Origin of the sequence: Meiothermus sp. (assembly GCF_025060375.1) — a bacterium.
Taxonomy (GTDB): Bacteria; Deinococcota; Deinococci; order Deinococcales; family Thermaceae; genus Meiothermus.
This window is the reverse complement of sequence record NZ_JANXCG010000038.1, coordinates 54144-108095: the sequence shown is the minus strand read 5'-3', so window position 1 is coordinate 108095 and position 53952 is coordinate 54144. Positions and strand designations below refer to the sequence as shown.

Sequence of the window (53952 nt, the reverse complement as noted above, 5' to 3'; positions counted from 1 at the left end):
AGCGTCAACCTGGTGGCCACCCTCCCACCACCCCCGCCGGTCCAGCCCGTCCAACCTGTTCAGCCCGTCCAACCCGTTCAGCCGGTGCAACCGGTCCAGCCAGTGCCCTCGGGAACGGTCACCTACACCTGCCAGGGCGGTACCCTGGTGGTCAGTTACCTGAGCAACCAGGTGCGCATCTTCTACGATGGGGCCTTCCACGTGCTCCCGCTGGTGCGCACCGGCCCCACCCTGGTCTACGCCAACGCCACCTACACCTGGGAGATTGGCACCCTCGGGCGCCTGATTGCCCGCGGGCAGGTGGTGCTCTACGACTGCCGTATCTGACGGGAAACCCCCGGTGCGCTTAAGGCCGCACTGGGGGCCCGCCCCTCTAGTCCTTCAATCTCTTCACCGCCTCAATCAGCGCGGGCAGCACTTGGTGCACATCCCCCACAATGCCGTAGTCGGCAATCTTGAAGATGGGGGCCTCGGGGTCTTTGTTCACGGCAGCAATAAACTTGCTCTTGTTCATCCCGGCCTGGTGCTGCACCGCGCCCGAAACCGCCAGGGCCAGGTAGAGGTTGGGCTGCACGGTTTTGCCCGTCTGGCCCACCTGCTCGCTGTAGGGGCGCCAGCCGGCGTCCACCACCGCGCGGGTTGCCCCGACCGCCCCACCCAGCATACCCGCCAGCTCCTCCACCCCTGCGAAGGCCTCGGGGCTCCCAAGGCCCCGCCCGCCCGTGACCACCACGGTGGCCTCGGTGAGCGAAACACCCTTTTTCTGCTCGCTCAGGCGCTCGAGCACCTCCACCCCACCTGGAAGGTTCACCTCGAGGAGCTCCACCGTGCCGTTGCCCTCGGGTTCGACCGGAGGGGTGGTGTTGGGCTTGGCGGTAAAGACCACCGGCAAGGGAGCCTTCTGCCGCTCGGTAACCCGGTTGAGGTAGCTGTAGCGGGTGCCGATGATGTGCTGGCCATCGGTGCTGGTCTCCAGGGTGTCCTCCAGAAGCCCGGCCCTCATCTTGTAGGCCAGCCGGGCTGTCCAGGTGCGGCTCTGGCGGCCCCCGGTAGCCACCACCACCTTAGCCCCGCTCCTCTCCACCGCGGCGTAGGCAGCCTCAGCCCATTTCTCTGCTGTGTAGGGCCCCACCTCAGCCGCGTAGACCACCGGTAGATAGCGGGCGGCCTCCTGGGCCACAGCCTGAGCGTTCTCACCAATGACCACCCCCGCAATGGGCCCTAGGCTGCCAAGCTGCCGAGCCCGGCCAATCGCTTCCAAAGCACCCTTGCGCAGGCGCTGACCATCGTGTTCCAAAACCACAAGGATCATCCTCGAAACCTCCAGATGAGGGTTAAATTACCTTCGCCTCTTCACGCAACAACCGCACTAGCTCATGGGCCGCAGCCGCCGGGTCTTTTCCGTCTATCATCCGGTTGAGCCGGGCGCGCTCCTGGATGGCTTGCTCCAAAATCTCCACCCGGCTTTGCAGGCTTACGGGCACCTTTTTCAGCTCCTTGCGCTTGGCCTTCATGATGCCGGGCAGGGTGGGGTAGCGGGGCTCATTCAGACCCTGCTGGCTGGTGAAAACCGCAGGCAGGGGTACCCGCACCACTTCGGCACCCTCATCCAGGTCGTGTCTGGCCTTGGCATGGGTTTCACCCTCCAGCTCGACCTGGGTGGTCCAGCTCACCACCGGCCAACCAAGCGCTTCAGCCAAGGCCGGCCCCAGGGCCTGGGCATCCCAGTCGGCCTGCTGCCCTCCCGTGAAGACCAGCGTGGGGGCCTCAGCCCGAACCACCTCGGCTAGGGCCTCAGCCTGGGTAATGGGGTCCAGGTAGCCCTCCGCCACCAGATGAATGGCCCGATCTATGCCCATGGCCAAAGCGGTGCGCAGGGCATCCTCAAAGCGCTCAGGGCCCAAAGCCACCACCACGCTCTCCCCGCCGTGCTTTTCCTGCAGGCGGATAACCTCCTCCACCGCCCACTCATCCATCTGGTCGAGGATCATCGTGACACTGGAAAGGTCTACCTTGCCCCCCTCAATCCTGAGCCGGGACTCGCCGTCGGGTACCTGCCTTATGACTGCTAGAAATTTCATGCGTTTCCTCCTCGCATCCAAGAGCCCACAACCGTGGGCTATGCTGTGGGGGCTGCAAAGCGACCCACCACTTCACCCATGAGCCAAAAAGACCCCTACTGTCCCAATATATGGCGCGCGATGATAAGCCGCTGAATCTCGTTGGTGCCCTCGTAAATCTGGTTGAGCTTCACATCGCGCAGGAGCTTTTCCACCGGGTATTCACGCATATAGCCGTACCCGCCGTGTATCTGTATGGCCTGGTTGGCTACCGAAAAGGCCATCTCCGAGGCGTAGGCTTTGGCAATGGCCGCGGCGTGGCTGTGGGGTTGCCCGGTATCCACCAACCAAGCCGCATAGTAGGTGTAGGCTCGAGCCGTCTCAATCCCCATGAGCATCTCGGCCAGCTTGAACTGGATGGCCTGAAACTGAGCGATGGGCTTACCGAAGGCTTCTCGCTCCTTGGCATAGCGGGTGGCCTCCTCCAGAGCCCGTCGGGCTACCCCCACGCTGCCTGCCGCAACCGGAATCCGGGTTTTGTCCAGCGTGCGCATGGCAATCTTAAAGCCATCGCCTTCCTGACCTAAAAGGTTCTCGGCTGGAACCCGGCAATCCTCAAAAACCAGCTCGTAGGTACCGCTGGCCCGCTGGCCCATCTTGCCGTGAAGTTTGTGGGCGGTGAACCCTGGAGTACCCTTCTCCACCACAAGAGCGACCACGCCCCTGTGGCGGGCCTCAGGGTTGACCGTGGCGAAGACCACCACCCACTCGGCCTCCCCTCCATTAGAAATCCAGGTCTTGGTGCCGTTCAGCACATAGTAGTCACCCTCGCGCACAGCCCGTGTGCGAAGGGCCGCCGCATCGGAGCCGTTCCCCGGCTCAGAAAGCGCAAAAGCCGCCAGCGCTGGCTTCTGGGTAACCTTTCGCAAAAACCGCGCCTTCTGTGCCTGCGTTCCGGCCAGCAGAAGGGGGGTTATGCCCAGGTCAGAGGCCATGGCGATGGTGTAGATACCCATACAGCCCCAGGCCAGTTCCTCGCCGATGATGACCTCCTCGAGCATGCCCAAACCCATTCCCCCATACTCCTCGGGGACGATGGCGTTGAGCAGCCCCACCTCATGAAGCCTTTCCACCACCTGCCAGGGCACCTCCTCCCTGGCATCGTACTCAGCGGCAATGGGGGCTATCTGCTCCCTGGCAAAGCGGCGGGCCAGCTTCTGCAGCTGCCTCTGCTCTTCGGTCAGGCTGAAATCCACGGGCATAAACGATGCGGATAGCGTATAGCTGATTGACCTTCGGCTACTGGCTATCGGCTCTCCCTCACCTCCCTCGGCGACATTTCTTATACTCAGTATAACTTTTTTCTCCCCAGCGTGTCCATCGTATCACGGGGGTAGGGGCAGAAAAACGCTGTGTATGGGGCTCCACAAACAAACCGCTCTCAGCGCGTAGAATCCGCGCTATGAGCCTGCTCTTTAGCCCGCTTAGGCTGCGCTCCATCACCCTCAAAAACCGCATCGCTATGTCCCCTATGTGCCAGTACTCGGCTGAGGGGGGCCGTGCAACCGAATGGCATCTAGTCCACTACCCCACCCGAGCAGTTGGCGGGGCCGGGCTCATCCTCGTGGAGGCCACCGCGGTGGAAGCCCGGGGGGTCATCAGCCCAGAGGACCTGGGCATCTGGTCGGACGACCACCTACCGGGGCTGACGGAGCTAGCCCGGCGCATCAAGTCGGCGGGGGCCGTTGCGGGCATCCAAATCGCCCACGCCGGACGCAAGGCGGGCGTCTTGCCCCCGTGGAAGGGGGGAAGGCCACTGCACCAATGGACACCGGTGGCCCCCAGCCCATTGGCCTTTGCGGAGGGATGGCCCGTGCCCCAGGCGTTGGATCCGGCAGGCCTCGAGGAGGTGCGCTGGGCCTTTCAGCAGGCCGCCAAGCGCGCCCTATTGGCGGGCTTTGAGGTGCTGGAGATCCACATGGCCCACGGCTACCTGCTGCACTCCTTTCTATCCCCCCTGACCAACCACCGCAAGGACCAGTATGGGGGCAGCCGCGAAGGCCGCATGCGCTTTCCCCTGCAGGTCGCCGAAGCAGTGCGGGAGGTCTGGCCCGCTGAACTGCCCCTTCTGGTGCGGGTCTCGGCAGTGGACTGGGTGGAGGACGGGTGGAGCCTGGAGGACACCATAGTCCTGGCAGAAGCTCTTCGGCGGCGGGGCGTGGACCTGCTGGACTGCTCCTCGGGTGGGGCCATTCCCGGTGTGAGGATTCCCCTAGCCCCCGGATACCAGGTGCCCTTCGCCGCGGAGGTGCGTAAGGTTACGGGCCTGGCCACAGGGGCGGTGGGCCTCATCACCGAGCCTTTCCAGGCCGAAGCAATCCTACAGCAGGGCCAGGCTGACCTGATTCTCCTGGGGCGGGCGTTGCTTCGGGAACCCTATTGGCCCTACCGGGCCGGTCAGGCCCTGGGCTTCAAAGCCTGGCCTCCCCAGTACGAGCGCGCTTTCTAGACCATGGGTTCTCTTCAGGTGTAGAATGTGGGGCTGGTTGTGGAGGTAGAACGTGGCAGAACCCGGCATTGACAGGCTCCTCTTCCTGACCGACTCCAAGTACCGCCTCACGGTGGTAACCGCTAAGCGGGCTCAGCAACTTCTTCGCTACGAATTCAAGAACACCGTCTTAGAACCCCAAGAACAGCCCCGCATGCACACCCTGGAAGGCGACAAGCCGGACCCCAACCCGGTTACCTGGGCCATGAAGGAACTCCTCACTGGCCGGCTGAAGATTGGCGAAAACCTGCTCCCCGAAGACCGGCTGACCCGCCTGCTCGACCAGATGTACCCTCGCGAAGCGAGCGAGTCGGCAGACTAAAGGGGCCTTCCCAAGGCGGGTCGGCAGAGGTCGGCCTGCATTTTTATGCCTAAAGGCGCCGGTATTCAGCGTATAATCGCTCGGAGGCCAACCCCATCATGGCGAGCAAGGAACAGCGGCAACGGGCCATCCAGGAAATCATCAGTCGGGAAACCATATCCACCCAGGCCGAGCTGGTGGAGCGGCTCCGTCAGATGAACTTCAAGGTCACGCAGGCCACCGTAAGCCGCGACATCAACGAGATGCGGCTGGTGCGCCTACCTTTGGGCGGCGGAAAGCACAAGTACGTGCTTGCGGGCATGGAGATGGCCGAACACGCCAAGGAGGAACTCCGCCGTATCTTTCCCAGCTTCGTTCACGACGTAGACCGAGGGGAGAACATTCTGGTACTCAAGGTCTCAGAAGGCCACGCCTCGGGCATCGCCCTCCTGATTGACCGGCTTCGCCGGGACGATATTGTGGGCACTTTGGCCGGAGAAGACGCTATTCTAGTGGTGGCTCGCTCAAAAGAGCAGGCCCAGGCCCTACAGGAAGAATTCGAGGCCCTGATGGCCTCGGGCTAGTCCCCCATGATTGAATTCGCTCTGAAGGCCTTCCTGACCTTTTTCGTGCTGATAGACCCTATCGGCCTTATTCCCCTCTTCCTGGCCCTGGTAGGCACCCGCAACTACACCGAGCAGAAGAGCATCGCGCTGCGGGCTACCCTGATCGCAGGACTCCTGGTCTTGAGCTTCGCGCTGGTGGGCAACGCGGTCCTGCACCACCTGGGCATCAGCCTGGCCGCACTCAAGGTGGCTGGGGGCATACTCCTTTTCCGAATCGCCCTGGACATGGTCTATGCCCGGCTCGAGCGCGAAACCACCGAGGAGCACGCGGAATCCCAGGCCCGCTCGGACATATCGGTCTTCCCCCTGGCCATCCCCCTGATCGCTGGGCCCGGCACCCTAGCGGCGGTGCTCATACTGACCGGGACAGCCCCGGGCGGAGCCTGGGGGTTCGGGCTGGTGCTCCTGATGGCGGCAGCGGTGCTCTTCATCACCTACTGGGCCCTCCGGGCCGCGCTCAAGTTTGCCAACTCCCTCGGGCGTACGGGAATCAACGTGATTACCCGGGTTCTGGGAATTCTGCTGGCCGCCCTGGCGGTTCAGTACGTGGCCGATGGGCTAAAAACCCTCCTCAACCGCTGAACGGCGCGCCCGGCGCTTGTCGGCGTACATGGCCGCATCGCCTTGGCTGAGGGCGGTGGCCAGGTCCATCAGGGCGGAGACCCGAACCGCCCCCGCGCTGACCTCCACGTGGAGTTCGGCCCGCACCCGCTCAACCACCTCCGGAGCCTCCTCCAGGGGCAACCCCAGGTGCAGGCTTACAAACTCGTCCCCCCCGATGCGAAAAGCCTGGTCCTCCTTGCGCAACACGCTGTTCAGGGCCGTCGCCAGTATTTTGAGGGCCTGGTCCCCCGCGGCGTGGCCGTACCGGTCGTTAATCCGCTTCAGGCCATCCATGTCCCAGTAGATAAGGGTAAGCGGGAGGCTCAGCCGCTCCGCCTGGGCCTTGACCCGGAGGAAGCTTTCCTCCAGGGCCCGGCGGTTGCCAAGGCCAGTAAGAGGGTCCTGAAGGGCCAGCTCAGCGAGGTAGCGCCGGGAGAGCAGCCCATAGAGCACCGTGGCAGCCTGCAAGGCAAAGGTCTGGGCGATGGCCAGGCTCTCCCTTGGGAAGGCCTCTGTGGAGGTGAAGGCGTCCAGGTTCAAGGTACCCATCACCTTACCCTGAAGCACCACGGGAACAGTAATGGTGGCCTTTAGGTGCTCTATTTTCCCGGCCTTTTGGAAGACCTCCGAGCCAGGGGTTGCGGTCATCCCCGAGCGCTCCTGAAGCTCTGGCGCCACCAGCAAGCGGGGCTTACCAAGCAGCCAGGCCTCCTCCCCCAGCCCATACCAGCGCAGCTCATCTTGGTAGCTCACCGAGTGCTGGGTCAGCCCTGGGTCAAAGCCAATCTGGGCCACGTAGCGGAAGGCACCATTCTCCAGCAGGGTAAGGCTACCCGCCTCAGCACCGGGCACCACCTTTACCGCAGCCTCCAGGATTCTTTGGAACAGGCGCTCGGGTTTTTCCTCCTGGGTGAGAAGGCCGGCGAGCACCTCGAGGGAGGAGGCGTAGGCCAGGGCCTGGGTGTGCTCCTGGGTTACCTCGTGCAAGATGCAAAGCCAGCCGCCCTTGTAAGGGGCCTGGCTCGGCCTGAACCAGCGCCAACGCTTGCCCGGAAGGCCCAGCAAACCCTCTGAACCGCCCTGCCACCACGCCGGCCCCTGGTGCGCCGAGGCAGGCTGGAACCAGTCCTGCAGAGGCTTACCCAGGAGCTGGGCGCCTAGAAGGGATCTGGCGGCCGCGTTGCACCAACCGATGCACCCCTCCGGGTTCAGCCATACCGCCGCCTCTGGAAGTGCATCCAACCAGGCCAGGGTCTCGGGTTCAATTACCACACCGGGCGTGTCCATAAAAATTACAAAGTTTGCCCCTAGTGTATGCACCCCTTGCTTCTACCGCAACCGCTGCCCAGACCGGTAAGAAGCGAGCTTCAAGCGGTCTTTCTTGCGGCCGCGAGCAGCTCCCGGGCATGCTCCAGGGCCGCTTCCGAGTAGCTACCCGAGAGCATGCGAGCCAGCTCCCGCACCCGCTCCTCCCCCTCTACCCGCTCCACCCGCACCGCCCCCCCCTCCTTGACCACTCGGTAATGGGCCTGGGCCCGTGCGGCAATCTGCGGCAGGTGGGTGACCACCAGCACCTGGCGGCCCTCGGCAAGGCGGGCCAGCCTTTCAGCCACCCGCCAAGCCGCCTCTCCCCCAACCCCGGCGTCCACCTCGTCAAAAACCACCGTCTCGGCCTCAGCCCCGGTAAGAAGGGCCAGCGCCAGCATCACCCGGGAAAGCTCCCCCCCTGAGGCGGCCTTCTCCAGGGGCACTTCGGGCAGGTCAGGGTTGGCAGAAAAGAGAAACTGCACATCCTCCAGGCCGTCGGGCCCTGGGCTCTCCAGGGGAAAGAGGGCCACCCGGAAGCGGGCCGCGGGCATGCCCAGGGCCCGGATCTCCTGCGTGGCGGCCTCAGAAAGCCAGCCCGCCACCTCCGCTCGGGCCTCTGAGAGCTGCCTTCCCAGCAGGTGGAGGTCTCGCCAGGCCTGCTCCGCCTGGGCCCGGAGGCCCAACAGGCGCTCCTCGGCCCCCTCGAGGCTCTCCAGCTCACGCTTTGCCGCCTCGGCAAACCCGAGGATGCCCGGAATCCCCTCGCCGTATTTGCGCTCCAGCCGCTCAATCAAGGCCAGTCGGGCCTCCACCTCCTCCAGCCGCCCAGGGTCGGCCTCCAGGCCCTCCAGATAATCCTCCAGCTCCCGGCTCACCGCCCTGAGGCCATCCAAGGCCCCCTCGAGGTCGCGCCCTAGGGACTCCAGGTGAGGGTCGTGCCGGCCGGCTGCCCGCACTTCCCGAAGGGCCTGCGCCACCAGCCCCAGCGCGTCGCCTTCCCCGCTCAAGGCCACAACAGCCGCCGACACCCGCGCCCTTAGGGTCTCCAGATGGCGCAGCCGCTCGGCCTCCTGCTGCAGCCGCTCAACCTCACCGGGGACGAGCTGGGCTTGCTCAATCTCCCGAATCTGGAAGCGCAGAACATCCACCCTACGCTCCCGCTCGCGGGCCGCGGCCTCGAGCCTGGCCACCTCCTCCTGAAGGGCCTGGTAGTGGGCGTAGGTCTGGCGGTAGCGCTCCAGCAACCCGGGCTCAACCCGCGTGTCCAGCAGGCTGCGCTGGGCCCTGCGGCCCACCAGGGCCAAAGCCGCGTGCTGGGCGTGCACCGCCAAGTACCGGCTGGCCTCCTCGGCCAGCTCCCTCAGGCTGACCACCTCGCCCTCTATGCGGGCCAGGCTGCGCCCCCCCGAAAATCTTCGGGAAAGGCTCTTTCCATTGAAAAAAGCCGTGACCAAAAGGGTATCCGCCCCCGGGCGCAGCAACCCCTCGGCCCTCTCCCCCAGGAGCAGCAGCAAAGCGTCCACCAACAGGCTTTTACCCGCCCCGGTCTCCCCGGTGAGCGCGGTGAGGCCCGGCCCCAGCTCCAGGGATACCCGCTCCAGCACCGCCAAGTTCTGCACCTCGAGGCTTTCCAGCATAGCCAGCCCCAGGGTACCACAGGGGTCTGCCAAGAACAGAACGCGGCCGAGATCTGGACCCGACGGTGTAAATTTGGAAGAAAAAGGAACCCACATCCGTGCGGATTCTGGCCCTTTCTGACCAAATTCACCCCTTCATCTACCAGGAGCGCTTTCCCGGCAACCTGCCCCCCTTTGACCTGGTGCTCATCGCCGGCGACCTGCCGGGCAGCTACATAGAGTTTGTAGCCACCAAGGTGCGCGTGCCGGTGGTCTACGTCCACGGCAACCACAAAGAGGAGTACGTGCAGGACTACCTGGGCCACCTCACCCCACCCGGGGGGGCCATTGCAGCCCACGGGCGGATTGTGGAGGTGGCTGGGCTTAGGGTCGCCGGCTGGGGTGGCTGTCCCCGCTACAATCAGCGCGATATGGGCCAGTACAGCGAAGCGGAGGCGCAGGGCCGCTTTCTGTCCTGGTTCCCTCTACTCATGCCTCGCCGGCTGGCTCGAGGGCATGGTGTGGACATCCTGCTCAGCCACGCCCCTCCTCCAGGCCCCCACGCTGGCGCCGACTTCGCCCACCGAGGCAGCCGCGCCCTGGGTCTTTTCCACCGCCTCTACCGCCCCAGGCTGCACGTACACGGACATGTGCACCTCTACGAAGCGCAGCCCCAACGGGAGTACCTGAGCCCGGAGGGGGTGCGGGTGGTCAACGCCTTCGCCTACGCCCTGATCGAGCTGTGAGGTCACGGGGGCCAAAAGCTCAGGGCAGGTTGCGGGCCAGCCAGGCCTGGGCAGCAGCCAGTTCAGCAGCCTCTAGGGCGTGCCCAGCTGGCCACCAGGTGACCTCGACCTGCGCTCCGGCCCGTTCCAGGCAGTCCAGCAAGGCCTCCACCCGCTCCCGCGGCGCCCAGGGGTCCTGGTTGCCGGCAGCCACATAGACCACCCTGCCCGACAGGTCCGGCAAGGGGCAAGGCTGCAAAGGGAGAACAGGCCGAAGCAACAGGGCTCCCTCCAACAGGTCAGGGTGTAGCAGCAGCAAGGCCGCGGCCATATTGGCCCCGTTGGAGTAGCCCAGCGCATAGACCGGTCGGCCCTCCTGCCCATAGCGGCGGCAAGCCTCCCGGACAAAGCCGGCCAGTTCGGCGGCCTGGGCCTTCAGGTCTTCCTCGTCAAAGACCCCAGGGGCCAAGCGGCGGAAGAAACGAGGAGCCCCGTTCTCCAGCACCCTGCCCCTAGGGGAGAGCAAGGGTACGCCTGGAGCGAGGCTTCGGGCCAGGGGCACCAGGTCGTCTTCGTTTCCACCGGTGCCGTGGAGCAAAAGCAGGGTGCAGGCCCGAGGGCCCGGCTCAAAGCGGTGGATGTAGCTAAACCCGCTCATGGCGAGGCTGGGGTAGCTCGAGCGGGGGTAGGCCCGCCTCGATCTGGGCCCGCCTGGGCTCGAGCCAGGGGGGGAGCACCAACCGCTCCCCCAGGTGGGCGGGGTCTTCGTCCACGGCAAAGCCGGGGCCGTCGGTGGCCAGCTCAAAAACTACCCCTCCAGGTTCACTGAAGTAGACCGAACGGAACCAGAAACGGTCAATTGAGCGGGTAGCGGGGATGCCCTGGGACAGCACCATCCGGCGCACCTCCATCTGGTGCTCCAGGTCCTCCACGCGCCAGGCCAGGTGGTGGACGCTGCCCACCCCCCAGCGGCCCCGGGGGGCCTGGGGCAGCTCCTTGATGTCCAAAAAGCCCCCCGAACCCCCCGGGGCCAGGGCGTAGCGGCGCCACCCGTCCTGGTGCCCTACGTAGGAAAAGCCTAGGGAGTCCAAAAAGCGCTCTGTTGGCCCCAAGGCCTGCTCCCAGACGCGCGCCCCGTGCAGGCCCATAATCTGGTGCTTCTCAGGCACCCCACCCTTCTCCCAGGGGCTGAACGGACGGGGAGCCGTCTCCACTAGGGCCAGCTCGAGGCCATCGGGATCGCGAAAGGGCAAGGCCCTCTCCCCAAAGCGCACCTCAGGAGCACCCAGGGGCACCCCGTAGCGCCCCAAGCGGTTCTCCCAGTAGGCCAGGCTGCCCTGGGGAACGGCGAGCTGTACCTCCACCGTGAGCCCAACGCCCTTACGGCCCGGGGCTAGGTGCTCCCAGGGAAAGAAGGTCAGGTCGGTACCCGGGCGACCCTCCGCGTCGGCATAGAACAGGTGGTAGGTGCCCGGGTCGTCCTGGTTCACGCTCCGCTTGACCAAGCGCAGCCCCAGCACCCCAGCGTAGAAGTCCAGGTTGCCCTGGGCGCTCCCAGCAATGGCCGTGATGTGGTGTAGACCGAGAACGGGTCGCATCCCTGCTCCTAGACCGCCGCGGGCTCGGAAGCCGCCACCGCCTCTACGTCCACAGTGAAGCGGACCTCCTCCCCCACCAGCAGGGCCCCAAACTCCAGCACCTGGTTCCAGGTCAGGCCAAAGTCCTTGCGGTTGAGCCTCCCGCTGGCGCTGGCCCCAATGCGGGTATTACCCCAAGGATCCTTTACCGGCGGGCTTACCTCGGCCTCGAGGGCCACCTCCCGCGTCACCCCGCGGATGGTCAGGTCGCCCAGGATCCGGTAACGCCCCTCACCCAGGGCCTCCACCTTCTGGCTTACAAAGCGGATTTCAGGGTAGTTTTGCACATCCAAAAAATCCCCTGAGCGAAGGTGGGCGTCCCGCTGGGCCTCTCCCGTCTCGATGCTGGCGGCCTCAATGGTGGCCTCCACCCGCTCGGGCGCCCCTTTCTCGTCGGTAATCACCGTACCGGTAGCCCTCTTAAACTGCCCCCGCACGGTGAAAAGGCCCATGTGCTTCACTGCAAAAGCTACGTTGGTGTGGCTGCTGTCCAAGTTCCAGCGCATCCGGTTCCTCCCTGCCCCGCCGCAGTCCAGGCGGTCGGGCAAGCGCATCATATTTCATAGTAATATCTGAAGTCAAGCATTTGAATAGAGAAAGCGCCATGGTACACTTGGATCAGGATGCCCAGGCACCCCGTTCAAGCGACCACCGAGGCCGACCACAGCTTCTGCCCGGTATACGAAGCCATTAACATCCTGCAGGAAAAGTGGACGCTGCACATCATCCGCAGCCTGCTGCAGGGCCCCCGGGGCTTCAACGAGCTCTCCCGCGCAGTGGGTGGCTGCAACCCAGCTACCTTAGCCCAGCGCTTGGAAAAGCTTGAGCATCTAGGGATCATCTCCAAAACCATCCACTCCACCATGCCCCCCCGGACCAGCTATGCCCTGACCCAAGCAGGACAGGCCCTACAGGAGGTCATAGAGGCCATAGACCGCTGGAGCCGGGCCTACCTACCCAAGCCCTCAGAGGGCCTCCCTTAAGCCTCGAGCCACCCGGGCCACCGCAGGGTCGGGGTCCTGGAAGAACCTCTCTAGGAGGGCACCCTCCCCCAGCCGGGCCAGGGCCTGGGCCGCGGTGGCCCGAACCACGGGGTTCACGTCCTGAGCAGCCTTGAGGGCCAGAGGGAGGAGCTCGGGGTGGGAAAGGTTGGAGAGCACCACCAAGGCATTGCGGGCCATGCGGGTACGGCCCGGCCGCAGAAAGGCGGTTCGAGCGTACCTTCGCTCAAAGGCCTTGGAGGACAGCTCGAAAAAGTCCAGCAGGTTGGGGTAGGCCAGCTCGGCTTCCGGGGAAAAGCCCGCCCAGAAAGCCCGTGCCTTGCGGTTCCAGGGGCAGACCTCCTGGCAGATGTCGCAGCCAAAAAGCCAGTCCCCCAAACCCTCCCACAGCCGAAGGGGTATGATTCCGCGGTGCTCAATCGTCCAGTAGCTAATGCAGCGCCGGGCGTCCAGGGTCCCGTCCCCCAGCAGGGCCCCGGTGGGGCAGCCCCTCAGGCAACGGGTGCAGCTCCCGCAGCGGTTGGGGTAGGGCGGGGGCTCGGGGGGTGGAGGAGCGCTGGTCAGGAGGACCGCCAGGGTCAGATAGCTGCCCTCACCCATCCTGAGCAGCATGGCGCTCTTCCCCACCCAGCCCAGCCCACCCTTGACCGCATAGCTCCGCTCGGAAAGGGGGCCGGTGTCCACATAGGCCCGGGCCTCCAGGCCCAGGCGGTGGGCCAGGGCCTGCAGCGCCTCCAGGTGGGGCCTGAGGAGAAGGTGGTAGTCCCGCACCCAGGCGTAGCGGGCCACCCGGCCCAAGCGGAGGCCCCCAGGGGGGCGGGGGGGCGGAGGGTAGGCGTGGGGCGCAGCCAGCACCAGCACACTCCTGGCCCACCCAAACCGACGCGTGGGCTCCAGGCGGGCAGGGGCCTGCTCCAAGAGGTAGCGCATCCCAGCCTGGTGGCCCTGGGTCAGCCAGGCCTGGTAGCGGCTCTGGACCGCCTCGGGCAACCCAAGACCCGCCCAGGCGGTGAGAAAGCCCCGTTCCTGAGCGGCTTGGCTGAGGACAGCCAGCGGATCCACAGCTGAGATTTTGGCGACCGGACCAGGAGGGCGCAAGGGTAGGACCCACATCTGGTAGGCTTAGCCCATGAAAACGGTTCGCGTTGCGCTTTTGGGAGCGGGTACTGTGGGGCAGGCCTGGGTAGGGCTTCTATCCCAGCACCAAGACCGCCTGGCGGCCCTCGGGGTGCGGCTCGAGCTGGCCCGGGTGCTGGTACGCGACGCCCAAAGAAGCCGCCCTGCAATCCCTTCCCACTTGCTCACCACCGACCCCAAGGGATTTCTGGAGGGCGTGGAGGTCCTGGTGGAGGTGGCCGGGGGTACCGGTAGGGTTGGCGACCTGGTTCTGGAGGCCCTCTCGAGGGGCCTGCCGGTGATCACCGCCAACAAGGCCCTCCTGGCCGAGCGCTGGGGCGAGCTGCGTCCCTACGCCGAAGGGGGCCAGCTCTACTACGAGGCCAGCGTGATGGCCGGAACCCCCGTGCTGGGGGCTCTGCAAAGCCTGTGGGGCAACCGGACCCAGGAGTTGCACGGAATCGTAAACGGCACCTGCAGCTACCTCATCCGCCGGATGGAGGAGGGAGCGGGCTACCAGAAGGCCCTTGAAGAGGCCAGGCAGCTGGGCTACCTGGAGGCCGACCCCAGGCTGGATGTGGGGGGTATTGACGCCGCCCACAAAATATGCGTGTTGGGCCGGCTCACGGCAGACCCGGCCCTCGAGTGGAGCCAGGTGCTGCAGCGCACCCGCGGCATCGAGCACCTGACCCCCGAGGCGCTGGCCGAGGCCCGACGGTCTGGCCAGGCCATCCGGCTGGTGGCCAGCCTCTACCCGGAAGGGGGGAGCTGGGTGGCCGCGGTACGGCCAGTGCGGCTGCCCTTAGAGCACCCCTTAGTTCTTCTGGGCAGCGGGCGCAATGCCCTGATGTATCGGGGCGAGCCCATCGGCACCCTCTACTTTGCCGGGGCAGGGGCAGGCGGCGCGGTCACGGCCAGCGCGGTGATGGACGACCTTTACCGCTGGCTCTCTGGAGCCCCGGGCCACCTGCCCATCCCCCGGGCCGTTCCAGCCTCAGGGCTCGAGGTGGAGCGGCTCGAGGAGGCCTAGCCCCTGGCCCAGCTCCTTGGGCCCCACCCCCAGTTGTGCTAGATTCTGTTCATGCGTTTTTTGACCGCTGGAGAGTCCCACGGGCCTCAACTCACCGGCATTGTAGAAGGCCTGCCCAGCCAGCTCCCCCTCACCGTGGAGGACATCAACCCATGGCTCAGAAAGCGCCAGGGGGGCTATGGGCGCGGGCGGCGGATGGTGATTGAGACGGACACGGTGGAGTTTCTGAGCGGGGTACGGGCTGGGCGCACCACCGGAGCCCCGCTGACGCTGGTCATCAAGAACAGCGACCACCGCAACTGGGTGGAGATCATGGACCCGGCCCCTGGCAACGAGCCGCGCAAAAAGGCCCTTACCGCGGCCAGGCCCGGCCACGCCGACCTCTCAGGGGGCATTAAGTACGGCCATAAGGACCTGCGGGACGTTCTGGAGCGGGCCTCGGCCCGCGAAACCGCTATGCGGGTCGCCATTGGGGCGATTGCCCACAAGCTCCTCTCCTTCTTCGGGGTGGAAAGCGCCTCCTTCGTGGATGGGATGGCCGGGGTATGGAGCCGAGTGCCCTTTGACTGGAGCCTGAAGGAGCGCATTGAGCAGAGCCCCGTGCGGATGGCCGACCCCCAGGCCGAGGCCGAGGTCATCCGCCGGGTCGACGAGGCCAAGGCCGCAGGCGATACGCTGGGGGGCATCGTCGAGGCCCGTTTCCGGGGGCTGGTGGTGGGCCTGGGCTCGCACGCCCACTGGGACCGCAAGCTGGATGGGCGCATCGCTCAGATGGTTCTGAGCATCCCCGCCGTCAAGGGCGTGGAGATAGGCCCGGCCTTTGCCAACGCCATGAAGCCAGGCTCGGAGGTCCACGACGCCATCTACTGGGAAGAGGGCCGGGGCTACTACCGCAGGACCAACCGCGCCGGCGGCACCGAGGCCGGGATGAGCACCGGAGAGGAGCTGGTGGTGCGGGCCGCACTAAAGCCCATCGCCACCCTGATGAAGCCCCTGCCCACGGTGGACGTGGTTACCCATCAGCCCGCCGACGCCGCCCGCGAGCGCTCCGACGTGACCGCAGTACCAGCGGCCAGCGTGATTCTGGAGGCCCTGGTGGGCATCGTGCTGGCCCAGGCCTATCTGGAAAAATTCGGTGGGGATACCCTAGAGGAGCTGGTGGAGCGGGTGGAGCGCTACAAGCAACGGGTGCAGGCCTACTGAACCAGGCCCAGCTTGGAAGAGGCTGCCCCCCGGTGTAACCTGGTACCCTCAAAGACCCCATGAGCGAACGGCCCGTGATCCAAATAGAACGCCCTACCACCTGGGTGGCCCTGACCGGGTTCATGGGGGTGGGCAAGAGCCGCATCGGGCGAGAACTGGCCCGTTCGCTCGTGCTGCACTTCATCGACCTTGACCGCTACATAGAGCGGCAGATGGGTCTCTCGGTGGCCGACATCTTCCGGCACCTGGGCGAGCCTACCTTCCGCCAGCTCGAGGCTGCAGCGGTGGAGGAGCTCACCCAGAAGGACTACCTGGTCCTCTCCCTGGGTGGGGGCACCTTCGTGAACCCAGAAAACCGTGCCCGGCTCTTGGCTCGAGGGCCGGTGGTGGCCCTTTGGGCCAGCCCAGAGACCATCTTCGAGCGGGTGCGCCGTCGCCCCGGCGAGCGCCCCCTTCTAAGGGGCCCGGACCCCCTTCAGCGCATCTGCCAGCTCATGGCCGAACGCGAGGGCCTCTACCGGCAGGCCCCCCTACACGTCTCCACCGATGGCCGGCGGATTCCCGAGGTGGTGGACGAAATCATAAAGCGGCTTTGGGACTATGCGCAGCCTAGAGGTTAGATACCCCGTCCCCTATCCTGTCCAGATTGGCCGAAGCCTCGAGGTACCCGCCCCTCCCGGGCCCAAGGCCCTGCTCTACGACCGGGCAGCTTCCTCCTACGCGCGAAGGCTCGCCCACCGGCTAGGCATACGCCACACCCTGGGGCTGCGGGGCGGCGAGGGGGCCAAACGCCTTTCGGTCTACGGTCGGGTGCTCTCCTGGCTGGCACAAAACGCTCTGCCCCGAGACACCACGCTCTACATCGTGGGCGGAGGCAGCCTGACCGACCTGGGGGGCTTTGTGGCTGCCACCTACCTGAGGGGAATTGCCTACATAAGCCTGCCCACCACCACCCTGGCTATTGTGGACGCCGCGGTGGGCAACAAGACCGGCCTCAACCTGCCTGAGGGCAAAAACCTGGTGGGGGCCTTTCACGCGCCCAAAGGGGTCTACGCCGACCTGGAGGCCCTGGCCACCCTGCCCCCTCCCCTCTTCAAGGAGGGGCTGGTGGAGGCCTTCAAGCACGGCCTCATCCGAGGGGACCAGGCGCTCTTGCAGGTAGAGCCGCTGAAGCCCGACTGGGCAGGCCTGGAGGACTACCTAGCGCGGGCCGTAGAGGTCAAGATTGGGGTTGTGGAAGCCGACCCCACCGAGCAGGGCGAACGGCGCAAGCTAAACCTGGGGCACACCCTGGCCCACGCCCTGGAAGGGGCCACCCAGGGGGCACTCTCCCACGGCACGGCGGTGGCCTATGGGCTCCTCTTTGCTGCGCTGCTGGGGCAGGCCTTGGGCGGGGCCGACCTGGTGCCCACCGTGAAGCGGCTCCTGGACTGGCTCGAGCCCCCCCCTATGCCCCGTCTGCCCTGGGAGGCGCTCTCCCCCTTCCTGTCTAGGGACAAAAAGAAACAAGGCCATACCCTGCGCTGGGTGGTACCCATGGGGCTGGGCTGGCTCGAGGTACGGCCGGTCCCCGAAGAGATTCTGCTCCGCTGCTACGCGGAGCTGCTGAGCCTGGCTGGCCTCGAGGACCGCCCAACCGAGGGCCCTCCCTTAGAATAGCGGTGTACGCCGTAGGCCGAGCATCCCTGGGGAGGCTGACCCATGCTGAGCGGAAACCTGGCCGAGTTCCCCCTGTTGCGGCTGCTGGAAGTTCTGATGGGGGCCACCCGGGGCGGGGCCCTCTTCATCCAACACCCCCTATTCTTGGGGGCCATCTACCTGCAAAACGGCTACCTGGTGCACGCCGAAGCCGGGCCCCTAAAGGGCCTGGAGGCCACGGAGTTGCTCATCGGGGTTCCCGCGGCCCCCTTCCGCTTTGAGGCCAACCGGCCAGCTCCCAGCCAGAGCATTGAGCCCAGCCTCAGCACCCACCAGCTGATCCTGCACCAGTTCGAGGCCTGGAGGGAAATCCGGCTGCCCGAGGACTGGGGCCTGACCCTGCGGGGCGGTTCATCCCAACCCCGGGTCCAGCTCAGCCCGCTGGAGCTTCGCGTGCTGGCTCAGGCCGAGGGAAAACGCATTGCCCAGGTACTGATGGGCCATCCCCCCCCTCTCGAAGCCGCCCAGGTGCTCGCCAAGCTGCTCAAGCTGGGCTTCCTGGGGGTTCAGCCGCAGCCAGGGATCAGCCCCGAGACCCTGGTGGTACTCTCCTTGTATGGAAAGGGGGAGGGGGTGGCGGTGGTGGACGAGGAGCTCTTTGAGCGCTGGCAGGCCTTGGTGCCGGGCCCCTTTCGGGTGCGGGTGCGCACCCATCGGCTCGAGGCCAGCCTGCACCCAGAAGCCCGCCCACACATGCAAGGCCGGCTGGGCCTCTTCGAAACCGACCTGCGCCGTCTCCAGCTCAGCCGGGGGGTATGGGTGGAAGCCTGGCCGGAGCCCCAAACCTAAGCCAAAGACCTGCAAGGAGTCGCCATGGACCTACTCGCCCTCAACGAACCCATCAACCAGGCCGTCTATGGTCCAGGAATGATGCTGGTCTTCATCCTGGTAGGCCTCTACCTATCCCTACGGACAGGCTTCATCCAGTTCAGCCGCCTAGGGGTGGCCCTAAGGGAAACCCTGGGGGCCATCCGTGAGCGCTCGCTGAGCTTCGGCGGCCAGATCACCCCTTTTCAGGCAGCCATGGTGGCGCTGTCAGCCACGGTGGGCACCGGCCACCTGGTGGGCATGGTGGGGGCCGTGCTGCTGGGAGGCCCTGGCGCAGTCCTCTGGATGTGGGTGGCCTATCTGGTGGGCATGGCCACCAAGTTCGCTGAGGCGGTGCTGGCGGTGCACTTTCGCCGTCAGTACACCGACGGCTCGGTGATGGGCGGGCCGATGCTCTACATCCGCTATGGGCTGGGTGGAAGGATGGCCTGGCTGGCCGCCCTTTTTGCGTTTTTTACCGCTGCGGCGGCCTTCGGCATCGGGAATCTGGCCCAGGCTGGAGCGGTGGGCAATGCCCTTCTACAGGAGTTCGGCGTCCCCCCAGCCATTACCGGGCTTCTGCTGGCCCTTCTGATAGGCGTGCTCCTAGGCGGGGGCATCCGCCGAGTGGCCTGGTTTGCCCAGCTGATCGTCCCCATCAAGCTGGCCCTCTTCCTGCTGGGGGCACTCCCCCTTCTGGTCCTCCACATCGGTCAGGTTCCCGCCGCCCTTGCCTTAATCTTCTCCTCGGCCCTGAGTTTTCAGGCTGCAGCCAGCGGCGCCACCGGGGCTGCCATCGCCATCGGCCTCACCGAGATTCTGAAGGCAGGAGTAGGGCGCGGCATCTTCGCCAACGAAGCTGGGTTAGGCTCCGCGGCCATCGCCCACGCCCAGGCCCAGGTGGACCACCCCGTGCGGCAGGGCTTCTGGGGCCTTACCGAGATGCTGGTAAGCCTGTTCGTAACGACCCTTACAGCGCTGACCTTCATTGCCAGTGGCCTCTGGGAGCGTTTTTTTGGGGGGGACCGGGTAGAGGCCATCCGCCACCTCTTCGCCGAGCATCCGCTCGGCGTACCCCTGCTGGCCTTGATGCTGGCCGTGTTCGCCCTGGGAACCATGGCCTCCTGGGGCTTTTATGGTGAGGAGGGCGCCGCCTACCTCTTCGGCGAGGGGGTGCGCTGGCCCTACCGCCTGACCTTTGTGGCCTTCGCCTTCGTGGGGCCCCTGGGGGGCCTGGCCACCCTGACCGCCGTGGCCGATACCCTGAACGGCCTCATGGCCATTCCCAACCTGATCGCCTTGCTGGCCCTGGGCGGCCTGGTGGGTCGATTGGTCAGGGAGTTCTTCCAGGGGCTACCCTGGCAGCCCCCCCAGGAAGACTAATTGCCCCTATGCCCCTTTCTCGGGGGAATCCGATCGGTAAACTAAGCCCATGACGCCAAAACGCCTGGTGGTAGGCCTCTCTGGCGCATCGGGCATGCCTTACGCGCTCGATCTCTTGCGTACCCTGCGGCGTGTGCCAGGGTTGGAGGTTCACCTGGTTATGACCCAGGGGGCCAAGCGGGTGCTGGCCGAGGAGGCCGAGGAGGGCCTACAGGTAGTGGAAACCCTGGCCCACAAGGTGCACCGCAGCAGCGATCTGGGTGCACCCATCGCCTCCGGCAGCTTCCGCACCATGGGCATGGTGGTGGTGCCGTGCAGCGCGACCACCCTGGCCAAGGTGGCCCACGGTCTGGCCGACAACCTGCTCACCCGCGCGGCCTATGTAACCCTGAAGGAGCGGCGCCCGCTGGTGCTGGTCCCCAGGGAGGCCCCACTCCCTTTGCCGAGCCTCGAGGCGATGCTAAAAGCTGCCCAAGCCGGGGCCACCATCCTCCCCGCGGCACCGGGGTTCTACCACAAACCCCGGACGATTGACGACCTGCTGGCCTTCGTTACCCAGCGCATCCTGGACCTGTTCGGCCTGGAGTACGAGCGGGCGCCCCGCTGGGGGGAGAGGGTAGAGCTCGAGCTGGACTGAGGCCCCCCTAGCGCAGGAAGAAGACCCCATAGACCACCCCCACGAGGATGCGGTAAATCGCAAAGGGCACAAAGCTGCTCTGGCTCACAAAGGAAAGCAGCCAGCGGACGGTGAGCAAGGCCGTAAAAAAGGCTGCCAGAAAGCCCACCGCCAGGAGTGCCCAACCATCGGTCCGAAACTCCTCCAGGTGGCGCAACAGGGAAAACCCGGTAGCCGAGAGCATGGTGGGCACGGCCAGGATAAAGGAGAACTCCGCAGCGGCCCTGCGGGACATCCCCAGCGCCATCCCCCCCACGATGGTGGCCCCGCTGCGGGAGACCCCTGGCATCATCGCCAGGGCCTGTGCAAGCCCCACCAACACCGACTTTAAGGGGGGCATCTGGTTCACATCCTCGTAGCGCTTGCGCCGCTCCAAACTGCGGTCCACGAGCAGCAAAAGAACCCCCACCCCTACGAGGTTCACCACCACAACCAGGTCGTTGCCCAAAAAAACGCGCTCAATCACATCTGCAAACAGGAAACCCAGCACGCCGGTGGGGATAAAGGCCAGGAGCACACGCTTCCAAACCTCCAGATCGCGCAAAAAGCGGCGAAAGTAAAGGGTCAGCACCGCCAGGATGGCCCCAAGCTGAATCACCACCACAAAGCTCTTGATAAAGGGGTCGTTCTGGATGTCCAAGCCAAGGAGGTGGGCGGCTAGGGTCAGGTGTCCGGTGGACGAGATGGGCAAAAACTCGGTAAGCCCTTCCAAAACGCCTAAGATGAGCGCCTCAAAAACCGTCACGGGCCGAGGATACCACGCGATTGGAGCCAGGTGGAGATTTGACCTTCCCCTGCACCGGTAGGGTACCATGCCAGCCGTGAAGGTCTCGGTGCTGCTTCCTGCCGCCGGCCTAGGAACGCGAATCGGCCAGGGGCCCAAGGCGTTCCTGCGGGTAGGGGGGAAGTCCCTCCTGGAGTGGGCCCTGGAGGCCTTTGCCTGGGCCGACGAGGTTGTGGTGGCCCTGCCCCCTGGCGCAGAGCTGGCTCTCCCTGCAAAAACCGTGCCTGGAGGACCCACCCGACAGCAGAGCGTATTCAACCTTCTGCAAGCGGCCAGCTGCTCTTTGGTGCTGGTTCACGACGTGGCCCGCCCTTTTGTGGTACCTGAGGCGGTGCGGCGGCTCATGGAAGCGGTGCAGAAAACCGGGGCCGCCGCCCTGGCGGTGCCCGTTCCGGACACCCTGGTACAGGAGGAGGCGGGCCGGTATGGGGCGACCATACCCCGGGAGCACTACCGGTTGGTACAGACCCCCCAAGGCTTCAACCGGGAGCTGCTCTGGCAAGCCCACCTGCGGGCCCGTGCGGAAGGCCGCGAGTACACCGACGACGCCCAGCTCGTGCAGGCCATGGGCCACCCAGTGGCACTGGTAGAGGGTGACCGCCGGATGTTCAAGGTCACCTACCCCGAGGACCTGCTCCTAGCTGAAGGGATGGCAAGGGTATGGAGCTGCTAGCCCCGGCCAAGGTCAACCTCGGGCTCTCGATCCTGCGGCGCAGAAACGACGGCTACCACGAGCTGCACACCCTCTTCGCGACCGTAGGGGTAGCCGACCGGCTTTCCGTGGAACCCCTGCCCAAAGGGGTAGAGCTGGAGACGCGGGGAGCAAAGCTTCCAGCGCCCGCTGAAAACCTGGTCTACAAGGCCGCGTTGGCTTACCTGGAGGCGGCCGGCTGGCCCGGGGGAGTACGGATAGTGCTGGAAAAACATCTCCCCGTGGCCGCTGGCCTGGGCGGGGGTTCCTCCGACGCAGCGGCCACCCTTAGGGCGCTGGCCCGGCTCTACCCCTGCGGCCTGGACCTCTTCCCCCTCGCCCTGAGGCTGGGGGCCGATGTGCCCTTCTTCCTGCTGGGGGGGCTGGCGGAAGGACGGGGGGTGGGCGAGCGCCTTACCCCCTTGCCCCCGCTCAAAGCCCATCTGGTGCTGGTCAACCCGGGAATAGCCATCTCGGCAGCCGAGGCCTACCGCAACCTCACCCCCTCCGACTGGCGGGAAGAGCTGGACACCGCAACCCTGCTGGAGGCCCTCCGTTCGGGGGAGGAGCCTCCCTACTGGAACAGCCTCGAGGGGCCCGTGTTTCGCCTCTACCCATTCCTGGAAGCCCTCAAACGGGCTCTCTACCGCGCCGGGCTAAGGGGCGTGTTGCTTTCCGGCTCGGGTTCCACCCTCTTTGGTCTGGCCGAAGACGAGGACCAGGCCCAGTCCATCGCGCAAAGGCTGCGCCTGCAGCACCCCGGCTTCTGGGTTGCGGCTACCCAGACCGTGAGCTAGGGCCTAGGCAGACCGCATACCAAAGGCGTACCATTCGGGCGTCATCGGGGGTGCCTGGGACGCCCAGGCTGAGAGAGACCCTTTGAACCTGATGCGGTTAGTACCGCCGTAGGGAGCATGACAGCAAACCCTCCCGATGACACGGAGGGATTTTTATGCACCCCAGCAACCGGAACCTGGCCTTTGGCCTTCTGTTCGCGCTGGCCAATCTCTTCTACGTACAAGCCCAGCAGACCACCCTTACCGTTTTGGGCCACGACAGCTTCAACTTGGAGAAGAGCTTGGTGGCGCAGTTTGAGCGTGAAAGCCGAATTAGGCTCCGCTTCCTCAAGGGTGGCGATGCCGGGGAGATGCTAAATAAGGCCATCCTAAGCAGAGGAGCCCCCATCGCCGATGTGATATATGGCTTCGACAACACCCTGCTCTCCCGCGCACTGCAGGCCGATATCCTGCAGCCCTACCGCTCTGCAGGGCTCGCCGGCCTCCGCCCTGAACTCCTCATTGACCAAACCTTCCGGGCCACACCGGTAGACTTCGGCTACGTAGCCCTCAACTACGACCGCGCCCCGTTCCAAAACCGCCCGCTACCCCAAAGCTTGCTCGAGCTAGCCACCCCGGAGTTCGCCCGGTTGCTGGTGGTGCAAAACCCCGCCACCAGCTCCCCCGGCCTAGCCTTCCTGCTGGCCACGGTGGCCACCTTGGGCGAGCAGCGCTACCTCGACTTCTGGGAGGAGCTACGCAAAAACGGCGTACGGGTGGTAAGCGGCTGGAGCGAAGCCTACTACACCCACTTCACCCGTGCAGGTGGCGACCGGCCGCTGGTGGTTTCGTACAGCACCAGCCCGGCCGCTGAGCTGTACTACAGCGAGGCCAAGCCCAAGCCCAGCCAGCCGCCTACCGCCAACCTCTTCCTTCCCGGCAGCGCCTTCTTCCAGGTAGAGTATGTGGGCATCCTGAAAGGCACGCGCAACCTGAGGGCTGCCCAGCGCTTTGTGGACTGGATCATTTCCAAGCCCGTGCAGGAGAGCATCCCCACCCAGATGTGGGTCTACCCGGCTCACCGCGAAGCCCGGCTGCCTGAGGTCTTCCGCTTTGCAGAAATTCCCCCCCAGCCAGCCCGCCTCACCCCCCAGCAAATTGCCCAAAACCGCGAGCGCTGGATTCGCGAGTGGACCCAGGTGGTGATCCAGGGGCAGAGCGCCGAAGCGGTCAGGGCCCGGCGCTAGAGGCCCAGCATGCGCCCTTCGGTCCTCTGGCTGGCCCTCCCGGTTCTGCTCTTTCTGGCCCTGGCCCTGGGCTATCCGCTGGGCCGGATCGTGGCCCTGGGGTTGGGCGAAGGCCTGGGAACGGCCTTCACCGACCCCTACTACCTCTCCCGGCTCACCTGGAGCCTGGCCTACGGGGCAGGCTCAGCCCTGCTCTGCATCGTGCTGGCGGTTCCCCTGGCCTACCTTTTCCGTTACCGATTTCCCGGGAGGGGCTTCTGGTTGGCTTTCTCCACCGTGCCCCTGGTGTTGCCCACCCTGACGGTAGCCCTGGGCTTTCTGGCGCTGGTAGGACCCCAAGGCCTTTTGGGCGTGAACCTCTACGGCACCCCTTGGGCTTTGTTTTGGGCCGCCGTGCTGTACAACCTGGGTCTGGTGCTGCGCCCTCTGGTAGCCCTCCTGCCCCGCATAAGCCTCCTGCTGACCACGGCCCGCACCCTAGGAGCCCATCCCCTACGGGCCTACCTACGGGTGGGCGTGCCCGTCCTAGCCCCCGCGCTGCTCTCTGGGGGCAGCCTAGTCTTCCTGTTTTGCTTTACCAGCTTCGGGGTACCGCTACTTCTAGGCGGGGCTGAATGGGCCACGCTCGAGGTCGCCACCTACCACGCCCTGGCCCAGCGCCTGGCCTTTCCGGAGGCCAGCGCCCTGGTCTTGATGCAGCTCGGGGTAACCCTGGTGGTAATCCTCGGGTACACCTGGCTGCAAGCCCGTCTCTCCGTCGGCCTAGAGGGCTCCGGAGAGCCGTTGCCCCTCCCCCCAGGGCGGGCGTGGGGGGTGGGCGCTGGGGTCAGCCTGCTGCTCGGGCTGCTCTACAGCCCCCTGCTGGCCCTGCTCTGGCGGGCTTTTGAGCGCCCCTCGGCCTGGCTTTCGGTCTGGTCCAGCCCTGGGTTCACCCCAGGAACGCTGGCCCTGCAAAATACCCTGGCCTTTGCTGGACTGGCCCTCCCCCCCATCCTCATCCTAGGGGTTCTGTACGCCTACGCGGTTTGGAGGGGGGCTGGTTGGATGGATGGGCTAGGGCTTCTGCCGCTGATGGTTTCGCCGGTGGCGGTGGGCCTGGGTTACCTGCTGGCCTATCCTGGCCAAAGAGGCTCGCTGCTCCTGCTGATAGGGGCCTATGCCCTGATGAGCTACCCCCTGCTGGCCCGCAGCCTGCTGCCTGCCCTCCAGGGGCTACCCAGGGGTACGCTCGAGGCCGCAAGGGTACTCGGCGCCTCTCCTTGGCGGCGGTTTGTCCGCGTGGAGTGGCCCCTGGTACAGCCCTCAGCCCTCGCTGGGCTGTCCCTAGCCCTGGCCGCGGTGCTCGGGGAGTTTGGGGCAACCCTAACCCTCCAGCGGCCAGAGTGGACCACCCTGTCCCTGGCCATCTACGAGCGGCTGGGCCGCCCCGGAGCACTCCCCTTTCACGAGGCCATGGTGCTGGCAGTGGTGTTGATGGGCCTCTGCGCGGTGCTGGTCCTGGGACTCCAGCGTGAACCCCCCAGACGGACCTAGCTCAGGCCCGCACTTCCCTCCGCTGGAACAGCACGTAGGCCAGAGCGAAGAGCAAGAGGGTAAGCGCAATCAACCCGGTGAGCTGAGGCCAGGCCAGCAGCAAGCTCTGCCCCAGGGGCAGCGGCGAGCCCAAAAGGGCCCCCTGGAGCTGGCTGATGAGCACCGGCCCCAGGCTCCGCACCCCGGGGTTCAGGATGGCCTGTATGGCCTCGGCATAAAGGGTGTTGGGCGAAACCCGCGAGAAGGCCAAAAGGGCTTCGGCCTGGCGCAGCTCGCTTTCGGGGTTGAAGGGATCGTATGGGGCCACCGCCTGGGCTAAAAGCTGGGCGATAATCCCCCAAAAAAGGGCGAAGAACAACCAGACCGCAATGGCTGCCAAGGCTGAGGTGGCAGCGCTTCTGAAAAGCACTGAGCAGACCAAGGCAATCCCTAACCAGACCCCAGCGTAAGCCAGCGTGGCCAGCAAGAAGAGCAGGGCCCGGCCCACCTCTTCCCCATCCGGCGGCACCCCCAGGAAGATCAGCGAAAGCCCCACCACCAAGAGGAACAGGGCCAGCAGGATCAGGGCTAGGGTAGCCAACCCGGCCAGAAACTTTCCCCACAAGAGGGCATCGCGGTAGATGGGCTGGGCCAGGACGCGGGAGAGGGTGTTGCGGTTGTACTCCCCGTTGATGGCATCAAAGCCCAAGGCAATGGCGGCCAAAGGCAGGAAAAAGCTCAAAAAGGCCACAAAGGAGGGCAGGGGATCCTGCGCAGCGGTGAAGACCCGCAGGAGCAGAAAGGGGTCTTCGCTAACGGTTTGGCGCAGGGTTTGAGCCCCAGCATAGACTGCTCCCACCGCCGAGAAGAGGATCAACACCTCTAGAATCCGCATCCGGGTGCTGCTCAGGTGGTCGGCCATCTCCTTGAAGAAGACGGCCCAAAGCCCCACCCAAGGCGAGCCTTCACGCCGACCCTTCAGGCTAGGCTGCATGACGCACCTCCTGGAAGTAGCGGGCGTAGACCTCATCCAGGCTCGGCTGCTCCAGGACCAGGCTGGTCAAGGAGGCCCCTGCCTCCAACACCGCCCGGGCCACCTGGGACCTTATATCCTGGGCCGCTTCCAGGCGCAGGCCCGTACCCTCGAGCTGAACCCGAGCTACCCCGGGCAAAGCCCCCAGGCGCTCGGCCAGCCCCTCTAGGGGGCTTGCCTCCAGCCGTATCCGGTAAGCCCCTCCCAAAACCCGCTGGGCCAGTTCCTCCACCCGGCCTTCCAACACCAACCTGCCCTTGTGAAAAAGCCCCACCCGGTCGCAGATGGCCTGCACCTGGTGGAGGAGGTGGGAGGAGAGGAGCACCGTGATTCCCTCTGCCTTGAGCCCCCGGATCATGCCCAAAAACTCCTGGGCCGCCTCGGGGTCCAGACCCAAGGTGGGCTCGTCCAAAATCACCACCTTGGGCTCCTTCAGGAGCACCTCAGCTAAACCCAGCCGCTGGCGCATACCCCGGGAGAAGGCGCTCACCGGCCGGTCGGCCACCTCCGCGAGGCCCATGCGCTCCAGCACCCGCCCCATGCGCCTTTCGGCTTCGGCTTTGGGCAGGCCGTTCAGCCGGGCGATGTAGGCCAGGTTCTCCCAGGCGGTCATCTCCCCGTAAAAACCCACCGAGTCGGGGAGGTAGCCCACCTGCCTTTTGAGGGAGAGGGGTTCTCGGGCCGGGTCAAAACCCAACACCCGCACCGTGCCCGCGCTGGGCTCGGTGAGGCCCAGAAGCATCAGGATGGTGGTGGTCTTGCCAGAGCCGTTGGGGCCCAGAAGGCCGTAGACCTCTCCCGCCTCAATGGCGAGATTCAGGCCCTCTACCGCCACCACCTTTCCGTAGCGCTTGGTAAGGCCTTGGGCTTCAATGACCATAAGGTCCCCCTAGCGCCGCCCAAAACGCGAAACCGCAAAGCCCACCGCCCCTACCGCCACCGCAATCAGGGCCACCCCCACCAAGCCCCAAAGGGTGGAGGTCTGCACCGTAACCCGGTAGTCCGCAGAGGTTGAGGCGCTGCCCGCCGAGGCCCGGAAGGTGAGCATGTAGTCGCCGGCCACAGCTCGAGGGGAGGGCTTGACCCGGGCCGTCACCTCCGTTTCACCCCCGGCGGCGATGTTCTCAATCTTTTCAGGCTCAAACTTAACCTCCCAGCCCGAAGGCTCGCTGGCTGAAAGCTCCACGTTCTCCGCTGGGGCACTACCGGTGTTCTTCACCACCAGCTTGATGGGGTTCTCCCGGCCAGCGTAGGCCCGGCCCGAAAGCCGCCCTTCGGGGGTAGAAAGGCTCAGCTCCACCTGGCCGGTGATGTCCAGATTGACCACCAGCTCAGCCCTGGCATCCCCCGCCAAAGCCCGCAGGGTCACCGCATAGGGTTTGGCCTCCACCTGCCGGGGCGGGGTCACCTGGACGTCCAGGTCCCGGCTCTCCCCTGCCTTCAGGGGCAGGCTGTTCACCTCCTGACCTCCAAAGGCAGTGCTGAAGCTCACCCGAAAGTTCTGGGGGGCATCCGCCTCCAGGTTCACCAGCAGATCCTGGTCGCTTTCATTCTTGAGGGTCACCCGGTAGCGGAAGCTCGCGGTGGGGACTCCCTTCAACACGGGCAACTCAGTCTCGAGGGAAAGCCGCTTGGGAAGAATCTGGCCTAGGGTCAAAGCGATGGGCAGCTCGGCCCTCGCACCCCCACTGCCTTCCGCCACCAAGCGGAACCGGTAGGTGCCGGGTTGTGCCCGCTGAGGAGGCTCCAAGCGCAGCGAGAGGCTTTGCTCTGCATCAGGAAGGACGTATACAGCAGAGATCACCCTACCTCCACCCAGCAGGCTGGCCTTCCACCCCGGGGCCACCTCTACCACCCGTACCTGCACGGTCTGAGGGGGTAGGCCAAAGTTCTTGAGGGAGATGGATAGGTTGACCGTCTCCCCGACCCGCACGCTTTGGGAAGGGTAGGGGGTATAGAGGGCCAGACCCCGGTACCCTTGGGCCATCACCGAACCCACCAGAAGCAGGAAAAATGCGATCAAGCGCACCACCTTACACCTCCAGACCCTGTTGTCCACCAAAGACTCTAGGAGAGGAAGATTAATACCGCATTAGAAGTGTAATGATACTTGACAAAATAACGCTCAACTTTTATTATAAGCCTCGGTAGGGTGAACTTTAAGGGAGGCCCTACGGAAGGAGGTTTCAGTATGCTGGATATCGTTCGGAACATCCCAGTTCAGACGATGCCCTTGCGAAGCTGGAATCTCTCGACCGTAAGCGATCTCTTCGGCGAATTTGACCGGTTATGGAACGAGATAACGGCTTCCCTGGGTAGCGCGCCACGCGCCGGAGGTTACGCCTTTGACCTCTACGAAACCGACGACAGCCTAGTGGTGGAGATGGCGGTCCCAGGCCTGCGAAAGGAGGACCTAGAGGTACGTCTGGAGGGCAATCAGCTCACCGTGCGGGGCACCTACCCTGAAGCCCCGAGCAACGAACGGCGCTACTGGGTCCGCGGCCTGCCTCGAGGCAACTTCATCCAAAGCATCACCCTTCCTGCCTCGGTGGAGGTGGACAAGATACAGGCCACCATTGCCGACGGGCTCCTGCGCCTGAGCCTGCCTAAGGTTGAGCAGGCCCGGGTGAAGCGAATCGCCATCAGCGCAGCCTAAACAAAACCCCATCCCAGCCCCCTAGGGGGGCATTTACTTTTTTGGCAGCCTAGCTGCAACCCAGCCAGGCCCAAAGGCTTGGAAAAACCCCGCCAGGCCCGATGGTCCAGAACGCCAGCAAGCCAAGAGGTGTGGAGCCCCTCACCATGCCTCCTGTGGACTAGCGACTTCTTGTGAAAATAGGTACAATCTTCCTGGGACAGAAGTCCCTGGGAGGAGAAATGCAGAACAAGAGGGTGGTGGTTCTAGGCGCAGGCTTTGCTGGCCTGCAGGCGGTGCGGGTGCTCTCAGGCCAGCCAGGTGTAGAGGTGGTGCTGGTAGACCAGAACAACTATCATCTATTCCAACCGCTTCTGTACCAGGTGGCCACCGCAGGCCTCGAGGCCCCCCAGATCGCCTTTCCCGTGCGGGCCTACCTGCGGGGGCGGCCCAACGTCCGCTTCCTGCTGGGCAAGGCCGAGGGCGCCGACCTAAAGGACCGGGTTCTCTGGGTAGAGGGCCAGCCCCTGCCCTACGACTACCTGATTGCCGGCACCGGCAGCCGCACCCACGACTTTGGTCTGCCAGGCGTCGCCCAATACGGCCTGGGCCTCAAAACACTCGATGAGGCGCTGAGGATTCGGGACCGCATCCTGTCGGCCTGCGAGGAAGCAGAGCGCACCCAGGACCCCAAGCGCCGCCAGGCCTTGCTGACCTTTGTGGTGGTAGGGGGCGGGCCCACAGGGGTGGAACTGGCCGGGGCGCTGGGGGAGTTGCGCCGGCATGTGATTGCCCGTGACTACCCAAGCCTCCACCTCTCAGAGGTGCGCATCGTCCTAGTGGAAGGCGCAGCCCACCTCCTAGAGGCCTTCAGGCCGACCTCCCGGGCCTATGCCCAGCGTTTTCTGGAACGACTTGGGGTGGAGCTACAGCTAGGCCAGCGGGTGGTGGAGGTGACCCCCCAAGGCGTCCGGCTGCACAGCGGGGCCTTCATCCCCAGCCACAACGTCATCTGGAGCGCTGGGGTGAGCGGACAACCCATACCTGGCCTGCCCACCACCCGGGGGCAGCGCGTGGCCACCACCCCCGAGCTGTTCCTCCCCGAGCACCCCTCCGTCTACGTGGTGGGCGACCTGAACTACCTGGAGGGCCAAAACGGCCGACCCTACCCCCAGGTGGCCCCAACCGCCATGCAGCAGGGCGCCTGGGCTGCCCGCAACATCCTACGGGCCTTGCGAGAGGAGCCCCAGCTCCCTTTCCGTTACAAGGACAGAGGCAGCATGGTCACCCTGGGGCGCAGCCACGCCATCGCCGAGGTAGGCCCCTTGAGGATCCATGGCTTCCCTGCCTGGGTAGCCTGGCTGGGGGTCCACCTTTACCACCTGGTGGGCCTACGCAACCGGCTGATGGTCTTCTCCAACTGGGCCTACAGCTACCTGACCTATGACTTCGCCGTGCGGGTAATGCACCACCGGCATAGCTTTGCCGAGCAGGAGGGCCCAAGCCCCCAGGTGCTAAGCTAGAGAGGTACATGAACGTCCTGGTTCTGCACGGCTTCACTTCGCACCCCATTCGGACCATGGGACCTCTGCCCGACACCCTGCGCCGTGCCGGGTTCAATGTGGCCCAGCCCGCCCTTCCCGGCCACGGCACCCGGCCGGAGGACCTGCGGCACGTCCGCTGGCAGGACTGGCTCCAGACCGCCCGGGAGGCTTACCTAGCCCTACCCGAACCGCGGGCAGTGGTGGGGCTCTCCATGGGGGGCTTGCTGGCCGGTTGGCTGGCCGCCGAGCATGAGACCGCTGCGTTGGTGGCGCTGGCGCCCGCCTTGGGGCTCAAGAACCGGCTGGCCTACCTGGCCCCCCTGCTCCATCCCTTTAAGCCCTGGGCCTACAGCACGGACCCCGCCCAAGTGGCCGCCCGGCAGGCCAAAAGCCCCAACTACCCCAACTTCCCCACCGTGGCCCTGACGCAGCTCATCGCCCTGCAACGGAGGCTTCCCGGGCTGTTGCCTCGGGTGAGGGCCTCTGCTTTGGTACTTGAAGCCGCCCAGGATGACACTGTACCCCCAACAGCAGTGCGGCGCTACTTCAGCCTGCTTGGCAGCCCCCACAAGGAGTACCGAACCTACCCCAGCCAGCACGATATGCTGCTCGATCCCCTAGCCCAGCAGGTTTCCCAGGAAATTGCGGTCTGGCTGAGGGAAAGGTTGGCTAGCGCCTGACCTCGAGCTCGAGCTTCACGTTGCCCCGCTTGGTCTGGCCCAGCACCCGCCGCACCACCAGGCTTCCCAGGCCTTCCGCCAGCACCTGGTCGCCCTCCTGAAGCTCATCCTTAACCGAGGCCACCCGACCCCGAAGCCACACCTTGCCTGCCTTGACCCCCTGGGCGAAGTAGTTTCGGGAAACGCCAAAGCCCCGGGCCCCCACCACATCCACCCGCAAGCTGGGGACCACCACGCTCCGAAGCCGCTCGCGGGCTTGGGGAAGCTGCTCGGGGCTGGCTGGCTGGGCTTCTAACCCAAGCGCCTGCAAAGCAGGCAGGGCCTTGGGCAGAGCCGCCAACAAAAAGCCACCCTCCACGGGTTCCAAGTCCCCCAACAGGCCCGGCTCAACCCCTGCCCGCAACCGCGCCTCCATGGCCTCAGGGTCCTCTGCAGAGGGAAGGTACAAGACCACGGTAGGGTCGGAAACCTCCGGCACCTGGGAAGGGTGGAGCACCGCCACCCGGCGCAAGGCCAGGGGCAACCCTCCAAAGGCCCGGAACCCGAGCCCCTCAGCCTGGGCCATCCGCCGCAACTCCTCCAGCGCCTCGGCCTCCAAAAAGGGGGTCTGCACCACCCGTCCCCCCCGGGCCTTGCCTACGTACACCTCGAGCATCGCCCCATCCCCCCTATGTATAGCCCTTCCAAAGCTGGGCGTACACCCCACCCCGGGCCAAGAGTTCCTCATGGCGGCCCACCTCCACGACCCGCCCCTGCTCCATGACCACTATCTGGTCGGCGTGCTGAACGGTGGAAAGCCGGTGGGCTACCACCAGGATTGTCCGTCCCGGGCGAACCGCCTCGAGGGCCGCCACCACCTGCGCCTCGCTGCTCTTATCCAGCGCGCTCGTAATCTCATCCAAAAGGAGGATCCTGGCATCCCGTAAGAGCGCAGCGGCAATCGCCAGACGCTGGCGCTGGCCCACCGAGAGCCCACCCCCATCGTCCTCTAGGCGGGTCTGCAGGCCTACCTCAGGCCACAGACCCACGGCCCTAAGCGCCTGCTCCATGGCCTCTGGGGTGGCCCCTGGGGCCATGGCCGCCAGATTCTCCCGCACGGTTCCGGCAAACAGCAGGGGCTCCTGGGGCACCCAGGCCATCCGGGCGCGCAGCCATCCGGGCTCGTAGGCCTGGAGGTCGTGCCCATCGAGCAGTACCTGGCCCTTGCTGGGCGGATACAACCCCAGAATCACCCGCAGCAAGGTGCTCTTGCCCGCCCCAGAAGGCCCCACCAGGGCGGTAAAGGAACCCGGGGGCAAGCAAAGGTTCACCCCCCGCAGCACAGCTGACCCCCCGGGGTAGGCAAAGTCCAGGTCACAAAGCTCCAGCCGCCCCACTATCCGCCCGGGGGCCAACGATCCCTCCGCGGAGGCCTGGGGCAGGGTGAGCAGCTCCACCAAGCGGGCCGCCGCCCCCTCAGCCTGGGCAAAGCCGGTGCCCAGGCGGCTTAGGGTTTGCAGAGGGGTGATGGTCAGCGCCAAGAGGGTCAAAAAGGCGCTGAGGTCGCCGGTGGTCAGCTCGCCCCGCTGCACCGCCCCCACCCCCAGGTACAGCAGGAGCCCCAGCAAGGAGGTGGTGGCAAGCTGACCCAAGGGTAGGTTCAGGGCCGCAATCAGCGTCCGGGTACGGCCCAGCCGGTACTGCCTTTGGTTGCTCTGGCGGAAACGGGCCCGGGCAAAACCCTCTAGGCGCAACGCCCGGATCAGCTCGAGGCGACCAAACCCCCCCGCCATCCGGCCTGAAAGCCGCTCCAAGGCCGCTTGGGTGCGCTGGCTGTAGCGGGTTACCCACCCCCCAACCCAGGCCAGGAGGAGGCCCCATAGGGGCAAGTAGGCCATCAGGTACAGGGTCAGCTCGGTGTAGTTTTGCAAAAGCTGCCACAAAACCGCCATCAGCAGCACCCCCTGGGCCAGGAAGCCCCCGAGGCTATGGAAAACGAACCCCTCGAGCTCCTTCAGGTCCGCCACCAACCGCCCAGTGAGCCCCCCCGTAGAGGAGGGCAGGGTCCGCAGGTCGGCCCCCAACAGGTGGTCAAAAATTCGCTCCCGCCAGACCGCCGGGATCTTGACGGAAAGGTAGCCCACAAAGGCTTCCAGCAGGTAGCCCCCCAGCACCAGAAGCCCCAGCAGCCCTAAGCCCACCAGCAGCACCGGCTCGAGCTGGGCAAACCCCCCAGCCAGCACCTGGTCAAAAAGGGGCTTGACCACCTGGCCGGGCAGGAAGGCCTGAGCAAGGGCGGGCAGGGTGGAAAGGACCAGGGCCAGAAGCCCCTGGGGCCAAAAGGGATAGAGCAGACGAAGGAGGTTCATAAGGAGTTCAGCACCTGCGCCACCAGGTTGTCCGCCCCGGCTTCAGCCTGCAAGCCGGCCAGCTTGGCCCGGACCCGAGAGTCCTCCAGCAGCTCCAGCCCCTTCTGGGCCACCTCAGCCGGGGAGAAGACACCCCTGAGCTCGGGGAAAACCTCCTCCCCCAACCACTGGTTGGGCAGAGCCAGAAAGGGAATGCGCGCGGCCACCCGCCGTACCAGGGCCTGCTTGAGCGGGCGGGCTCCTGGAAGGAGCAAAAGCCAGTGCAAGAAGCCCTCTAAGGGCAGCATCTCCGGTTTGTGCAGGGGCAGGAGGACCACGGAAGGCAGGCCGGCCAGGGCCAGCTCGAGGGTGTTGGTGCCTGGCAGAGTGAGGGCCAACTGGGCCTGGCGCATGGCCACGTAGCGCTGGGGCTCCTCCAGCACCTCCACCAGCAAACCCCCTTCGGTACGCAGCCGCCCGGCCTCCCAGCGGGCCCCCACCCCCCCCAGCGGACGAACCTGGCAGGCCTCCAGGGCCTCCTGGACCACCCCCTCGGGCAACAGGCGGCTGCGAACCCAGGCAAAGCGCAGGCCAGGCCGCTGCGCCGCCATCCGCTCAGCAGCGGCCAGCAGGAAACCCAGCATGTAGCGAGCAGCAAAGGGGCGGCTCCCCGGGAAGAGCAGCACCTCAACCGGAGGGACCTCCACCCGAGGGGCCTCGGCTAGAGCATCCACCACCAGGTTGCCCACCACACGAATGCGAGCAGGGTCGGCCCCACGGGCCTGCATAGCCAAACGGGTGCGTTCGGAGTCCACCAACACCGCCCTCAGACCGGGGTGGTAGGCCCTGGGGTCAAAGGTGTAGGCAAAGGCCGGGTATCCCGTGGCCCGCCCCAGCAGCACCGCATCCCTAGGCGCACCCCCCAGCATCAGCACCAGGCCCCGGCCCCCAGCCCTCCCCGCCAACAGCCGGGCCGCCCACGCCCGACGGCCCCCCAGAAAGTCGAGGGGAAGCTCACGGGCCTTGGCCCGCTCGGTGCCCGAGGCAAACTGGTCGCGGATCAGAAAGAGCCCAAACCGCGCCTCTGGAACTTCCTTTCTCAAGCGGGAAAGCACCGGCGGCACCCAGGTGGAGAGCTCGCCGGGGCCGTTGGTCAACAGCAGAACCTCGTCCAGCATGAAGACTCACCAGCCCCTACCAGGAAAGGGCACGCCAGGTGCTAGTCGTCGTGGCGGGCCCCACCCCGCACAAACCCCGAAAGGCCACGCCTGGAAGGGGCCTCCAAAAAGGCCTTGAAAACCCGCACCTCCTCCGTATCGGGCAGGTCATCCAGGGGCTTGCCCTCGCGCAGGGCGCGAAAGGCCTGCTCGAGGGCCCGGTAGCGCTCCCCGGTGATGCCCGCTCGGCGAAGGCCCACGGTGTTGAGGCGGTAGTGCAGGGCCGGGCTCCCCTCCACCAGGGAAAAGGGCAGCACATCGCGGGTTACCTTAGCCATCGCCCCCACCATGGCCCGCGCACCGATTCGGGTAAACTGGTGCACCCCGGCCATTCCCCCGATAACCGCGTAGTCCCCCACCTCCACATGCCCGGCCAACCCAACCCCCTGGGTCAGGATGACGCCGTCACCCACCCAGACGTCGTGGCCCACATGTACGTGACCCATCAGGTAGCACCCCGCGCCAATGCGGGTGGGACGGTCCTCCCGGGTGGAGCGATGCAACACCACCCCTTCCCGCAAGACGGTGTTGGGGCCCACCTCGAGCCAGGTCTCCTGCCCCCTGTAGCCCAGGTCCTGGGGCGCCCCACCCAGCACCACGTGGGGCCCCACCTGTACCCCTGCGGCAAGCCGCACGTAGGGGTGTACCACCGAGTGCGCCCCTATCTCCACGCCCGGGCCAATCTCACAGGGCCCCTCTACCACCACGTATGGGCCTATCCGCACATCGGCAGCGATCTGGGCCTTGGGAGAAATGACCGCTGTGGGGTGAATGGCGGCCCAGCTCACGCAACCCTCCCCCCGCTCTCCGAGCGCAGCACAAAGCTCAAGGTGGCCTCGGCCCTGAGCTCCCCCTCCACCCGGGCCTCAACCCGTACCCTGCCCAGCCCACGCCGATAGCCCAACAGTTCCCCTTCCAGGAGCAGGGTATCCCCCGGCACCACCGGCCTGCGGAACCGAGCCTCCTCCACCCCCACCAAAAAGACCAACATGCCCGGCTTGAACTCGGGTTGCTGGACCACCACCGCCACCGAGGCTTGGGCCATCGCCTCAATTAGCAGCACCCCCGGCATAATGGGGTGACCGGGAAAATGCCCCTGAAACTGGGGCTCATTAAAGGTCACGTTCTTGATGGCGCGAAACCTCCTCTCGTCGGCTTCCAGCACCCGGTCAATGAGCAAAAAAGGGTAGCGGTGGGGCAGAAACCTCAAAATTTCGTAGATATCCACAACCTTATACTAAGGGGTCAGACGCCCACCGGCTGAAGGGCAGAGGAGAGCTCGAGGGCCAGCTCGAGGGCCTGCAGGTCGTCCTCGAGGGTCACCAAGGGGGGCTCGCCCTTCTGAATGCGGTCCACGAAGTGCTTGAGCTGACGGCGCAGGGGATTCTCGTTGTGGATAGCGATGCGCTCAGTTTGCACCTGGGTGCGCCCGTTGGGCACCCCTTGGTCGGGGTCGGGGTGAACCGGAGGGCTGCGGTGCACGGAGAGCTCGGTGTATTCGCTGTTGAAGTCCAGCCGCAGCACCTCTCCAGGCTGGGTGATGGTGAGCGAACGCTCAGCCTGGGGCGAGATGCGGCTGGCGGTAAAGAGGGCCCGGGCCCCTGAGGGAAAGTCCACCACCGCCTGGGCAAACTCATCCAACCCATCCACCCGTCGGCCCACCACGCTGTAGCGAAGGGGCTTCTCGCGCAAAAGCAGCAGGACCAGATCGAGGTCGTGAATCATCAGGTCCAGCACCACCCCAATGTCTCGGATACGGCGGTTGTTGCTCATACGCCGGGCCTCGAGCACCCAGGGGCTCCTCACCATCTGCATCAGGTCGCCCACCGCCCGGTAAAAGCGCACGATGTGGCCCACCTGCAGGACCACCCCGCGCCGCTCAGCAATTCGCGCCAGTTCCTGGGCTTCCCTGAGGGTACGGGTCATGGGCTTTTCCAGAAGCACATGCACCCCAGCCTCCAGAAACATCCGAGCCTGCTCGTAGTGAAAGGAGGTGGGCGATGCGATGGAAACCGCCTGAACCTTCCCCAGTAGGTCCTCCGGGTTGGGATAGGCAGGAACCTCCAGGTCCTGTTCAATGGCCGCTTGGCGGAAAGGGTCCGGATCTGCCACACCCACCAACCGAACTCCGGGCAACCCTGCGTAGACCTGAGCATGGTACGTTCCCATCACGCCCACGCCCACCACACCTACATTTAGCTCCATAAAATCTCCACTACGCGATACGTAACCCTGCGTTTCCCGCAGTGATGATACACCGAAATCCCACGGTCAACTAACCCAAATCCTGCAGCAACCGGGCTAGCTCCACGTGCAACCGGTGGGAGCCCCGGTGTGCAATGAAACGGCCCCGGTAGGGCCTGCCCGCCAGGTACAGGTCGCCCAGAAGGTCTAGGGCCTTGTGGTACACGGGCTCAAAGAGCATCCGGGGGGTATTGACATAGCCGTACTGGTTGAAGACCAAGGCGTTCTCCAGTGAAGCCCCTCGGATGAGGCCACGGGCCCTCAGGGCCTCCACCTCTTCCAAAAAGCCAAAGGTCCGGGCTCGAGCCAGCTCTTCCAGGGCCACCGGGGGCGAGACCACCTGCTGATAGCCAATCTTGGGGTGGGGAAACAGAATGGTTGCAGAAACGGAAAAAACCTCGCTAGGCTGGGCCAAAACACGGCTGTGCCCCTCCTCTACCCTAATTGAACCGCTGAGCGAAACCGGTTGCGGCCCGCGAGAGGGGAATCCCTGCAGGGCCTCCAACCACTCCTGGGCACTCCCGTCCAAAATGGGAATCTCGGGGCCTGAGACCTCAACCACCAAACCCTCCCAGATGCCCCGTATGTACAGCGCCGCCAGCAGGTGTTCCACCGTGAGAAGCCGCAAGGATCCTCGGCCCAGCGCAGTGCAGCGGGCAGTTTCCACCACCGCCGACGCCAAAGGGCGAAGCTCCACCCCACTCACCCAAAAGCGCACTGGCCCCTCGGCAGGGTGAAGGCGCACCACCACCGGCTCGCCGGTGTGCAGCCCAACCCCCCGGACCACCACCGGCTGGCCCATCTATGCCCCCTTCACCAACCTACGCAAGGCCCGCTCGGCCTCCAAAAGCCACTCCAGCAGGGCCAAACGGCGCCAGTGACGACGGATAGGGAGGGCAGGAACCCCTCCGGCCCAAACCTCTCCTGGCGGCACGGTTTTGGAGACCGCGCTGCCGCCAGCCACCGTGGCCCTCCGCCCTACCCGCACGTGGTCGGAGATGGCCACCCACCCCCCCAAGCGGGCTTCATCCTCGATGACCGCACTTCCTCCTACCCCACTGCTGCCCACCATGACCACCCGGCGACCAATCCGCACGTTGTGACCGATATCGGTAAGGTCCCCAATCTTGGTCTGGGCCCCAATCCGTGTCTCCCCTACCACGCTGCGCTGGACCACACAGTGGGCCCCTATCTCCACGCCGTCCTCCAGCACCACCCTCCCCACATGGGGCAACCGCTGCCCATCCTGAAGGCCAAAGCCCACCACCCCAAGCACCGCCCCGGCCCCAATCCGGCAGTCAGCGCCCACCCGGGTATTCGGATAGAGCGTAGCCCGGGGTTCCAGCACCGTCCGGGGACCCACCTCCACCCCCTCGCCCACGTAGCAGTAAGGGGCTACGACCGCCCCAGCCGCAACACGGGCCCCCGAGCCCACATAGGCGTAGGCCCCCACCGCAGCCGTGGGGTCTATGTGGGCCCCTGCTTCCACAACGGCGGTGGGGTGGACGCCCGGAGCAGCCCAGCGCTCAGGCTGGTCAAACAACGCCAGCACCTCGGGCCAGGCTTTGTAAACGGAAGCCACCCGCACGCGGCTGATGGAAGCAGGGCAGGGTACACCCTCCTCCATCAACAAAGCCGCACCGCTGGCTAAGGCAGCCTCCAGGTAGCGCTCCTCCCGCACCACCACCAGCTCTCCTGGCCGGGCCTCCTCCGGAGGGGCTAGCCGGGACACCCTCAGGTCGGGCCCCTCGAGCCGTCCCCCTAAGCGCTGGGCGATTTCGGAAAGCCACATGGCCAAGCTGCGCTTATCGTTTCAGCACGTTGTCCGAGGTAACCAGGGCGTCCCGCAAAACGTGCAGCATATCCAGGGCCTTCCCTGTCCCCAGGGCCACCGCCTCCACCGCGTTCTCAGCCACCACCACCGGTACCCCGGTGGCCTCCTGCAGGAGCAGGTCCAGGTTGCGCAAAAGCGCCCCCCCGCCCGTGAGCAGGATGCCCCGGTCGATGATGTCCGCCACCAGCTCAGGAGGGGTGGTCTCGAGCACCCCCTTGACCCCCTGCACGATCTTCTCCAGAGGCTCCTTCAAAGCCTCCACCACATCCCCGGTGGTCACCTCGATGCTCTTAGGCAGACCCGTAAGGAGGTCGCGCCCCCGCACCTCCGCCACCATCTCCTGCTCCCCTGGGGCCAGCTTGGCCGCACCGATCCGGATTTTCAGGTCCTCAGCGGTGCGTTCACCGATCAGCAGGTTGTACTTGCTCCGCACGTAGCGGATGATGGATTCGTCGAACTCGTTGCCAGCAATCCGCAAGCTGGTGGAGCGGACAATGCCCCCCAGCGAGATCACCGCAATGTCGCTCGAGCCCCCCCCGATGTCCACCACCATGCTCCCGGTGGGCTCGGCAATCTTAATGCCCGCCCCGATGGCGGCCGCCAGCGGTTCATCAATGAGATAGGCCCGTTTGGCCCCAGCCTCCACAATGGCCTGCACCACCGCCCGCCGCTCCACCTCGGTCACCCCCGAGGGCACCCCCACCATCACCTGGGGGCGAAAGAAGCGCAGGGGCGGCAGCACCTTCTTGATGAAGAGGGTGAGCATCCGCTCGGTCAGGGTGTAGTCAGCGATCACCCCGTCCTTGAGCGGGCGGGCCGCGACGATGTTGCCCGGGGTGCGCCCCAGCATGCGGTAGGCCTCGGCCCCTACTGCCTTGACCTCCTTGGTATCGCTCACCATCGCAATCACGGAGGGCTCGCGCAGCACAATGCCCTTGCCCCGCATGTAAATCAGCACCGAGGCAGTGCCCAGGTCAATGCCCACATCCTCCCCACGAAACGAGAACCAGCCAGCCATAGCGCTTTATTCTACAGGCTTGCGGGTGAGCTAGGGCAGGTCCTGCGGGCGGTTGGCGTTGAGGAAGAGGTGGCGGCCGAAGCGGGCCTCGAGCCCCGCGCGGGAGAGCTGCCTGTGCGGAACCTCACGCAGAAGCCTCTGCAGGCTGTACGACCCAGCCCTAAGCCGCTGTTCTACCTCGGGCAGAAGCGAGCGGTGGTAGAAGGCGCCCAGGGGCTCTAGCGCATCCTGCCAGCCCGCCACCACTGCCAGCACCCCAGGAGCAAGCCAGCCGCGCATGTAGCGCCAGTACTCTACCGACAGAAAAGGCTGGTCGCAGCCCACCACCGCCACCCACTCCCACCTGGCATGGGCCAGGGCCGCGTGCAAGCCGGACAACACCTCCCCTCCCGGGTAGAGATCGGGGTAGACCGGATACCCCGGGTAAGGGCGGTTGGCCACGACAAAGCGCTCCTCCGCCTCGGCTAGGCCTGCCCAGACCCAGGCCAAAAGGGGGCGCCCCCGATAGGGGAAGAGGGCCTTGTCCTCACCGAAACGGCGCGAGCGTCCCCCTGCCAGCACCACCCCACTCCAGCGCACCGCCCCATCATAGGGCAAAGAACCTTTCATGCTTCTTTTTCCCCCTGCATGACAACTCCATGACATAACCTTGACAAGCTAGGGACGTCGGGTGCAGGCGAGCACCCACGCACAGGAGGCCACGAGGATGAAACACCTACTCATAGCCACTGCTCTACTGGGCCTGGCCAGCACCAGCCTGGCCCAGGTGAGCCTCACCGGGGCTGGGGCCACCTTCCCCTTCCCGGTGCTCTCCAAGTACTTCGACGAATACCTCAAGGTTACCAACGGCCAGGTACGGGTCAACTACCAGTCCATCGGCTCGGGCGGAGGCCAGCGGCAGCTCATCGAGCAAACCGTGCACTTCGGCGTCTCCGACAACCCCTTCAACGACCAGCAGATGGCCGACATCCGCAGGAACTCCGGCTCCCCCGCGCTCAACATCCCCTTCGTGCTGGGGGCGGTGGTGCCCACCTACAACCTGCCCGGGGTAACCCAGCGGCTCAACTTCACCGGTGAGGTGCTGGCCGATATCTTCCTGGGCAACATCAAGACCTGGAACGATCCGGCCATCGCCCGCCTCAACCCAGGGGTGAACCTGCCCGCCCTGCCCATCACCGTAGTGCACCGTTCCGACGGCTCGGGGACGACCTTTGTCTGGACCGACTACCTGACCAAGGTCTCGCCCGAGTGGGCCCAGAAGGTGGGCCGCGGCAACAGCGTGAACTGGCTGGCCCCCAACAAGGTGGGTGGCCGGGGCAACGAGGGTGTGGCTGGCGTGGTGCGCAACACCCCTGGCGCCATTGGCTACAACGAGGTGACCTACGCGGTTCAAAACCGCATCCAGTACGGCGCGGTGCAGAACAAGGCAGGCCGCTTCATCGTAGCCGACCTACCCTCTATTACCGCCGCAGCCAACGTGGTGCTGCCGGGGGACGCCCGCATCTCCCTGACCAACACCAACGCCCCCGATGGCTACCCTGTTTCCAGCTTCTCCTACATCCTGACCTACGAGCAGCTCGATAAGAACAAGGCCTTCAAGAGCGAGGCCGAGGCCCGGGCCTTCGTGCAGATGCTCAAGTGGGTGGTTACCGAAGGACAGAAGTTCAACGAGCCCCTCACCTACGCCCGCCTGACCGAGGTAGCCCAAGCCCGCGCCCTGGCCCTGATCTCCCGCATCACCTACCAGGGCAAGCCCATCGGCAAAGAGATTGTGGGTCAGTAGACCCCTCGAGGGGGTGGGAGCCCGTGCTCCCACCCTTTTGTACACTAAGGGTGTGCGCATGCAGCAGGCCTCAACGCAATCCGCACTTATAAAACGAAAAACATCCGCTATCTACCGCGTTCTGGGCGACCGAATCTTTTTGGCCGTGGTGCTCCTCCTCGCCCTGAGCCTCATCGCGCTCACCCTGGGTCTGGGCTACTTCCTCTATCTGGGCGGCTCACAAACCATAAACAAGGAGGGCTTTTTTGGCTTTCTCACCGGTACCACCTGGGACCCCGCGCTCAGGCTTGAGTTCGGCATCTGGCCCTACGTCGTGGGCACCCTCATCACCAGCCTGGCGGCACTGGTCTTGTCGGTCCCGGTGGCCCTGGCAGCGGCCATCTTCACCGCCGAGTACGCCCCGCGCTGGCTGGCCGGCATCATCAACTACCTGGTAGATCTGATGGCCGCTGTGCCCAGCGTGGTGTACGGCATCTGGGGTATCTTCGTGCTGGCCCCCTTCCTGCGCGAGGCCTTCTACCTACCGGTCTTCCTATGGGCCTCTGAAAATGCCCCGTGGCTGGTGCGCTACCTGGGCAACCCCGCAGGCTACGGCCTTTTCACCGGCATCGTGGTGCTCTCGAGCATGATCATCCCCTTTACCGCCGCCCTCTCCCGCGACGCCATCAGCCTGGTGCCGGTGGCCCAGCGCGAGGGGGCCTACGCCCTGGGGGCGACCCGCTGGGAGGTTATGCAGATGGTCATCCTGCCCTACGCCCGGGGAGGCATCTTCGCTGGGGCCATGCTGGCCCTGGGGCGGGCCCTGGGCGAGACCATGGCCATTGCGATGGTCATTGGCAACGGCAACATCCTGCCCTATACCCTCTTCGGCCCCGCCTCCACCATGCCCGCAGTCATCGCGCTGGAGCTCAAGGAAGCGGTGGAAGACCTGCACTACTCGGCCATCATTGGGGTGGGTTTCTTCCTCTTCCTCATCGCCTTCATCGTCAACGCTACGGCCAGCTATCTGCTCAACAAGCTCAAGGTGAGTGAGCAGCGCTTCTAGAGAGGAGCAAGCCATGCGCAACCTACAAGCCCGCTACGCCCGCGACCGGGTCATCCTGTTCGTGGTGGTCATAGGCACCATCTTGGCTGCCCTGCCCCTCACCCTGGTCCTGTTCTACGCTGTGGTCAACGGGTTTAGCTCCCTCGACTGGAACTTCTTCACCAAAGGGCCCAAACCCCCAGGTGAGACCGGCGGGGGGATGGCCCCAGCCATTGTGGGTACCCTCGTCATCACCGGCACAGGTCTCCTCATCGCTACTCCCTTTGGCATCGCAGCTGGCATCCTGATGGCCGAGTACCCCGACAACAAGCTCAACCCCACCTTGCGCCTCCTCTCCGACACCCTCAACGGGATGCCCGCCATCCTGAAAGGCCTGCTGGCCTACGTCCTTGTGGTCAAGGCCCAGGGCTCCTTCTCTGGCTTCTCCGGCGCGCTGGCTATGGCCTTCATCATGGTTCCCATCATTGCCAAGTCCACCGAGAGCATGCTCAAGCTGGTCCCCTGGAACATCCGCGAAGCCGGGCTGGCCCTGGGCCTGCCCCGCTGGCGGGTGATCCTCTCGCTGGTGCTCCCTGCCGCAAGGGGCGGGGTGGTCACCGGAATGCTGCTGGCTACCGCCAGGGCCGCGGGGGAGGCCGCGCCTCTCATCTTCACCGCCTTCGGTAACACCCTGCTTACCCTAAACCTGTCCCAGCCCATGGACGCGCTGCCGCTGCGGCTTTACGCCTACGCCATCAGCCCCTACGAAGACTGGCACCGCCTGGCCTGGGCGGCCGCGCTCGTGCTGCTGGCCCTGGTGGTCCTCACCAGCCTGCTGGCCCGCTGGGCCACCCGCGGGCGCTTCTAAGGAGCGAACATGAGCGAGTTCACCCCTGCAGCCAACCCACAAACCGGCCACACCGAGATCATTACCCCCGATCCGAATGCCAAAACCCGCATCGAAGCCCGGCGGGTTACCGTCTGGTACGGCCAGAAGGCGGGGGTGCGCGACGTGGACATGCCCATCTACGCCAACAAGGTGACCGCCTTGATTGGCCCTTCTGGCTGTGGTAAGACCACCTTTCTGCGGGCGCTCAACCGGATGCACGACCTGACCCCACACGCCCGGGTTACGGGAGAGGTCTTGCTGGACGGGGTCAACGTCTACGACCCCGGGGTAGACCCGGTGGAGGTGCGGCGCAAGATCGGGATGGTCTTTCAGAAGCCAAACCCCTTTCCCACCCTCTCCATCTACGGCAACGTGGTGGCCGGGCTCAGGCTGGTGGGCATTCGCAAAAAATCCCTTCTGGATGAGGCTGTGGAGCGAGCCCTGACCCAGGCGGCCTTGTGGGACGAGGTCAAGGATCGGCTCCATGCTCCCAGCATGAGCCTCTCGGGAGGTCAGCAACAGCGGCTTTGCATCGCGCGGGCCCTGGCGGTGGAGCCCGAGGTGCTCCTGATGGACGAGCCCACCAGCGCTTTGGACCCTATTTCTACCCAGTCCATCGAGGACCTCCTGACCGAGCTCAAGAAGCACGTCACCATCGTCATCGTCACCCACAACATGCAGCAGGCCGGACGGGTTTCGGACTACACCGGCTTCTTCCTCAACGGCGACCTGGTGGAGTTCGGCCCCACCAACCCGCTCTTCACCACGCCCAAGGACAAGCGCACCGAGGCCTACATCACCGGCCGCTTCGGCTAGGCCAGATGGGCCAGGCCGTGCTCGGCCAGCAGCTCCTGAATAAGCACCTTGCGGCCCCGCCTCACCGACTCCTCCGCCGCAACCCCCACCACCACGCTCCAGAAGCCTTCCTCTGCGGTAGCGGCAGAGGTGGGCTGGCCGTCCATGGCCTCGATGAAGCGTAGGTGCTCGTGGTAGGTAGCCCCACTGTGTCCGGTCTCCTCGATGATGGCCGGGTAGCTTGGGGTCATGGTGCGGGAGGTACGGTCTGGAAGGGCAACAACCTCCAGATAGTTCGCCCACCTGGAGTAGGCCTGGCCGTTCACCCCTTCGCTGGCCTTGAGACGTCCTTCGTCGCCACAAATCACGATCTCCTCGTAGACCATAGGGGCAAACATGCAGAGGTTGAAGTTGGCCCGCACCCCGTTTTCGTACTCCACGATGACAAAGGCGTTGTCCAGTATATCTGAGCGCTCACCGCGGTACTCGAATTCCCTGAAGTTAACGGCCTGGCTACCCACTGCGTACACGCTCACCGGCCGCGACTCAGCGAAGAGGTTAAAGAGGTCAAAGTAGTGGCAGCACTTCTCCACCAAGGTTCCACCCGAGTATTTGGAAAACTTGTTCCACTGGCCCACCTTGTCCAAAAAAGGCTCGCGGTGCTCGAGGATGGTGATGGTCTTGATCTCCCCCAGGCTCCGGCGCACCTTAGCCTCGTGGATGGCCTCCACATAGATGGGCTTATAGCGGTACTGAAGGCCAATCTGGAGCACTTTAGGGTAGTTCTGCGCAATCTGCCATATCTCGTAGGCATCGGGAATGTTGGTGGCCATGGGCTTCTCCAACAGGATGTGCTTGCCCGACTGCACGGCCACCTTGAGCACCTCTAGGTGGGTGTGGTTGGGGGTGCAGATGATGAGCGCATCCACCTGGGGGTCCGAGCAGGCCGCCTCGAGGCTCTCGTAGACCACCAGGGGCTCGTCGGAAAAGCGGGCCTTGACCCGGCGGGCCGCCTCCACACTCAGAGGGTTGGGGTCGTAGACCCCGTGGACGGTACAGCGGCCCTCGAGCAGGGTCACCGCGATGTGCTCCTGGCCATTAACCCCCACCCCAATGACGTTGAAGCGGTACTTGAGGGGCCCCGGGTCCATCAGAAAGCGATCCTCTCTGGGGATGTAGGCGAAGCGGGGGGAAAGGGCGTGCAGGCGGTTGGCAAACTCCTTGTGGCGTTTCATCTTTTAGATTATAAATCTAAAATTTGAGCAGGGACAGCCTGCGTTAGAATCGCCATCCAGGAGGAGGTATGCCCTACGTTCTAGCCCTAGACCAGGGAACCACCAGCAGCCGCGCCATCGTCTTTGACCTGGAGGGAAGGCCCCTCGGTCTGGCCCAAAGGGAATTTGCCCAACACTTTCCCGAACCCGGCTGGGTGGAACACGACCCCATGGAAATCTGGCACACCCAGCTCCAGGTGGCCCGCGAGGCCATCGGGCGGGCTGGGGTAAACCCCGAGGAAATCCAAGCCCTGGGCATCACCAACCAGCGCGAGACCACCCTGATTTGGGAGCGGGCTACCGGAAAGCCGGTACACCGGGCCATCGTCTGGCAGGACCGACGCACCGCCAGGGTCTGTGAGGGGCTGAAAGAAGGGGGTTACGAGGCCGTTTTTCGCAAGAAAACTGGGCTGGTGCTGGACCCCTACTTTTCCGGTACCAAGGTAAGCTGGCTACTGGAGAATCTGCCGGGCCTCAAGGAACGGGCCAGCAAGGGCGAGCTTTGCTTCGGCACGGTGGATAGCTGGCTCATCTACAACCTAACCGGGGGCCAGGTGCACGCCACCGATGTTTCCAACGCCTCCCGTACCCTAATGATGAACCTACAGACCCTAAACTGGGACGAGGAGCTACTGTCCATCCTGGGCGTTCCCAAGGCCCTGCTGCCGGAAATACACCCTTCAGCAGGGCTCTTCGGCCACACCCTACCGGAGCTCCTTGGCGCGCCCATCCCCATTACCGGTGTGGCCGGCGACCAGCAAGCTGCGCTCTTCGGCCAGGCTTGCTTTTCGCCGGGTATGGCTAAGAACACCTACGGAACCGGCTGTTTCCTCCTGATGCACACCGGTGGAGAACCTGTGAGCTCAAAAAACGGCCTGCTCACCACGCTGGCCTGGCAGCTCGAGGGAGAGGCACCCGAGTACGCCCTGGAAGGCTCGGTCTTTGTGGCTGGAGCGGCGGTGCAGTGGCTTAGGGATGGCCTTGGAATCATCCAGAACTCGAGCGAGGTGGAGGCCCTGGCCCGCCGGGTAGAGAGCACCGAGGGGGTCTACTTCGTCCCTGCCTTCGTGGGCCTGGGGGCTCCCTACTGGGACGCCTATGCGCGGGGCACCGTTGTGGGCCTGACCCGGGGCAGCACCGCCGCTCACCTCGCCCGGGCCGTCCTCGAGGCCATCGCCTACCAAAGCCGGGAGGTGCTGGAGGCCATGGAGGCCGACGCAGGCCTAGGGCTCACCGAGCTTCGAGTGGACGGAGGGGCCAGCGCCAACGAGCTTCTCATGCAGTTCCAGGCCGATATCCTGGCAGCCCCAGTGGTTCGCCCAAAGGTCATCGAAACCACTGCCCTGGGCGCCGCCTACCTGGCCGCGGTGGGGGCGGGGCTCCTCTCCAAAGACGGGATTGCAAAGCGGTGGGCTGTCGGGAAGCGCTTTGCTCCCAAGATGCCGGAAGCCCATCGGGAGCGGCTCTACCGGGGGTGGAAAAGAGCGGTGGAGCGGGCCCGGGGCTGGGCCGAGGCCTGAGCTTGCACCTGGCTCATCCTGCGGTGCTAGGATGTTTAGAGGAGGGGATATGGACCTCAGAGAACTCGCCCAAAGGGCCCGAGAAACCGCCGAAAACGCCCTCAAACAAGCCGAGGCCAAGATCAGCGAGGTTCGGGCCAGCCTGGACAGGGACCAAGACGGGGTTCCAGACCAGCTCGAGGGCCTTCTAAACCAGGCCAAGCAGGCCGCCGAGCAGGCCAGGACCCGGTTTGAGGAGTTCAAAGCCAGTCTGGACAGGGATAAAGACGGGATTCCCGACCAGCTCAAGCACCTGAGCGAACAGGTACAGCAGGCCGCCGAGCAAGCCAAGGTCAAGGCCGAGGAGCTGGCCAAAGCGGTGCAGGAGCGCCTAGGCAAGAGGGGCTAAGCCCTGCTGCCTGCTCATCCCCACCGGGAACCCGGCCCAGCAGCTCACTTGGCGAGCAGCACCGGGCTCTGGGAGCGAGCCAGAACCTTTTGGCTCTGGCTTCCCAGGAGCAGCCCCTCGAGCTGGCCTAGCCCCCGTGTGCCCATAACAATCAGGTCCACCCCACGCACCTCCGCTACCCGCAGGATGGCCTCCGCCGGGGGCCCTTCCAGAACCTCTACCTCCACCTCGAGGCCCTCTAAAAGGGAGCGGGCCTCCTGCACAACCCTCTCTGCCGCCTCGGTACGGCGGGAGATAGCCTCCTGCAAAAAGGGCTCACCCAGATATGCCGGTATAGGGTCATAAGCGTGAACCAGGCACACCCGTGCCCGGTACCGCCGGGCTAGGTCGGAAGCCATCATAGCAGCCTTGCGGGCATGCGGAGAACCGTCATAGGCAAGCAAGATATGGCTGAACATGGCACCTCCCAACAGGGATTTTCCCACAAACAACTCCACCCCTGGCCCACGTAACGCCCCACCGAAACCAGGTCGTGCATCCGTCACAGGAGGCAAGTCACGGTTCGCGTAACTTAGGGGTATCCCGCGGGGGAGGACAGCGGCCCGCCCTCACCCCCTGTGCAACCGGAGGAAGTTATGGCAAAGCTCATTGCAATAGACGACTCCCTGGCTGACCTGAAGCTAATCGAAAGTGCTCTCTCCCCCTACCACCAAGTGGTGCTCTACCAGGGCAGCGAAAACGTGGAGCAACGCATAGAAGCGGAAAAGCCCGATGCGGTGCTGCTGGACGTGGTAATGCCGGGCCGCAACGGCTACGAAATCCTACGCTCGCTGCGGCGCAACGAAGCCACCAAGCACATCCCCGTGCTGATCATAAGCTCCAAGGGCGAACCCACCGACATCGAGTGGGGCAAGCGGCAAGGGGCCAACGGCTATCTAACCAAGCCCTACACCCCTGAGGCCTTGCGCAAAGCGGTGCAGGAACTGCTCTAGGCTACCCCATGACCCCCGCCGCCTTCGGGCCAATCTGGGTGCTGCGCTTGGGCGGTACTCTTTTGGGAATAGCCCCAAAGGCCTTCAAGGGGGTCTTGGAGGTGGGACAGCTCACCCCTGTACCTCTGGTACCCAGGCCCTTGCTGGGGCTTTTCGCCCACCAGGGCCAGGCGGTTCCCCTCTTTGACCTGAGCCTGGTTCTAGAGACCATCCCAGCTGAGCCAGGACTGGCCGCCCTGGTGGATGCGGCAGGGCAACCTCTGGCTTTCTGGATTGACGAGGTGGTCGGGCTCGCCCACGCTGTTCTGTCAAATCCAAGGCCCAGCCAGACCCCCGTTCTCAGCGGCCTGGTGGAGGAAGGAGGCAGGCCAATTGGTCTCCTAGACCCTCCCCGCCTTCTCACCTACCTCTCCCAGGAGGTTTCCTCCCCCCGGCCAATCCTCCCAGGCCGGGTGGAAAGGAGTTGATATGGAACAGAACCACCTTCCAATGCACCACGACCCCCTGCTGGTGGGGACCTCGTTTTTCATCGCCATCTTTGCCTCGTACGCCGCCCTGGTGGTCATCCGCCGGCTGCGCCAGGGCAACCGAAGCCCCCTTTGGCTCTGGATGGGCGCCTTCACCTACGGAATGGGGGTCTGGGCCATGCACTTTACCGCCATGACCGCTTTACGGCTTGAGAACCTGCTGGTCTCTTACGATCCCCTGCTCACTTTGGTCTCCGTCCTGCTGGCCATCCTGGGGGCTGCGGCCGCTTTCCAAATGGTACGCAGGCCTAAGGTGGGGGGGCTCGGGGTGCTGGGGGCAGGGTTCTTCCTGGGCACCGGCATCGGGGCCATGCACTACACCGGCATGCTGGCGATGCAGCTTGATGCCAAGTTAAGCTTCAACCCACCCCTGGTGGCCCTCTCCTTGCTGGTGGCCATAGCGCTGGGCACCTTCGGGATGTGGACCCTCACCAGCCCTGCTTTCGACCGAGTACCCATGCGCAACCTGCTTACCGCTACCCTAACCGGCCTGGCCATCCCCCTCATGCACTACACCGCCATGCTGGCGGTTCGCTTCACCCCCAACCCTGATACCCCCCACGCCCAGGTCGTTCTGCAGGGCCTCCTTTCCCTCAACCTTTTCATTCTCCTGGCGGTTGCCCTCAGCGCACTCCCCCTTTTCGCCGGTTTCCTGCTGGACAGCGCCAGTGACCACGGCCTGGAGGTGGAAACATGACCCAGCCCAGCCCCAAACCCGCCGCCCTACGCCCTCCCTGGCGGCGCGCCCCATCCCCTGGCACCACCCTGCTCCTCCCCAGCGGAGGGGTGCTGGGTTCGCTCAAAATTTGGCAGAAGCTCCTCCTAATCAGTCTGGCCTTCCTAGCCCCCATCGCCCTGACCACGCTCCTGCTGTACCGCGAGAATGCCCAGCGCTTTGAGGCCAGCTACAGCGCTTACGTCGGTCTGGACTACCTAAGGGTGGTCCAGAAGTTGCTCTTCGGCAGTAGCCAGTATCAGCGGGCCTTGGAGGCCCAAAGTGCCCAGGCCGAGACCATTGCCGCACAGGTAGACGCCTGGCTGGAGGAGTTAGGCCAGCTCAACACCACCCTGGGTGAGCGCTGGGGCTGGGGGCTAACCGAAAAAATCGCCCAAATTCGCTACGACTGGGAGCGGATCAAAAACCAGGGTCCGACCATCAGCGCGCTGAACAGCTTTGAAGCCAGCCAGGTGCTGGCTCAGGAAGTGCGCGACCTGATGGAGGAGACCGGAAACCAGTCAGGCCTGTCCATGCTCCCCGCAGTGGACATCCACTACCTACAACGCTCGGTGATCGACAGCCTTCCGGGGCTTTACCTGGAGCTTTCCCGGTTGCGCAACCTGGGGCAGTACGCCTTGAGCCGGGGAAGCCTCAGCCCTGCCGAGCGGGTGGAGGTAAGCGCCATGGCTCGCCGCATCAACCAGACCCTGAGCGAGCTGGCCCGGGAGCTGGAGGGTGCGGCACGGCTCAACCCAGGCCTGGAGCCCCTCCTGGAGGACTATTCCCGAGCCGACGCCTTGGTCCGGGAGGCCTACGCCCTGGCGGTCAATGAAGTGGCCACCCCACCCCGCCTCACCTACCGGCCCAGCCAGTACACCGCGGCCTTTGACCAGGCCCTGGAGGGGCTGGAGACCTACAACCTGGCCCTAATGAACCGGATAGAGCGGCTGGTGGAACAGCGCATCGCTACGCTCCTAGAGGAGCAACTTCTGATCTTCGTGGGCATCGCCCTGGCCCTGGCCCTCACCTTTACCCTGGTGGGCGCGGTGGCCCGCTCCATCGCCCAGCCGGTGGCCCAGCTCTTCGCAGCCTCCAACCGGCTCCGCAAGGGCGACCTGAGCGTACAGGTGCCGGTGCAGTCGGCCGATGAGCTGGGCTCGCTGGCCCGCACCTTCAACGACAGCGTGGCCCAGCTCAGGGCAAAAGCCGAGGCCGACGCGGAGCAACTCCGCCAAAGCCGCCTCCTGCAGGAAAACATTGCGGCTTTCCTGAACGTGGCCATGGAGATTGCCCAGGGCGACCTGACCAAGCGGGGCCGCGTGACCGAGGATGTGCTGGGCAACGTGGTGGACGCGGTGAACCTTACCGTAGAGGAGATCGCCTACCTGCTCAAACAGGTGCAAACCGCTGCTGAGAGGGTGAACCAAGGCGCAACCCAGATGGCCGAGAGCTCGAGGCGGGTGCAGGAAAAAGCCGAGTCTCAGGCCGAGCTTTCGGCCCGGGCTCGCATTGAGGCCCTGGACACCACCGATGAGATTCGCCGGATGACCCAGCAAATCCTTGAGGGCACAGCCCTGGTGCTGCGGGCCAAGGAGGTTGCTCTCGAAGGGCAAACCGCTGTGCAGAACACCCTTTTTGGCATGCAGAACATCCGCCGGGAGGTACAGAGCATCTCCAAGAGCATCAAGGGCCTTTCCGACCGCTCGCTGGAAATCTCCGAGGTGGTGGACACCATCTCCCGCATCGCCAAACAAACCAACCTGCTGGCCCTGAACGCCGCCATTGAGGCCGCTGGGGCCGGCGAGGCCGGCGCCCGCTTTGCGGTGGTGGCCGACCAGGTGCGCAAGCTGGCCGAGGACGCCGCCCGTGCGGCCCAGCGTGTGAGCCAGCTGGTCAAGGGCATCCAAAGCGAGATTCAGGGCGTGGTGATCTCGGTGGAAGGCGGCACCCGGGAGGTGGAGCAGGGCTATCGCATTGCCACCGAGGCGGGTAACAAGCTCGAGCAAATCGCCGCGCTTTCCCAGCAGACCGCAGAGGCGGCCCGCCGCCTGGCCAAGGTTGCAGAGGCGCAGGTGACCCGGGTTGAGGGGGTAACCGACCTGGTGCAGGACATCTACAACACCGCCCTGCAGACCGACGAGGAAAGCCGCAGGGGCCGCCAAACTGCTGAGGAGCTGCAAGCGCTGGCCCAACAGCTAAACCAGGGCCTCTCGCGCTTCCGGCTGCCCGCCTAAGCGGAGGAGATGATGGCCTTGCAGCGCGAATTCCACGAAGTCGAGGTCAAACAGGTGGGCCTCCTGGGTGCCCAACCGCGCAAGCTGCGGGTAGACGCCGAGCTTCTAGAGGCACCCATCACTGGGTTCTTCGGCAACCTGCGCATCCCCTACAAGCTGGCGCTTCTGGTACTCCCCCTGCTGTTCCCCCTTTTCTACCTGCTCTTTTCGCTGGTGCTGGAGCAGCAGGCCGACATCAACTTCGTGCGGGCAGAAAAGCAAGGGGCGCTGCTGCTCCAGCACACCAGCACCCTCATCAAAAACATCTCCGAACACCGGAGCATGAGCGCGGCGGTCTTGTCCGGAAACCAGGAACTGGCGATTCCACGGAGCCAAAAGGCCGAGGAGGTCAACCGCGGCTTCGCCCTGCTGGAGCAGACCCTTCGCAGCGAGGGCGACCCCCTAGGCCTAGGCAAAAGGCTGGAGGCCCTAAAGGTTCGTTGGGACACCACCCTGGCCCTGAACACCAACGCTGAGCTCTACATCCGGGAGCACACCCAGCTGGTCCAGCAGCTCTTTGCCCTCAACGAGCAGATTGCCGCCCAGTCAAACCTCCTGCTCGACCCCACCGTCCAGGTCTACTGGCTGGTGGACAGCGTGGTCTACCGCCTGCCCCAGGTCATGGAGGCCCTAAGCCTGGTGCAGGGGTTGGGCAGCGCAGCGCTGCAATCCAAAACCCTTAGCCCCGATCAAGAACGCCGTCTCAGCGGTCTGCTGATGGCCCTGACCAGCCGCAACAGCCAGCCCTGGGAGATTCCCTCGGTTACGGCCAGCCTGGAGCGCTCCATACAAAACGCCCTCCAGGCCAGCCCCAACCTGGAAAGCAGCCTTGGCGAGCAGGTTTCCTCAGCTCGAGCCATTACCGAAGGAGCAGTAGAGCTGGCCCGCCGAGAGGTGCTCAGCCGACGGATGAACCTCAACCCGACGCTGTTCTACGAGCAACTAAGCCGGCCCATCGAAGCCTACTTTGCCCTCCAGAACGCGAGCTTTAACCAGCTCAACAGCGCGCTGGACGAGCGGCTGGGCCACCTGGTCAACCGGCAGGTGCTCAGCTTGTTCATCGTACTCTTCGCCCTGGCCCTCTCCCTTTGGCTGATCCTCGGGGTGCTCAACTCCATCCTGGCCCCCCTGGGCGAGCTGAGCAAGACCGCGGCCGAGCTGGGCCGGGGGAACCTCTCCTCCCTGGTTCGGCTGCGCTCGAGGGACGAGCTGGGCCTGGTGGGTAAGACCCTCAACCAATCCATCCTGACCCTGAGAAGCCTGATGGAGCAGCAAGAAGCGGAGCGCCAGCGGGGTCTGCGGCTTCAGGAAAACGTGCGCCGGTTCCTGGACGTCGCCACCGAGATAGCCAAGGGCGACCTGACCCGTCGGGGCGAGGTAACCGAGGACGTGCTGGGTAGCGTGGTGGACGCGGTTAACTTCACCGTGGAGGAGATCGCTCACCTGCTCAAGGGGGTCAAGGAGGCCGCCGAGTCGGTGAACCGGAGCGCCACCCAGGTAGACCAGCTCACCGCATCCATCGCCATGGGCGCACTCACCCAAGCCGGGGAGGTTCGTCAGGTACAGGAGGAGACTCGCCAGCTCAGCCAGGGAATTCGGCAGATGGCTGAGCGAGCTGGCGGTGCCGCACAGGCCGCACAGGAGACGCTCGAGGCCGCCCAGCAGGGCCAGCAGGCCGTAACCCAGACCCTCTCCAGCATGAGCGACATCCGAGGCGAGATGCAGGCCATCGCTGAAAGCGTGCAAAAACTGGCGGAGCGCTCGGCGGAAATTGAGAGCATAACCCGCGTGCTCGAGGAATTCGCCTCCCAAACCAACCTGCTGGCCCTGAACGCCGCCTTTGAAGCTGCCGGAGCAGGCCCAGCGGGACGCCGCTTTGCTGTTGTGGC

56 protein-coding genes, 1 pseudogene and 1 riboswitch (1 of these 58 cut by a window edge) are annotated in these 53952 nt (G+C 65.1%); of the genes and pseudogenes, 32 read left to right on the top strand and 25 right to left on the bottom strand.

The window, feature by feature from the left end:
- Positions 1-327, top strand: a pseudogene (locus NZ849_RS05065) (PEGA domain-containing protein); the annotation flags it as partial.
- 46 nt (positions 328-373) lie between these two features.
- On the opposite strand, the gene NZ849_RS05060 reads toward NZ849_RS05065, so the two are convergent.
- The 3 genes from NZ849_RS05060 to NZ849_RS05050 all read right to left on the bottom strand — a co-directional run bounded on the left by NZ849_RS05060 (position 374) and on the right by NZ849_RS05050 (position 3322).
- A complete protein-coding gene (locus NZ849_RS05060) occupies positions 374-1312 on the bottom strand; it encodes an electron transfer flavoprotein subunit alpha/FixB family protein (RefSeq protein ID WP_295404873.1) in 939 nt (312 codons plus the stop codon).
- Between the two features lie 22 nt (positions 1313-1334).
- The gene (locus NZ849_RS05055; RefSeq protein ID WP_295387850.1) at positions 1335-2081 is read right to left on the bottom strand and encodes an electron transfer flavoprotein subunit beta/FixA family protein; all 747 of its coding nucleotides are present in this window, start codon (positions 2079-2081) and stop codon (positions 1335-1337) included.
- Between the two features lie 95 nt (positions 2082-2176).
- Complete coding sequence (locus tag NZ849_RS05050) at positions 2177-3322, bottom strand: acyl-CoA dehydrogenase family protein (protein WP_295387853.1); 1146 nt, start codon at positions 3320-3322, stop codon at positions 2177-2179.
- A 200-nt stretch (positions 3323-3522) separates the two neighbouring features.
- On the opposite strand from NZ849_RS05050, the gene NZ849_RS05045 reads away from it, so the two are divergent.
- The 4 genes from NZ849_RS05045 (at position 3523) to NZ849_RS05030 (ending at position 6117) form a co-directional block, all read left to right on the top strand.
- The gene (locus NZ849_RS05045; RefSeq protein WP_295404870.1) at positions 3523-4569 is read left to right on the top strand and encodes an NADH:flavin oxidoreductase/NADH oxidase; all 1047 of its coding nucleotides are present in this window, start codon (positions 3523-3525) and stop codon (positions 4567-4569) included.
- A 52-nt stretch (positions 4570-4621) separates the two neighbouring features.
- A complete protein-coding gene (gene rpoZ / locus NZ849_RS05040; RefSeq protein WP_295387860.1) occupies positions 4622-4930 on the top strand; it encodes a DNA-directed RNA polymerase subunit omega in 309 nt (102 codons plus the stop codon).
- A 98-nt stretch (positions 4931-5028) separates the two neighbouring features.
- On the top strand, positions 5029-5493 hold the full coding sequence (gene argR / locus NZ849_RS05035) for an arginine repressor (RefSeq protein ID WP_295387862.1): 465 nt from the start codon (positions 5029-5031) through the stop codon (positions 5491-5493).
- Positions 5494-5499: 6 nt separating this feature from the next.
- Entirely contained in the window at positions 5500-6117 is a 618-nt protein-coding gene (locus NZ849_RS05030; protein WP_295387867.1) for a MarC family protein, read from the top strand.
- Here the strand turns inward: NZ849_RS05030 and NZ849_RS05025 are convergent.
- Positions 6094-7425 carry a diguanylate cyclase gene (locus tag NZ849_RS05025; protein WP_295404867.1) on the bottom strand — a complete coding sequence of 444 codons (1332 nt, stop codon included), beginning with the start codon at positions 7423-7425 and terminating at the stop codon, positions 6094-6096. The genes NZ849_RS05030 and NZ849_RS05025 overlap by 24 nt on opposite strands.
- Positions 7426-7505: 80 nt before the next feature.
- Entirely contained in the window at positions 7506-9083 is a 1578-nt protein-coding gene (gene recN / locus NZ849_RS05020; protein WP_295387874.1) for a DNA repair protein RecN, read from the bottom strand.
- A 98-nt stretch (positions 9084-9181) separates the two neighbouring features.
- Between recN and NZ849_RS05015 the strand changes: the two genes are divergently transcribed.
- Positions 9182-9808 (top strand): metallophosphoesterase, encoded by a 627-nt coding sequence (locus NZ849_RS05015; RefSeq protein WP_295387877.1) that lies wholly within the window; start codon positions 9182-9184, stop codon positions 9806-9808.
- Between the two features lie 19 nt (positions 9809-9827).
- Here the strand turns inward: NZ849_RS05015 and NZ849_RS05010 are convergent, their stop codons facing one another.
- From NZ849_RS05010 to NZ849_RS05000, 3 genes are read right to left on the bottom strand one after another with little or no spacing between them, the layout of a single operon-like run.
- The gene (locus NZ849_RS05010; RefSeq protein WP_295404863.1) at positions 9828-10445 is read right to left on the bottom strand and encodes an alpha/beta hydrolase; all 618 of its coding nucleotides are present in this window, start codon (positions 10443-10445) and stop codon (positions 9828-9830) included.
- The gene (locus NZ849_RS05005; RefSeq protein ID WP_295404861.1) at positions 10432-11385 is read right to left on the bottom strand and encodes a ring-cleaving dioxygenase; all 954 of its coding nucleotides are present in this window, start codon (positions 11383-11385) and stop codon (positions 10432-10434) included. Before NZ849_RS05005 ends, NZ849_RS05010 begins: the two co-directional genes overlap by 14 nt.
- Before the next feature lie 8 nt (positions 11386-11393).
- Positions 11394-11930 carry a YceI family protein gene (locus tag NZ849_RS05000; protein WP_295404888.1) on the bottom strand — a complete coding sequence of 179 codons (537 nt, stop codon included), beginning with the start codon at positions 11928-11930 and terminating at the stop codon, positions 11394-11396.
- Positions 11931-12047: 117 nt separating this feature from the next.
- Between NZ849_RS05000 and NZ849_RS04995 the strand changes: the two genes are divergently transcribed.
- Positions 12048-12407 carry a helix-turn-helix domain-containing protein gene (locus NZ849_RS04995; RefSeq protein ID WP_295387885.1) on the top strand — a complete coding sequence of 120 codons (360 nt, stop codon included), beginning with the start codon at positions 12048-12050 and terminating at the stop codon, positions 12405-12407.
- Here the strand turns inward: NZ849_RS04995 and queG are convergent.
- The gene (gene queG / locus NZ849_RS04990) at positions 12390-13487 is read right to left on the bottom strand and encodes a tRNA epoxyqueuosine(34) reductase QueG (protein WP_295404859.1); all 1098 of its coding nucleotides are present in this window, start codon (positions 13485-13487) and stop codon (positions 12390-12392) included. The genes NZ849_RS04995 and queG overlap by 18 nt on opposite strands.
- A 67-nt stretch (positions 13488-13554) precedes the next feature.
- Here queG and NZ849_RS04985 point away from each other — a divergent pair, with 67 nt between their 5' ends.
- Genes NZ849_RS04985 through NZ849_RS04955 form a run of 7 tightly spaced genes read left to right on the top strand, consistent with a single transcriptional unit; the run spans position 13555 to position 20299 of the window.
- A complete protein-coding gene (locus NZ849_RS04985; protein WP_295404856.1) occupies positions 13555-14571 on the top strand; it encodes a homoserine dehydrogenase in 1017 nt (338 codons plus the stop codon).
- 51 nt (positions 14572-14622) lie between these two features.
- A complete protein-coding gene (gene aroC, locus NZ849_RS04980; RefSeq protein WP_295387894.1) occupies positions 14623-15774 on the top strand; it encodes a chorismate synthase in 1152 nt (383 codons plus the stop codon).
- Positions 15775-15833: 59 nt separating this feature from the next.
- Complete coding sequence (locus NZ849_RS04975; protein ID WP_295387897.1) at positions 15834-16394, top strand: shikimate kinase; 561 nt, start codon at positions 15834-15836, stop codon at positions 16392-16394.
- Positions 16375-17433, top strand: a complete 1059-nt coding sequence (locus tag NZ849_RS04970) for a 3-dehydroquinate synthase family protein (protein ID WP_295404852.1) — start codon at positions 16375-16377, stop codon at positions 17431-17433. Before NZ849_RS04975 ends, NZ849_RS04970 begins: the two co-directional genes overlap by 20 nt.
- Before the next feature lie 42 nt (positions 17434-17475).
- Positions 17476-18261, top strand: a complete 786-nt coding sequence (locus NZ849_RS04965; RefSeq protein WP_295387903.1) for a DUF4388 domain-containing protein — start codon at positions 17476-17478, stop codon at positions 18259-18261.
- A 24-nt stretch (positions 18262-18285) separates the two neighbouring features.
- Positions 18286-19662 (top strand): sodium:alanine symporter family protein, encoded by a 1377-nt coding sequence (locus tag NZ849_RS04960; RefSeq protein ID WP_295387905.1) that lies wholly within the window; start codon positions 18286-18288, stop codon positions 19660-19662.
- A gap of 49 nt (positions 19663-19711) precedes the next feature.
- On the top strand, positions 19712-20299 hold the full coding sequence (locus NZ849_RS04955) for a UbiX family flavin prenyltransferase (protein WP_295387908.1): 588 nt from the start codon (positions 19712-19714) through the stop codon (positions 20297-20299).
- Between the two features lie 7 nt (positions 20300-20306).
- Here the strand turns inward: NZ849_RS04955 and NZ849_RS04950 are convergent, their stop codons facing one another.
- Positions 20307-21083 (bottom strand): undecaprenyl-diphosphate phosphatase, encoded by a 777-nt coding sequence (locus NZ849_RS04950; protein ID WP_295387911.1) that lies wholly within the window; start codon positions 21081-21083, stop codon positions 20307-20309.
- Between the two features lie 76 nt (positions 21084-21159).
- Between NZ849_RS04950 and ispD the strand changes: the two genes are divergently transcribed.
- The 4 genes from ispD to NZ849_RS04930 all read left to right on the top strand — a co-directional run bounded on the left by ispD (position 21160) and on the right by NZ849_RS04930 (position 25369).
- On the top strand, positions 21160-21795 hold the full coding sequence (ispD, locus tag NZ849_RS04945) for a 2-C-methyl-D-erythritol 4-phosphate cytidylyltransferase (RefSeq protein WP_295404886.1): 636 nt from the start codon (positions 21160-21162) through the stop codon (positions 21793-21795).
- Positions 21783-22610, top strand: coding sequence for a 4-(cytidine 5'-diphospho)-2-C-methyl-D-erythritol kinase (locus tag NZ849_RS04940; protein ID WP_295387913.1), 828 nt, complete (start codon positions 21783-21785; stop codon positions 22608-22610). The genes ispD and NZ849_RS04940 overlap by 13 nt, the downstream gene beginning before the upstream one ends.
- 36 nt (positions 22611-22646) lie before the next feature.
- Positions 22647-22743: riboswitch (TPP riboswitch) on the top strand.
- A 22-nt stretch (positions 22744-22765) separates the two neighbouring features.
- Positions 22766-23836, top strand: coding sequence for a thiamine ABC transporter substrate-binding protein (locus tag NZ849_RS04935; protein WP_295387916.1), 1071 nt, complete (start codon positions 22766-22768; stop codon positions 23834-23836).
- 9 nt (positions 23837-23845) lie between these two features.
- The gene (locus tag NZ849_RS04930; protein ID WP_295387920.1) at positions 23846-25369 is read left to right on the top strand and encodes an iron ABC transporter permease; all 1524 of its coding nucleotides are present in this window, start codon (positions 23846-23848) and stop codon (positions 25367-25369) included.
- A 1-nt stretch (position 25370) separates the two neighbouring features.
- Here NZ849_RS04930 and NZ849_RS04925 read toward each other — a convergent pair whose 3' ends face one another.
- The 3 genes from NZ849_RS04925 to NZ849_RS04915 are packed head-to-tail and all read right to left on the bottom strand — an operon-like array spanning position 25371 to position 28368.
- Positions 25371-26342 carry an ABC transporter permease gene (locus NZ849_RS04925; protein ID WP_295387923.1) on the bottom strand — a complete coding sequence of 324 codons (972 nt, stop codon included), beginning with the start codon at positions 26340-26342 and terminating at the stop codon, positions 25371-25373.
- Entirely contained in the window at positions 26332-27261 is a 930-nt protein-coding gene (locus NZ849_RS04920; RefSeq protein WP_295387926.1) for an ABC transporter ATP-binding protein, read from the bottom strand. The genes NZ849_RS04925 and NZ849_RS04920 overlap by 11 nt, the downstream gene beginning before the upstream one ends.
- A 9-nt stretch (positions 27262-27270) precedes the next feature.
- Positions 27271-28368 (bottom strand): NEW3 domain-containing protein, encoded by a 1098-nt coding sequence (locus NZ849_RS04915; protein ID WP_295404883.1) that lies wholly within the window; start codon positions 28366-28368, stop codon positions 27271-27273.
- Between the two features lie 204 nt (positions 28369-28572).
- Here NZ849_RS04915 and NZ849_RS04910 point away from each other — a divergent pair, with 204 nt between their 5' ends.
- From NZ849_RS04910 to NZ849_RS04900, 3 genes are all read left to right on the top strand, one after another.
- Positions 28573-29037 carry an Hsp20/alpha crystallin family protein gene (locus tag NZ849_RS04910; protein ID WP_295387929.1) on the top strand — a complete coding sequence of 155 codons (465 nt, stop codon included), beginning with the start codon at positions 28573-28575 and terminating at the stop codon, positions 29035-29037.
- 221 nt (positions 29038-29258) lie between these two features.
- Positions 29259-30539 (top strand): NAD(P)/FAD-dependent oxidoreductase, encoded by a 1281-nt coding sequence (locus tag NZ849_RS04905; protein ID WP_295404849.1) that lies wholly within the window; start codon positions 29259-29261, stop codon positions 30537-30539.
- An 8-nt stretch (positions 30540-30547) separates the two neighbouring features.
- Positions 30548-31240, top strand: a complete 693-nt coding sequence (locus NZ849_RS04900; RefSeq protein WP_295387935.1) for an alpha/beta fold hydrolase — start codon at positions 30548-30550, stop codon at positions 31238-31240.
- On the opposite strand, the gene NZ849_RS04895 is transcribed toward NZ849_RS04900, so the two are convergent.
- The 10 genes from NZ849_RS04895 to NZ849_RS04850 form a co-directional block, all read right to left on the bottom strand.
- Positions 31230-31895, bottom strand: coding sequence for an RNA-binding protein (locus NZ849_RS04895; protein WP_295387938.1), 666 nt, complete (start codon positions 31893-31895; stop codon positions 31230-31232). The genes NZ849_RS04900 and NZ849_RS04895 overlap by 11 nt on opposite strands.
- A gap of 13 nt (positions 31896-31908) precedes the next feature.
- A complete protein-coding gene (locus tag NZ849_RS04890) occupies positions 31909-33588 on the bottom strand; it encodes an ABC transporter ATP-binding protein (protein ID WP_295404846.1) in 1680 nt (559 codons plus the stop codon).
- A complete protein-coding gene (locus tag NZ849_RS04885; protein ID WP_295404843.1) occupies positions 33585-34745 on the bottom strand; it encodes a sugar synthetase in 1161 nt (386 codons plus the stop codon). Before NZ849_RS04885 ends, NZ849_RS04890 begins: the two co-directional genes overlap by 4 nt.
- Positions 34746-34786: 41 nt before the next feature.
- Positions 34787-35572, bottom strand: a complete 786-nt coding sequence (lpxA, locus tag NZ849_RS04880) for an acyl-ACP--UDP-N-acetylglucosamine O-acyltransferase (protein ID WP_295387946.1) — start codon at positions 35570-35572, stop codon at positions 34787-34789.
- Positions 35569-36012 carry a 3-hydroxyacyl-ACP dehydratase FabZ gene (gene fabZ, locus NZ849_RS04875; RefSeq protein WP_295387949.1) on the bottom strand — a complete coding sequence of 148 codons (444 nt, stop codon included), beginning with the start codon at positions 36010-36012 and terminating at the stop codon, positions 35569-35571. Before fabZ ends, lpxA begins: the two co-directional genes overlap by 4 nt.
- 17 nt (positions 36013-36029) lie before the next feature.
- Positions 36030-36989, bottom strand: coding sequence for a Gfo/Idh/MocA family oxidoreductase (locus tag NZ849_RS04870; protein ID WP_295387951.1), 960 nt, complete (start codon positions 36987-36989; stop codon positions 36030-36032).
- Positions 36990-37059: 70 nt separating this feature from the next.
- Entirely contained in the window at positions 37060-37830 is a 771-nt protein-coding gene (lpxC, locus tag NZ849_RS04865) for a UDP-3-O-acyl-N-acetylglucosamine deacetylase (RefSeq protein WP_295387953.1), read from the bottom strand.
- Positions 37831-38820 (bottom strand): UDP-3-O-(3-hydroxymyristoyl)glucosamine N-acyltransferase, encoded by a 990-nt coding sequence (locus NZ849_RS04860; protein ID WP_295387955.1) that lies wholly within the window; start codon positions 38818-38820, stop codon positions 37831-37833. It abuts the gene before it with no gap.
- A 13-nt stretch (positions 38821-38833) separates the two neighbouring features.
- A complete protein-coding gene (locus tag NZ849_RS04855; RefSeq protein WP_295387957.1) occupies positions 38834-39880 on the bottom strand; it encodes a rod shape-determining protein in 1047 nt (348 codons plus the stop codon).
- Positions 39881-39910: 30 nt separating this feature from the next.
- A complete protein-coding gene (locus tag NZ849_RS04850) occupies positions 39911-40489 on the bottom strand; it encodes a molybdenum cofactor guanylyltransferase (protein WP_295387959.1) in 579 nt (192 codons plus the stop codon).
- A 97-nt stretch (positions 40490-40586) separates the two neighbouring features.
- Between NZ849_RS04850 and pstS the strand changes: the two genes are divergently transcribed.
- Genes pstS through pstB form a run of 4 tightly spaced genes read left to right on the top strand, consistent with a single transcriptional unit; the run spans position 40587 to position 44392 of the window.
- The gene (gene pstS, locus NZ849_RS04845) at positions 40587-41663 is read left to right on the top strand and encodes a phosphate ABC transporter substrate-binding protein PstS (RefSeq protein WP_295387960.1); all 1077 of its coding nucleotides are present in this window, start codon (positions 40587-40589) and stop codon (positions 41661-41663) included.
- Between the two features lie 58 nt (positions 41664-41721).
- A complete protein-coding gene (gene pstC / locus NZ849_RS04840) occupies positions 41722-42708 on the top strand; it encodes a phosphate ABC transporter permease subunit PstC (protein ID WP_295404879.1) in 987 nt (328 codons plus the stop codon).
- A 13-nt stretch (positions 42709-42721) separates the two neighbouring features.
- On the top strand, positions 42722-43555 hold the full coding sequence (gene pstA / locus NZ849_RS04835) for a phosphate ABC transporter permease PstA (protein WP_295387962.1): 834 nt from the start codon (positions 42722-42724) through the stop codon (positions 43553-43555).
- 9 nt (positions 43556-43564) lie between these two features.
- Entirely contained in the window at positions 43565-44392 is an 828-nt protein-coding gene (pstB, locus tag NZ849_RS04830) for a phosphate ABC transporter ATP-binding protein PstB (protein WP_295404840.1), read from the top strand.
- Here the strand turns inward: pstB and NZ849_RS04825 are convergent.
- Positions 44389-45606 (bottom strand): Gfo/Idh/MocA family oxidoreductase, encoded by a 1218-nt coding sequence (locus NZ849_RS04825; RefSeq protein ID WP_295404837.1) that lies wholly within the window; start codon positions 45604-45606, stop codon positions 44389-44391. The two genes, pstB and NZ849_RS04825, sit on opposite strands and share 4 nt — an antisense overlap.
- 68 nt (positions 45607-45674) lie before the next feature.
- On the opposite strand from NZ849_RS04825, the gene glpK reads away from it, so the two are divergent.
- Together glpK and NZ849_RS04815 are read left to right on the top strand one after the other, a co-directional pair.
- On the top strand, positions 45675-47165 hold the full coding sequence (gene glpK, locus NZ849_RS04820; protein WP_295404834.1) for a glycerol kinase GlpK: 1491 nt from the start codon (positions 45675-45677) through the stop codon (positions 47163-47165).
- Between the two features lie 49 nt (positions 47166-47214).
- A complete protein-coding gene (locus NZ849_RS04815) occupies positions 47215-47553 on the top strand; it encodes a dolichyl-phosphate-mannose-protein mannosyltransferase (protein WP_295404830.1) in 339 nt (112 codons plus the stop codon).
- A gap of 44 nt (positions 47554-47597) precedes the next feature.
- Here NZ849_RS04815 and NZ849_RS04810 read toward each other — a convergent pair whose 3' ends face one another.
- Positions 47598-48011 carry a universal stress protein gene (locus NZ849_RS04810; protein ID WP_295404827.1) on the bottom strand — a complete coding sequence of 138 codons (414 nt, stop codon included), beginning with the start codon at positions 48009-48011 and terminating at the stop codon, positions 47598-47600.
- 177 nt (positions 48012-48188) lie between these two features.
- On the opposite strand from NZ849_RS04810, the gene NZ849_RS04805 reads away from it, so the two are divergent.
- The 5 genes in view from NZ849_RS04805 to NZ849_RS04785 are tightly spaced (at most 9 nt apart) and all read left to right on the top strand, a layout consistent with a single transcriptional unit that may run on beyond the window.
- The gene (locus tag NZ849_RS04805; RefSeq protein WP_295404823.1) at positions 48189-48545 is read left to right on the top strand and encodes a response regulator; all 357 of its coding nucleotides are present in this window, start codon (positions 48189-48191) and stop codon (positions 48543-48545) included.
- A gap of 8 nt (positions 48546-48553) precedes the next feature.
- On the top strand, positions 48554-49012 hold the full coding sequence (locus NZ849_RS04800; RefSeq protein ID WP_295404820.1) for a chemotaxis protein CheW: 459 nt from the start codon (positions 48554-48556) through the stop codon (positions 49010-49012).
- 1 nt (position 49013) lies between these two features.
- Positions 49014-49769 carry an MHYT domain-containing protein gene (locus NZ849_RS04795; RefSeq protein ID WP_295404817.1) on the top strand — a complete coding sequence of 252 codons (756 nt, stop codon included), beginning with the start codon at positions 49014-49016 and terminating at the stop codon, positions 49767-49769.
- Entirely contained in the window at positions 49766-52024 is a 2259-nt protein-coding gene (locus NZ849_RS04790; protein ID WP_295404814.1) for a methyl-accepting chemotaxis protein, read from the top strand. Before NZ849_RS04795 ends, NZ849_RS04790 begins: the two co-directional genes overlap by 4 nt.
- A gap of 9 nt (positions 52025-52033) precedes the next feature.
- A protein-coding gene (locus NZ849_RS04785) for a methyl-accepting chemotaxis protein (protein ID WP_295404811.1) crosses the window boundary here: on the top strand, positions 52034-53952 show its 5' portion. It continues 400 nt past the right edge of the window; only the first 1919 of its 2319 coding nucleotides appear in the window; it begins with the start codon at positions 52034-52036; its stop codon lies off the right edge, out of view.

Excerpts from the sequence above, each read along its gene's own strand:
- NZ849_RS04975 (WP_295387897.1), top strand. The coding sequence starts at position 15,834 with ATGAGCGAACGGCCCGTGATCCAAATAGAACGCCCTACCACCTGGGTG.
- pstS (WP_295387960.1), top strand. The coding sequence starts at position 40,587 with ATGAAACACCTACTCATAGCCACTGCTCTACTGGGCCTGGCCAGCACC.
- NZ849_RS04920 (WP_295387926.1), bottom strand. The coding sequence starts at position 27,261 with ATGGTCATTGAAGCCCAAGGCCTTACCAAGCGCTACGGAAAGGTGGTG.
- NZ849_RS04810 (WP_295404827.1), bottom strand. The coding sequence starts at position 48,011 with ATGTTCAGCCATATCTTGCTTGCCTATGACGGTTCTCCGCATGCCCGC.
- NZ849_RS04910 (WP_295387929.1), top strand. The coding sequence starts at position 28,573 with ATGCTGGATATCGTTCGGAACATCCCAGTTCAGACGATGCCCTTGCGA.
- NZ849_RS05025 (WP_295404867.1), bottom strand. The coding sequence starts at position 7,425 with ATGGACACGCCCGGTGTGGTAATTGAACCCGAGACCCTGGCCTGGTTG.
- NZ849_RS04900 (WP_295387935.1), top strand. The coding sequence starts at position 30,548 with ATGAACGTCCTGGTTCTGCACGGCTTCACTTCGCACCCCATTCGGACC.
- glpK (WP_295404834.1), top strand. The coding sequence starts at position 45,675 with ATGCCCTACGTTCTAGCCCTAGACCAGGGAACCACCAGCAGCCGCGCC.
- NZ849_RS04890 (WP_295404846.1), bottom strand. The coding sequence starts at position 33,588 with ATGAACCTCCTTCGTCTGCTCTATCCCTTTTGGCCCCAGGGGCTTCTG.
- NZ849_RS04815 (WP_295404830.1), top strand. The coding sequence starts at position 47,215 with ATGGACCTCAGAGAACTCGCCCAAAGGGCCCGAGAAACCGCCGAAAAC.
- NZ849_RS04960 (WP_295387905.1), top strand. The coding sequence starts at position 18,286 with ATGGACCTACTCGCCCTCAACGAACCCATCAACCAGGCCGTCTATGGT.
- NZ849_RS05060 (WP_295404873.1), bottom strand. The coding sequence starts at position 1,312 with ATGATCCTTGTGGTTTTGGAACACGATGGTCAGCGCCTGCGCAAGGGT.
- pstC (WP_295404879.1), top strand. The coding sequence starts at position 41,722 with ATGCAGCAGGCCTCAACGCAATCCGCACTTATAAAACGAAAAACATCC.
- NZ849_RS04995 (WP_295387885.1), top strand. The coding sequence starts at position 12,048 with ATGCCCAGGCACCCCGTTCAAGCGACCACCGAGGCCGACCACAGCTTC.
- NZ849_RS05050 (WP_295387853.1), bottom strand. The coding sequence starts at position 3,322 with ATGCCCGTGGATTTCAGCCTGACCGAAGAGCAGAGGCAGCTGCAGAAG.
- NZ849_RS04935 (WP_295387916.1), top strand. The coding sequence starts at position 22,766 with ATGCACCCCAGCAACCGGAACCTGGCCTTTGGCCTTCTGTTCGCGCTG.
- NZ849_RS04895 (WP_295387938.1), bottom strand. The coding sequence starts at position 31,895 with ATGCTCGAGGTGTACGTAGGCAAGGCCCGGGGGGGACGGGTGGTGCAG.
- NZ849_RS05010 (WP_295404863.1), bottom strand. The coding sequence starts at position 10,445 with ATGAGCGGGTTTAGCTACATCCACCGCTTTGAGCCGGGCCCTCGGGCC.
- NZ849_RS04850 (WP_295387959.1), bottom strand. The coding sequence starts at position 40,489 with ATGAAAGGTTCTTTGCCCTATGATGGGGCGGTGCGCTGGAGTGGGGTG.
- recN (WP_295387874.1), bottom strand. The coding sequence starts at position 9,083 with ATGCTGGAAAGCCTCGAGGTGCAGAACTTGGCGGTGCTGGAGCGGGTA.
- NZ849_RS04805 (WP_295404823.1), top strand. The coding sequence starts at position 48,189 with ATGGCAAAGCTCATTGCAATAGACGACTCCCTGGCTGACCTGAAGCTA.
- NZ849_RS04825 (WP_295404837.1), bottom strand. The coding sequence starts at position 45,606 with ATGAAACGCCACAAGGAGTTTGCCAACCGCCTGCACGCCCTTTCCCCC.
- NZ849_RS05045 (WP_295404870.1), top strand. The coding sequence starts at position 3,523 with ATGAGCCTGCTCTTTAGCCCGCTTAGGCTGCGCTCCATCACCCTCAAA.
- NZ849_RS04940 (WP_295387913.1), top strand. The coding sequence starts at position 21,783 with ATGGAGCTGCTAGCCCCGGCCAAGGTCAACCTCGGGCTCTCGATCCTG.
- lpxC (WP_295387953.1), bottom strand. The coding sequence starts at position 37,830 with ATGGGCCAGCCGGTGGTGGTCCGGGGGGTTGGGCTGCACACCGGCGAG.
- NZ849_RS04925 (WP_295387923.1), bottom strand. The coding sequence starts at position 26,342 with ATGCAGCCTAGCCTGAAGGGTCGGCGTGAAGGCTCGCCTTGGGTGGGG.
- NZ849_RS04915 (WP_295404883.1), bottom strand. The coding sequence starts at position 28,368 with ATGGCCCAAGGGTACCGGGGTCTGGCCCTCTATACCCCCTACCCTTCC.
- NZ849_RS05000 (WP_295404888.1), bottom strand. The coding sequence starts at position 11,930 with ATGCGCTGGAACTTGGACAGCAGCCACACCAACGTAGCTTTTGCAGTG.
- NZ849_RS04930 (WP_295387920.1), top strand. The coding sequence starts at position 23,846 with ATGCGCCCTTCGGTCCTCTGGCTGGCCCTCCCGGTTCTGCTCTTTCTG.
- NZ849_RS04860 (WP_295387955.1), bottom strand. The coding sequence starts at position 38,820 with ATGTGGCTTTCCGAAATCGCCCAGCGCTTAGGGGGACGGCTCGAGGGG.
- aroC (WP_295387894.1), top strand. The coding sequence starts at position 14,623 with ATGCGTTTTTTGACCGCTGGAGAGTCCCACGGGCCTCAACTCACCGGC.
- pstB (WP_295404840.1), top strand. The coding sequence starts at position 43,565 with ATGAGCGAGTTCACCCCTGCAGCCAACCCACAAACCGGCCACACCGAG.
- NZ849_RS04855 (WP_295387957.1), bottom strand. The coding sequence starts at position 39,880 with ATGGCTGGCTGGTTCTCGTTTCGTGGGGAGGATGTGGGCATTGACCTG.
- NZ849_RS04885 (WP_295404843.1), bottom strand. The coding sequence starts at position 34,745 with ATGCTGGACGAGGTTCTGCTGTTGACCAACGGCCCCGGCGAGCTCTCC.
- NZ849_RS04905 (WP_295404849.1), top strand. The coding sequence starts at position 29,259 with ATGCAGAACAAGAGGGTGGTGGTTCTAGGCGCAGGCTTTGCTGGCCTG.
- NZ849_RS05055 (WP_295387850.1), bottom strand. The coding sequence starts at position 2,081 with ATGAAATTTCTAGCAGTCATAAGGCAGGTACCCGACGGCGAGTCCCGG.
- NZ849_RS04985 (WP_295404856.1), top strand. The coding sequence starts at position 13,555 with ATGAAAACGGTTCGCGTTGCGCTTTTGGGAGCGGGTACTGTGGGGCAG.
- NZ849_RS05030 (WP_295387867.1), top strand. The coding sequence starts at position 5,500 with ATGATTGAATTCGCTCTGAAGGCCTTCCTGACCTTTTTCGTGCTGATA.
- pstA (WP_295387962.1), top strand. The coding sequence starts at position 42,722 with ATGCGCAACCTACAAGCCCGCTACGCCCGCGACCGGGTCATCCTGTTC.
- NZ849_RS04970 (WP_295404852.1), top strand. The coding sequence starts at position 16,375 with ATGCGCAGCCTAGAGGTTAGATACCCCGTCCCCTATCCTGTCCAGATT.
- NZ849_RS04790 (WP_295404814.1), top strand. The coding sequence starts at position 49,766 with ATGACCCAGCCCAGCCCCAAACCCGCCGCCCTACGCCCTCCCTGGCGG.
- NZ849_RS04955 (WP_295387908.1), top strand. The coding sequence starts at position 19,712 with ATGACGCCAAAACGCCTGGTGGTAGGCCTCTCTGGCGCATCGGGCATG.
- argR (WP_295387862.1), top strand. The coding sequence starts at position 5,029 with ATGGCGAGCAAGGAACAGCGGCAACGGGCCATCCAGGAAATCATCAGT.
- NZ849_RS05005 (WP_295404861.1), bottom strand. The coding sequence starts at position 11,385 with ATGCGACCCGTTCTCGGTCTACACCACATCACGGCCATTGCTGGGAGC.
- NZ849_RS04965 (WP_295387903.1), top strand. The coding sequence starts at position 17,476 with ATGCTGAGCGGAAACCTGGCCGAGTTCCCCCTGTTGCGGCTGCTGGAA.
- NZ849_RS04795 (WP_295404817.1), top strand. The coding sequence starts at position 49,014 with ATGGAACAGAACCACCTTCCAATGCACCACGACCCCCTGCTGGTGGGG.
- NZ849_RS04870 (WP_295387951.1), bottom strand. The coding sequence starts at position 36,989 with ATGGAGCTAAATGTAGGTGTGGTGGGCGTGGGCGTGATGGGAACGTAC.
- NZ849_RS04800 (WP_295404820.1), top strand. The coding sequence starts at position 48,554 with ATGACCCCCGCCGCCTTCGGGCCAATCTGGGTGCTGCGCTTGGGCGGT.